Genomic DNA, 56,315 nt, shown 5'->3' with positions numbered 1-56,315 from the left:
GGTATTCGGCCACCACGGTGCCGTGCACCTTGATCTGGTAGCTCTTCGGCGGGATGGCGAAATCGTCGGCGACACGCACTTCCGGCACCACGAAGCCGTACTGGGTGGCGAATTTCTTGCGCATCTTGCCCATGCGGAAAACCAGTTCCTGATGCGACGTCAGCAGCCTTGTCGACAGCTGCTTGCCGATCAAGAGCTCGATCTCGGCGGTGGCGAGCGAAGCCTTGACCGAGTTCTTCTCCTCCTCGACCTTGGTTGCCTTTTCCTGGTCCTTGATCGCCTCGGCTTCGGCGAGGACCCGGTTGGCGCGCATCGGGATGACGTAGCCGAGACCGGCCATGCCGGCGGCGAGCGCAAAGAACGGGAACAGCGGCAGGCCGGGCATCAGGCCGAGCAGGACCAGCAGCGATGCCGCGACATAGAGGGCGCGCGGGTGGGCGCCGAGCTGGCCGAACACCGCCTGGTTGGTCGAGCCGCGGGTGCCGCCCTTGGAGACGAGCAGGCCGGCGGCGAGCGACACGATCAGGGCCGGGATCTGGGTGACGAGGCCGTCGCCGACCGACAGCTTGATGAACACGTCGGCGGCTTCGCCCATGCCCATGCCGTGCCTGATGTAGCCGATGGCGATGCCGCCGACGATGTTGATGGCGGTGATGATGAGGCCGGCGATGGCGTCGCCGCGCACGAACTTCGAGGCGCCGTCCATCGAGCCGAAGAAAGAAGATTCTTCTTCCAGTTCGCGGCGGCGCAGCTGCGCGGTCTTGTCGTCGATCATGCCGGCCGACAGGTCGGCGTCGATCGACATCTGCTTGCCGGGGATGGCGTCGAGGGTGAAGCGCGCGCCGACTTCGGCGATACGCGTGGCGCCCTTGGTGATGACGATGAAGTTCACCACGATCAGGATCATGAAGACGATCAGGCCGATGACGAAGTCGCTGGCCATCACCAGCTTGGAGAAGCCGGCGATGACATAGCCGGCCGCATGCGTGCCTTCATTGCCGTGCGACAGGATCATGCGCGTGGTGGCGATGTTGAGCGACAGCCGCAGCATGGTGGCGATGAGCAGCACGGTCGGGAAGGACGAGAAATCGAGCGGCCGCTGGATCCACAGCGCCACCATCAGGATCAGCACCGAAAGCGCGATCGAGAAGGCGAGGCCGACGTCGATGAGAAAGGCCGGAATCGGCAGAAACAGCACGGCCAGGATGATGACGATGCCGATGGCGAAGAAGACGTCGCGGCCGTTCTTGGCCACCGCGCCGGGCTGAATGCTTTCGCTGATCGCCATATCGTCCTCAAACCCCATAGACTGCCGAGCGCGCGACAGCCCTGTGAGGGTAGCCCGCCAAGCTTGCGCGAGGGTGGGAGGCTGGATTCAGCGCTGCGTTCAGGGGGGTTCAGCCGAACGCTTCAAGCGCCAGGATTTGGTTTGGCGTTGCGCGCGGACTAGCGCGCGCCTAGACAGCTTCGGCCAAACTTCATATCGTTTCGTGATGACAAAACTTACATTAAGCTCGGACTATTATATTGTGTCCGATGCAGATGGACTGTTTCAACACGGCGAGATTTTCCACATATCGCGCAACAAAGCTGGAGGATCGGTTAGCACCCGGGTTGGACGCTTTCATACATGGCGGCCGCAGCTTCATCCGGAAGGGTATTTCCCGCATTCCAGGCTCGATTGTCATGTCGATGATGATCCCCTCGCACCCGAACCGTCTTGGCTTGCGCGTACGCTTCTAGACGCGCTGATACAGCAGGGTGAGATATCAGAGCCAATTTGGTTGGGATGGCATAAAACCAAAGAGCTGGATGGTGAAGAACGAGGCCAGGTTTTTGACCTAGACTAAACACGTAGTCCCTGTTCTCGAAAGAAAACCACATGCTTCTGATCATTGGCACCATCCGCTTGCCGCCGGCAAAGCTCGGACAGGCAATGCCCGCGATGGAGCGCATTGTTTCCGGCAGCCGCGCCGAGCCCGGCTGTCTCGAATATTCCTATGCGCAGGATGTTTTCGATGCCGGGCTCATCCGGGTCACGGAAGTCTGGAGCGACAGGACGGCGCTCGAGGCGCATTTCCGTTCGCCGCACATTGCGGACTGGCGTGCGAGCTGGCCGGCGCTTGGCATAGGCGAGCGCAACCTCGTGCTCTATGAAGCCGGCGAGCCCATGCCGACCTGAACGGTCCGTCAGCCGATCGATATCGCGCCAGCTGTCGCCAATATGGTGTCTGCCGGCATAGTGGTTGCCATGCCGTGCCGCCGGGCGTATCAGGCTGGCTTTCCACTGCCTTTCGATATCGGCGAGCCGCCCCGGTGCTTTCCAGAAACCACAGCGAAGTCTACGCCCGCCGGCTGCGCGCGGTGCTGGTCAGGTCGTTGCCTCTGCTCGAGGCACGCGGCATCGTGGTGGTCGTTCTCGCCGGTGTCGTAGGCGTGATGGCTGGCATATTGGTCACGGCGATGAGCCAGATCGTGCAGGACCTGCACGGGCTGCTGTTCGGCGTTCAGCCAGGCGGCCGGCTTTCCGGCATGTTCTCGCTCGCCAATCCGATGCAGGCGCTGATACCGGCGATCGGCGGCATGCTGCTGGGGCTGACGGTGGTCTGGCTCAGGATACGGAAATTCCGCACGCCGATCGACCCGATCGAAGCCAATGCGCTCTATGGCGGGCGCATGTCGCTGACTGACACCTTCATCATCGCCGGCCAGACGATGATCTCCAGTGGTTTTGGCGCCTCGGTCGGGCTGGAAGCCGGCTATACGCAGGTTGGCTCCGGGCTGGCATCGCGGCTGGCGGGCATCTTCAGGCTGCGCCGCAACGATGTCCGCATCCTGGTCGGCTGTGGTGCGGCCGGCGCCATCGCCGCCGCCTTCGATGCACCGCTGACCGGCGCCTTCTACGGCTTCGAACTGGTCATCGGCATCTACTCGGTTGCCAATGTCGCGCCAGTCTTGACAGCCGCGATCTGCGCCTCGCTGACGGCCGAGATGTTCGGTGGCGTGCCGTTTCCGCTCGAGCTTTCGGGTCTGCCGGCGCTCACCGCCAGCCAGTATGTGCCGTTCCTGCTGCTCGGCCTGCTCGGCGGTGCCGCCTCGATCGCCATCATGCATCTGGTGACACTGATCGAGCGCGGTTTCGCCAGGCTGTCGATCGATGCGGCGCTGCGCCCCGTCATTGGCGGCGTCATCGTCGGGCTGCTGGGGCTGATCACGCCGCAGGTCCTGTCCAGCGGCCATGGCGCGCTGCATCGCGAATTCTCGATGAATTACGGGCTGGCCGTGGTGGCCAGCGTCTTCGTGCTCAAGCTGGCGGCGTCGGCGGTCTCGCTGGGGTCGGGTTTTCGCGGCGGATTGTTCTTCGCCTCGCTGTTCCTCGGCGCGCTGCTCGGCAAGGCGTTCGCGGATGTGATGATTGTCGCCTCGCCGGCAACCGGCATCGACCCTGCCGTCGCCGCCGTCGTCGGCATGACGTCGCTCGCAGTCGGTGTCGTCGGCGGTCCGCTGACGATGACCTTCCTGGCGCTGGAATCGACCCGCGACCTGACGCTGACCGGCGTTGTGCTGGCCGCCTCGATCATGTCGGCGATCCTGGTGCGCGAGACCTTCGGCTACTCGTTCTCGACATGGCGCTTCCATTTGCGCGGCGAGACCATCCGCAGCGCCCACGATGTTGGCTGGATGCGCAGCCTCACAGTCGGCTCGATGATGCGCAAGGACATCAAGACCATCTATGCCTCGACGACGCTGGCAGCCTTCCGCAAGCAAGTGCCGCTCGGCTCTGCCCAGCGGGTCATCGCCGTGGATGCGGGCGATCATTATGTCGGCGTGCTGATCGTGGCCGAACTGCACAGCGATCCTTCCGATGGCGAGGTGCCGGTGCGCGATCTTGCCAAATACAAGGACGCGGTGCTGGTGCCGAGCATGAACGTGCAGGCCGCCGCGGAAACATTCCAGCGGGCGGGCGCCGAAGAACTCGCTGTCGTCGAGGATTTCACCGACCACATCGTGCTGGGCCTTTTGACCGAAGGCCATCTGATGCGGCGCTATGCCGAGGAACTCGACAAGGCGCGCCGGGACCTGTCGGGCGAGGGCTAAGGGACAACCCGGAGTCAGTGTTCAATAGGTCCCTTGGCCATCACGAGAGCCGTGCCGGCGGTGGTCGGGCGTTCGATCATGCGCCGCACGCGGGGCGGTTCGTCGCCGCTGTGCAGGGCCCGCACGCGTTCGCCGATGACGGCGTCGGCATGGGTTATGCGTCCATTGTGCCTGATATATTCGATCCAGGTCGGCGTGTGATAATGCTCGATCCATACGGTGGGATTCTCGAGATCGCGCGCCAGCGTCCAGTTGCGGGCGCCGTCACGACGGCGGATGCGGCCGCGTTCGGCCATGATGGCGAGGAACTCCGGTTCATCCTCGTGCCGGATCACATACTCGATCATGATGGCGATGGGACCGCTGCGCGGCTTCAGGTCAAGCGCCAAATGCGGTTCCTTGAAGCGATTGAGCGGATCGAGGTTGAGCACCTGCTGTTGCGGCAGCGGGAGCAAAAGACCGATGGCGCCGCCGGCCAGCATGGCGACGCTGGCTGCGATCAGCGCGGCTTCGGCGCCGTGCGCATCGGCGACGACACCCCAGATCCAGCTGCCGAGCGCGATGCCGCCGAAGGTCGCGGTCTGGTAGACCGACAGCACCCGGCCGACCACCCAGCGCGGCGTCGCCATCTGCACCGTGACGTTGAAATGCGAAAGCGCGATCACCCAGCAGGCGCCGCCGACAAGCAGGCCGAGCGACGTCTGCCAGGCATGCTGGCTGACGGCGGCATTGAAGGCGCAGACAGCGAAGCCGGCGAAAGCACAGCGCACCATCGTCTCGCTGGAGAGCAACTGCCGCAGCCTGACGCTGATCAAGGCGCCGCCGACCGCGCCGATGCCGAAGGCGCCGAGCATGATGCCATAGGTCAGCGCATCGCCCTTGACGACATCGCGCGCCACCAGAGGCAGCAACGCAAGCACAGCGCCTGCACTGAAGCCGAACGCAGCACCCCTGACCAGCACCTTGCCGATGTTGGGCGACATGGCGACATAGCGCAGGCCGGCGCCCATGGCAGCCCCCAGCGACTCGCGCGGCAAGGTCGATACCGGCACGTTCGGCTTCCAGCGCGCCAGCACGACGATCAGGCCGATATAGCTCACCGCGTTCGCCGCGAAGGCGGCCGCGGCACCGGCCGTGGCGACGATGATGCCGCCGATCGCCGGACCGACGCTGCGCGTCAGGTTAAAGCCCATCGAATTGAGGGCGACGGCTGCCGGTACCTTGTTGCGGGGAACGATATCGCCGACGGAGGCTTGCCATGACGGGCTGTTGAGCGCGGTGCCGCTGTCAATCAGGAAGGTGAAGGCAAGCAGCGTCCATGGCGTGATCAGGCCTGAATAGGTGAACAGGGTCAGAAGCACCGACACCACCAGCATGAAGGTCTGGGCGACCAGCATCACCTTGCGCCGGTCGAAACTGTCGGCGATGGCGCCGGCGACGAGTGCAAACAGCATGATCGGCAAGGTGGTCGAAGCCTGGACCAGGGCCACCTGATAGGGCGAGGTGGCGATCGTGGTCATCATCCAGGCGGCGCCGACACCCTGGATCAAGCCACCGAAATTCGAGACGAGGCTTGCGCCCCACACGGCGCGGAAAATGCCGTGCCGGAAGGGCGCCAGCGCCGAGACGCTCTCGCTGTCCGGCTTTTCGTCAATCATTTGGGGTTCCTGCCATGTCGTGCCTGCTCGTCAGACAATCCGTTTGCGCAGACCGTTTGCCGAAAGTAGGGCATGGCGCCGCAAAGGGCAAAAAAGCGCATGGTCCAACAATGGGATAGAGGCGGTCCAGGCCTTGTCCGCCGGTGGGTCCGGAGGTGCCGCTGGGATCGGCGGCGTCTGTCCTCAGACAATTGCGAACGGCATGCCTCGGCACACCATCCTGGAACAGGCTCAGAAGCCGTTCTGGATGCGCTCGAAGATGACGTTGGTGAAGGCCGATATCTGGCTGCCGATGAAGGGGCCGGTCAACGCCACCACCAGCATGATCGCGACGATCTTCGGCACGAAGGTCAAGGTGATCTCCTGTACCTGCGTCAGCGCTTGGATGAGGGCGATGCCGATGCCGACCGCCATGGCGACCAGCACCACCGGAGCGGACGCGACGAGCACCGTCCACACCGCGTACTGGACGATGTCGAGAGCGTCGGCCTCATTCATGGGACTGGCTCTCTGTCGAAAGCGTCAGCTTGCTGCCTTGACCGAGACTCCCGGACCGACGGCGACTTCGGTGCCGTTCTGCAGCACGGCGATGAGACCGTTGCTGGCGAGGCGCACCGAAGCCACGGTGCCCGTGGTCAGGCCGTCGGCGGAGGTGATCGAGCGCCCGATCAGTGCGTCGGCCTGCGACAGCGCCGAGGACTGCATGATCTGATTGAGCTTGGTATTGGTCTGCACCGACTGCTCGACCTGAGAGAAGGTGGCGAGCTGGGCGACATATTGCGTCGAATCCATCGGCTTGGTCGGATCCTGGTTCTTCATCTCGGCGATCAGAAGCTTCAGGAAGGACTGGTAGTCGACCGCTGTCTTCGAGGTCGACGCCGTGGCCTGATTGGCGCCTGTCGGAATCGTCGTCGTCATGTCCACGTTCATCAGTATCGTGCTCCCACGGCCAGCGGGCGCTCGGCACCCGAAACATCGTCATTACCACCCAGCGCGCGGCGTTCGAGCGGATAAAGCGCGCGGATCGCCTTCAGCGCCTCGTAGATATGATCCTCGCCGACCATGCGGTCGATCTGTTTCAGCGCGCTGCAGATCTGGGTGTCCTCGAAGCTTGCCAGAAGCAGCGGCAGCGAACGGCGGAACATGTCGCGCGCGGCGGCGGCGCCGGCCGGGTTCATCAGCATGACCTGCAGGATGAAATAAAGCTGCTTGAGCGGCGTCGAGGCATCGTCGGCCTGGATCACGTGGCTTTCGAGCAGGAACTGGACGTCGTTCATCAATTCGACAGTGACCTTGCGGTCGACCCGGATGACGGCGCCGTTGATGTAAATCTTTTCGTTCGGCTTGAGCGATATCTTCAGCGTGTTGGTCATTGAATGCCGTCCCTGATGATCTGGGACACCTCGATCAACCCTTCGAAATTGTTGGTGCGGCCCTGACGGATGTCCTCCGCCTCGCGCAGCAGCCACAGGCCGATGGAAATGAGGTTGGCGCGCAGTTCATTGGGCAGGGCGTTGTCGCTGGAGCCAAGATCCTCGACGAAGGCGGTCCAGACGCGGTTGGTGAAGTGAAGCGCCTCGATCGCTTCCATGGAATCGTGGCCGGCCGCTGCTGCCGCCGCCAGCATGTCGATCGAGCGGGTCAGAAGCTCCCGCTCGCGGTCCTTCGCGTCGGCAACGGAGTTGCTCTGGATGTCGGCGTAGGAGAATTGGTACATCGTTGGGGCTCTACCGTTCCGTTAAGCGTTGTCAGGTCAGGTAATTCAACAGGCTGAGCTGCTGCAGGCGTGCGGTCAACGCGAAAGACGTTTCGATGTGCTGTGTCAGGTCCGCGACCCGTGTCGCGGCTGCCGCCGGATCGACGGCTTCCAGATCGAGAATGTGCCGTTCGAAAAGGTCGACCTGCGTTTTCATCCGATCGTTGGCATCGGAAACCCGCTTCTGGACGATGCCGGTCTCGGATTGAAGCTGGCCAATGCCGCTCAGCGCTTCGCCGACCAATGTGGTGGAGCGGCTGACAACCGTATTCTTCGCCGCCTGGCTGATGTTGCTGGACATCAGGCTGCTGACCATGGCTGCGGCCATGGCGAGTTTCTGAATGCCATCGCTGTTGGCGCTGGTCGAAGTCGGTGTGGTTTCGTTGAGTGCGATGCGGCTGACGATCTGCTGGTCGGTGGCGTTCGACCAGTCGCCCTGCCAACCCGCGCCCGTGAACAGCGGCGCGACATCGTTGGTGATGAAATCGTCCATCTGGGCGGCCGTGATGTTGGCCGCTGCCGGGTCGTCCTGGGTGAAACCGAAATTGGTGAGGAAAGCGGTATCGAATGCAGTCTTGGCGGGAGAGCCGGCAGCCGTGAAATCGTTGATCGGCTTGACGTCGGTGTTGGTGCCGGCAAACAGATATTCACCATTGACGCTGGTGTTGAGGATCGAGGTCAGCTGCTGGATGGTCGCCTTGCCGGAGTCCCGGGTGAGGCTGTTGGACGAGTCGCTTGAGGAAGCGGTGGTCAGGGCGGACAGGAAGGTCTGAGCGGCGCCGGAGAGTTGGCCAAGCGAGGTCTGTGTCGAGGAAAGCCTCGCGCCGACCAGGCCGTTGGAATCGATAATGACGTTGAGCCGGTCGAGATCGCGCGAGAAGGTGACGGACTGGGCGGTGCGCCCTCCGAGAGCCAGCCCGACATCGGCGACCCTGCCGGTCGACGCTTCCTTCGTGGCTTTGACGAGTTCGGCCTGCATGCGCATCTGCTGGGAGCGCATGGCATTGGAGATTGCGGCCGAGGAGACTGAAGTCATGGAATTATCCCACCGCGTTAAGCAAGGCCGTCAGCATGTCGTCGACGGTTTTCATCATCCGGGCCGATGCCTGGTAGGTGTGTTCGAGGTCGAGCAGCAACGACATTTCCTGGTCGACATTGACCCCGGTCGCGTTGGACAGCGCCTCTGCGCTGCGCGATGCCAGTGCTTCCTTGGCATCGGAGGCGGTCGAAGCCTGCTGGCGCACGCCCTCGAACCAGCCGATCGAACTGGCGGCGTAGTCGGATACGCTGGAGGTTGCCGAAACGCCGGCGGCGGGGTCGAAAGTCATCGGCTGGTCGAGCCGGTCGCCATAGGCGACCAGAAGGGTGGAATAGGACGCGCCGCCGCCCGTGTTGGCGACATAGGCCGCACCATTGGCGCCGCCGTCGCGCAGCAGCGTCGGGTTGCCGCCGGTGCTCGGGTCCATCGCTGCATTGACGCTGATGGACGCGGCAAGGCCGGTGACCAGCGTGCCGGCGGCCGGCACGGCCGGCGCTCCCGACCAGGTGAACAGGCCGGCGGCATTGGCCATCGAGGGTGCGGTCTCGGCAAAAGCGGTGATCAGGCCACGCGCGGTCTCGTCGAGCTGGCTCTGCATGGTCGAGGCGACGCCGTCGCGCAATTGCAGCAGGCCGGCAAGCGTGCCGCTGGCGCTGGTGTTGCCGCCGGCTCCCGCCGAGATCGGCACGTTGTCGATGTAAACGGCATTGCCGGCGGCACCCGCGGTATAGCCTGCCGACGCCGCGAAGGTGACCGTGCGCGGTATCGTCTCGAACAACGTCGTGCCGTCGCCGGTGGTGATGACCATGTCATTGTCGCCTCGCGTGAAGGTCGACACCGGGACATAGTTCGAAATCTTCTTCAAAAGCGCGTCGCGCTGGTCGAGCGCATCGGAAACGTCGGTGCCGGAACGGGTTCCGGACATGACCGCCGTGTTGGCATCCTGGAACTGGCTGAGCAGCGAGTTCAGGTCATCGACGGCGGTGGCGATCTGGCCGTCGGTCTGGGTGCGGAAATCCTGGACTGCCTTGGAGCCCTCGTTGAGCGAGCGCACGACCTGTTTGGCGGCGTCGATGACCGAGGCGCCGAGGTTCTGGTTCGAGGGCGAGGTGGCGTAGAGCTGCAGCGCCTGCTGCAGGTTGGCGATCGCGGTCGAGGGCGAGGACGCATTGTCGACGCCATTGACCGCGACGCCCAGCTGATCCATGCCGCTGTAGAGCGCGTTCTGCCCGCTCCAGGCCGATAGCGCGCCGAGATTCTGGCGAAACAAAAGCTCGTTGGCTGCGCGCTGGATATCGACCGAACGCGCGCCCGGCGCCGTGCTGGTGACGACGGCCTGGCGCCGCGAATAGTCCGGATTGGAGGCGTCGGCGACGTTGCGCGAGACAACGCTTGTCTGTCGCGCGGTGTTCATAAGCGCCGACTGGGCGATACTCAATGCGGTAGACAGTGACATGCGGGTCTTTCGCGGGCGACGCCCGTCTTATCTCTTCAGGTTGACAAGGACGTCCATCAGATCGGAACCGGTCTGGAAGACTTTCGAATTGGCGGTGTAGCTGCGCTGCGCCGCGATCATGTTGGTCAGTTCTTCGGCGATGTCGACGTTGGAATTCTCGAGCGCGCCGGAGATGATGGAGCCGAGTTTGCCTTCATTGGCAAAGCCGACACGAACCGCGCCGGACTCGGTGCCCTGCGAATAGACGTTGCCGGGCAGCGCGGTGAGCTGGTCCGGGCTCTGCACGTCGGCCAGCGGAATCTTGTAGAGCGGCTTGGTCGAACCGTCCTTGTACTGTGCGTAGATGGTGCCGTCCTTGCTGATCTGGACCTTGTCGATGGTGCTCGGCGCGTTGCCGTTGACCTGGGCATCGGAAACCGTGAAGCCGGCGCCAAGCTGGGTCAGCGCAGACAGATCGAGATTGAGGGTGGCGCCGTTCGGCACGGTAAATGAAACGCCGGTGGGCGTGCCGGTGAGCTTGCCGGTGGTGGTGTCGAAGGTCAGGTTGGCCGAGCCCAGCAAGCCGCCAGCGGTGTAGGGGAACGATGTTCCAGCGGTGGCCTTCGACTGATCGAAGACCGCCACCTGCCAGGTGCCGGCGCCGGTGTTGGTGAAATACACGTCGAGCAGCTTCTTGTTGCCGAGATTGTCGTAGGCGACCATCGAGGATTTCGACGTGTATTGCGCGGTCGCAGCGTTGGCGGCGGGCAGGTTGGCGGTCGCGACCGGTGTCGCGCCGGCCGGCAGGTTGCCGGCATAGCTGCCCTCGGTGCTCGGCGTTGCGGTCATTCCCTGGTCGGAGATGACAACCGGGACCAACCCCTCGAAGCCATTGACCGTCGCTGCCGGTACGCCGTTGTCGTAGCTGTACGCCATCAGCTGGAAGCCGGCCGAGTTGACAAGTCTGCCTTGACCGTCGGGAACGAAAGCGCCGGCCCGGGTCAGGTAGGGGGTGCCGCTCGGATCCTGGACGACAAAGAAGCCATCGCCGCTGACGGCAAGGTCGGAAACCGAGGTCGTGTACTGAAGCACACCCGGATCGCTGACCGCCTGGCGGATCGTCGTGGTGACGCCGCCGGAATTGTAGGCACCGCCGGTCGACGGCATGACCAGCGTCGAGAATTCGGCGGAGGAGCGCTTGTAGCCGGTGGTGTCGGAATTGGCGATGTTGTCGGCGACCGTCGATAGGCGGTTTGCCTGGGCGTTCATACCGGAAACGCCGGTCCGCATCATTCCGTAGAGGCTCATCGAAACGTCTCCGCTGTGTCCATGCTGCTGGCTACGAGGCTACGCATGTTTTCTTGCGCGAGGCTGGCGCGGCGCTGCATCAGAAGACGAGCCGGTAGCCGAGGAAACGCTTGGAATCGATCGGGTCGGTGCCCAGCTTCTCGCGCAGCTTCTTGCGCAGTTTGCTGATGTGGCTTTCCACCACGTTCTCCTCGACCTCTTCGTCGAAGATGCCGTAGATGGCGTTGAAAACCTGGGTCTTGGTGACACGGCGCCCGCGATTGCTCGCCAGATATTCGAGGATGCGGCGTTCACGGCGCGGCAGGGGGAGGGGCTGACCGTCGATCTCGGGGTCGCGGCCGTCCATGAAGATGCGCATGGCGCCGATCTCGGTGTAGGCGACGTCTTCCTGGGCGCGGCGGCGGATGGCGGTGATGCGGGCCAGGATCTCGCGGATATGGACGGGCTTGCGAATGACGTCGTCGACGCCGCTCTCGAACAACCGGAGCGTGTTCTCCAGCGAATGCTGTTCGCTGAGCGCAATCACCGGGGCGCCGGTGCGGTCGCGGATCTGGCGCGGAGAGATGGAACCCTCGCGGCAGTCGCCGATGAGGAAGGCCCGGACCGAGCGTAGATCGGTGTCTGCGGCAGAGTTCACCCACTCACCGAATTCCCCGGACGCAAAGCCTGCACAGGCGATGCCCTCACGATCGAAAAGTGAATTGTATCCCTCTGTTACGAGCTCGCGCTCGTCAACGATCACAATCATCGGCCCCGCCTTCCGAATCAAATCATTTGCCCCGTGAAGAGAGGCGTATCCGCTGGCGGGAATCCTGAACAACCGTCATTTCTTGTAGCTAGTTTCTTGGGAGTCTGGAATCGTTTCGGTTGCATTAGCGGGCGGCCAGATGTGCTTTCGGCGGCAAGTTCTGACCAAGTCAAACCAACAATTCGGGTTGTACGGTTTGTCTATTAGTAACGGGAAATGCGCTTACGGGTTGCAGAATCCGCGGGCGTTCGCGGTCCATTTTCCAAAGCCGGTGGCGACCATGTTGGCAATGACGCGGCAGACATAGATCTTCTGCGCCGGGTCGTTGTCGGGACCGGCATGATAGCGGGCCACGGCCATAGACCAGGTCTCGTGACGGGCATGAAGGCTGGCCAGGAAGCGCGCCGCATAGTCGACGTTCTGGCGTGGGTCGAGCATGTCCTCGACGCTGCGAAAATGCGATGCGTGGTAGTGGTGATTGATCTGCATGCAGCCCAGATCGATCAGGGTCTTGCCCTCGCGCCGGGCATTGGCGAAGGCGGCAAGGGCCTCGGTCCGGCTCCTCGGAAAGACTGCTTTTCCTTCTATATTCAAGGCATTGGGTTGAAGGCTGCCCTTGTTTCCGGTCTCCGTCAGGCCAACGGCATAGAGGATGCCGGCGGGTACGCCATAACGATCGGCGGCGCGCAGGATCTCCGGCTCGCAGGGATTGGCCGCGGCTGCGGCGGCGTTTGCCGCGCTAGATAAAGATATCGCCGCCAGCGCGCTCGCGAGCAGGCGAAGTGCCGCGGCCGTAGTCCTGCGCGTCATCGTTGCGTTTCCCTGAGGATTGCTGGCCCGGTTGCTGGCCGCCGGCTCCACCATTGCCGCTGCCCGAATTCCCCGGTTGAAAGGATGCTGGATCGCGGCCTGTCGCCGCCGCCATAGGAGCGGTTGCATCCGCCCGGGTTGTAGCGGGAACTGCTACCGAAGGTTGCAGTATCGTGACCTTGTCAACCTCGAAGCCGAGCCCCCGCAGCGACTTGACGATGGCCTCGCTGTCGGCCGACAGCCGACGATAAGCGTCGTGCGTTTCCGGCTTCAGCTCAATCGAGAGTTGTTCCCCGGAGAGGCGAAGATTGGCCGTCACCATGCCGAGTTCGGCGGGGTGGAGTTCGATCTTCAACACATGTGTCGGAACGGCAACAGAGCTGGCCAGATGGGTGGACGTGGGTGAGGCTGAAAGCGCCTTTTGCGGCCCGGCGTCGGTGGCTATGGCGTTGATCACATTGAGGGCTGCCTGGCTGATAGGACTCTGCGGCAGTGCGGGGAAGCTCCGTTCCGACACCACGTCGATGCGCGCAGTGGGCAGGGACTGTTTTCCCGCTTCGGGACGCATCGAGGACTGGACATCCTCGATGCTCTTCATCGCATTCGCGGCGTGCTTCGACCGCACGCCGGGCACATCGGCGGCCGGTGCGTCCGGCAGCTTCTGGGCCGCCGCCGCGGCGTCGCGTTCTGGCGCGCTGGAGGCAGCGCTCAGTGACTGACCGTCAAGCGCCGTCAAAGGCCCGTCGACGATCGACGCCTGCTCCGGCTTCGGCATGGTTTCGAGTGCTTCGCGTCCGCCTGCGGATTTTGGCCGGTAGGTCTTTGGCAGTGAAGCCTGCCCATCGAGCGCCGGGTCCGACGGATTCTCGCCGGTCATCGTATTGCCTCCGGCTGCCTTGGCCGTTGTCGAGAAATGCCGCAGGTCATGAAACGCGATCAGCAGCGGCAGGTCGTCCTGAAGCGGCTCGGCGTCCGGCGCCGTCTCTTCAGCGTCGGCCTTCGCGTTTGCTTCCAAATCGTCCTTGCCGGTTTTCACGTTTGCCACTTTGGCCGAGATGGTCCTTGCGGGCTCGGCCGATGCTGGTTCGGCCTTGGCGTCATGCCCGGCAAGGCCGGCCGCGAGCTTGCTCCAGCGCTGGTCGCGCGATCCCGCCTCTGTCGACGGCTGCCGTTCCGGGCGGGCAGCACCGGCATCGTCGCGCAGCATCTTGCCGAAGCCGGCGTCATCGTTCCTGCCGTTCGCGGCCGGCTGCTCCGACGTCGCGCGCGTGGAGGCAAATCCTGGCAAGGCCGAGCCGAGGCTGGTGGTCATTTGGGGGCGGCTCCAAGCATCTGGTCAATCAGGTCGAGCTGTCGACGTGTTCTGGTCATGGCGGCGTCGGTCGGATCGGCGGGCTCTGGACCGGCTGCGGGTGACGGTGCCGACGCCGGCATGACAGTCGCAGGGTCGGCGGATGCCGCTGCTGCCGTGTCCGGCGCATTGGCGGCTGGTCCGCTGGAGGCCGCGGTGACGGCGGGTTGCTCCGAGATGGCGCCTTCGACCGGTGGTAGGCCACTGTCATCGGCGCCTTGCGCCGTGGCGATCTCGGGCACCGGCTGCGCGGCGGCGGCAGGAACTGGGGCAGGCTTTTCCGCCGGAAGGGCGGTGGGCGGCGCGACGACCTCGCCGGCAATGGCCTGCGCGGCGTCGAGCAAAGCGCGGTCACCCTCCGACAGCCGGCTGCGGTCGATCTTGCCGAGCTTGGCACGAACGTCCTCGATTGTCCCCGAGGTGACGGTGGAAAGGCTGGCATAGAGCAGGGCGCGTGGATCGTCCTGATTGGTGTTGCCGTCGCGGCCCTGTTCCGCCCGCGCCGAAGCGAAGGCCGACAAGTCGTTCAGGCCGTCTATCGCGGCCCGGCGGGCGATGCGCAGATAGATCACCTTCTCGCGCTCGGGATCCATCATCGAGGTGATGTCGCCCAGCTTGTCCTGGCTGATCGACATGTGCAGCGCGATGACGCCGGAGACGAAGGAGTCGGCGAACTGGCTGGCATAGGGCGAATAGAGGTAGCGCTCGACATATTGGGTGGAAGCAAGGGCGAAGCGTGCCGCATCGCCTTGCGCGACTGCAAGGCCGACCGAACGGCGAAGTGCCGCTTCCTCGACCAGCGTGCCGGGGCTGAGCAATCTTGCCTCGTCGAGCAGACGGAGTGCGGTCGCCGGTTGATCACCGGCAAGCAGTGAGCCTTTGACCAAAGCGAGGAAGGCGCCGAGATCCGGAGGCAGCGCCATGGGATCGATCGGCCTCAAGGCTTCGATAGCCTCGCCGGGCCGGCCGTTGAGGTAATCAATCACGCCTTTGGCGATGGCAAGGCTTTGCGGATCCGTCGTAGCGCGCGACGTGGCCGCTTCGACGGTCACCGGGTTGCCGCCGCTCATGCCGTAGACAAGCAGGGCTCGAAAGTTCTTGGGATCCTTGTAGTCCTCGGCATTCGCCGCCCGCAAGCGCGCATCCGCCATCTCCAGCAGCTTGGCCTGCATCGGCAGGGCGGCATGATCGCCGGCGGCTATGCGGTCCTGGATGAGTTGCAGCGAGCGCACCAGCTGATACGGCTGCAGCGCGTCCTGGGCGAAACCGGCCGACGGGTGTCCGCCGGCCAGCAGCAACAAACCAATCAACCGGCGGGTGACGGCCGCTCGCTTCATCCGCCGGTCGCCATCAGGATCTCGATGCGACGGTTCGCGGCCGCCAATGGATCGGCTGCTACCTTCGGCTGGCGGTCGGCGAAGCCGGCGACCTCGGTGATGCGGCGTTCGTCGACGCCGCCGCGCACGAGCATGTAGTAGGCGGAATGCGCGCGCGCCGTCGACAGCCGCCAATTGTCGTAGCTGTCGCCGCGGAACGGCCGGGCATCGGTGTGGCCGTTGATGCTGATGGTGCCCTTCTGGCTGTTGATGATGCGGCCGATCTTCTCCATCGCCAGCACCAGTTCGCGTCTCGGCAATGCCGAGCCGACCTCGAACATGCCGAAGTCGAGCTGATCGGTGATCGAGATGACGATCCCCTTGTCGGTGGCTTCGACCGAGACGCCGTCGTGCAGCTTGTCGCCGGGCTTGAAGGCATCGGCCAGCTGCCGCTTGACGTCGGCAGCTGCCTTGACGGCAGCCGCGGTTGGCGCCTTCTCGCCGATGTCGGGCTTGGCGGCCTTTTGCGCCTCAGGCTCTGCCTTGGCTGCGCCCGCGACCGTGGTGCCGTCCGGCTTGGTCTCGCCGGCCATTGCCGTGGCAGGGTTCGCGGCCTGCTTGCCGGTCGCGTCCTTAGCCAGCGGCTCGAGCGGTGCGGCGACAGGCGGCACGGCTTTGACTTTGAGCACTTGGGTTTCGGCGGTCTTGTCGCCGGGCTTGGCCGGATCGCCCTCGATCTTCGTGCGCTCGGCGCTGGCTTCGGCGCCGGGCGCCGCTACCTGCTGCGACCAGAAATCCGGCTCGAAGGGATCGCGGTAGGAGGCGCCACCGGAGGCGCCGGTAGCCGGGCCGGCAGCCTGCACGCCGCCGTCGCCTTTCTGGCTGACATTCTGCATGACCCCGGTATCCGCGGCGATTTCCGAAAGCACCGCGTAGGGGTCGGCGAAGAGATGGTCGTCGGAGCGTTCCGCCTGTTGCGGCTCCTGCTTGTCCTGCTTGTGGTCCGACGCGCCCGCGCCGGCATTGCCGTTCTGTCCGGCTTTGCTGGTCGCCTCTTGCGGATCGTCGGCCGTCAGCCCCATGGCGCGCGGACCGTCGCCGAGATCCTCCAAGCCCTTGCGGCTCGAATTGCGGTCGACCAGCTTGACCGGGTTGAAGTAGCTGGCGACGGCTGCCTTGGTCTGCTCGTTGGCGGCGTTGATCAGCCACATGACCAGGAAGAAGCACATCATGGCCGTCATGAAGTCGGCGAAGGCGATCTTCCAGACGCCGCCATGGTGGGCCTCGTCATGGTCGTCATGGCTGCGCCGCACGATGATGATCTCGTGGCGGCCGTGGTCGGCGTCTGCGACGCTCATGCCAGGACCTCCGAGAGGGCCGTCGACCATTCGGCCATGCGCGTCTCGAACACTGCTTCGTCGATGGCGACGGTCAGGTCGAAACCTGGCGCCTCGACAAAATCGAGATTGGCGGCGCCGGGTCCGAGCGACGCCTTCAGTGTTTCGAACATCGAGAGCGGGCCGCGCACGACGATGCGCACCGCTTCAGCATCGCCGACCGCTTCGCGGATGGCGCCGGCCAATGCCTCGATCGAACGTTTCTGCAGATCGTCGCTGACGATGCCGCCGATGATGCGGGCGACCGTGGCGGCGACAAGTCCGGTGACGCGCGCCTCCATGGCATCGATGCGCAACGAGACCGCCTTGCCGACATCGTCGCCGAGGCTTTCGAGAAATATCCTTGCTTCCTCGGCATTGGCCTGGCGTTCGGCTTCGAGCGCGGCGTCATGCGCAGCCGACAGGCGGACCTCCAGCGCTGCCTCCGCCTGGGCAACCGCCTCGGCGATCAGCGTGCCGATATCGGCCTGCGGCGCCGGCGTCTCGGGCTTGTGTTCGGGATCGATTGCTGCCCGGGACTGGCCGGCACGTTGCGCGCGCGTCCCGAAATCAGGCAGAAGGTCGAAGAGGGCTACGGAGGGCATGGTTTACACCGCCACTTCCTGGGCGGCCCATTTGCGCAGGATCTGCGCGGTGCGCTCCTCGTTGAGATCGACCATCCTGGCAAGCCTGTCCTGCGGCGCCGGCCGGATCTTCTGGCGAAGATCGTCGAGCGGCGTGGGGCCTGGGCGTGTGCCTGGCAAGGTCCCAATCGCGGCACTGTCGGTGGCCGCCATTGCCTCCGGCGTCGGCAGCGAGCGCTGGACGTCGTCGAAGCTGGGACCTGCCAGGGCCGGAGTAGCCTTTGCCGTCAGCGCCACGGCCATCGGCCTCAGGCCGAAGAAGGCGACCAGGAACACCACGACGATGAAGGCACCGGCATTGATCATCGTGCCGGCATGCTGGCCGATCGAATCGAGCATTCCCGCCTGCGGGATCGCCTCGCCATCCAGGCCGTCGATGAACTCGACCGCCGAGACGTCGATGATGTCGCCGCGCTTTTCGTCAAGGCCGGTAGCGGACGTGACCATCTTCTGGATCTCGGCGACGCGCTTGGCGATCTGCTCCGGCGTGGCGTCCTTGCCGAGGATGGCCGTCAGCCGTTGCTGATTGACGACCACGGCAATCGACATCTTGGTGACGGTGTAGCCGTTTGAGACCGTGGCGATCTTCTTGGAATTGATCTCGTAGTTGGTGATCTCTTCCCTGCGGTCGTTCTGCGAGGAGGATTGCGGACCATCGGTGGCGGTTGCCTGGGTCTCGGGCAGGTTCTGCTCGACGCTGGCCGGAGTGGAAGCCTGCTTCTGGTTGTTGTTCTCGTTGGCCCGCACCGACTGCACCGAGCGTTCGACGCGGGAATTCGGATCGAAGATGGTCTCTTCCGTCTGGCGGGTGTCGGTGTTGACCTCGGCCTTGACGCTGGCGCGGAAATTGTCGGGGCCGAGATAGGCCGTCAGCGCACGGCGGATGTTGTCTCCGATCTGCGCCTCCACGGTCTGCTCGACGCCGAGCGTGCGGGCGGCGCTGGTGTTGGAAGGATCGTCGCCGGCGGCCAGCAGATTGCCGCTGGAATCGAGAACAGTCACCTTGTCTGCCGACAGGCCGGGAACGGCGGCGGCGACGAGATGGCGGATCGACATGGCGCTCTTCTCGGCGTCGATGCCGGCGTAGCGGATGACCACGGAGGCCGAGGGCTGCTGCTCGTCGCGGCGGAAATTGGCCCGTTCTGACATGACGATGTGGACCCGCGCAGCCTTGATGCCCGATATGGACTGGATGGTGCGGGCGATCTCGCCTTCCAGCGCGCGCACGCGGGTGATCTGCTGCATGAAGGAGGTGAGGCCGAGCGAGCCGACATTGTCGAACAATTCGTAGCCGGCATTGGCGCTGGTCGGCAGGCCCTTTTCGGCAAGCAGCATGCGGGCCTGAGCGGTGGTGCCGGCCGGCACCAGAACCGAGGTTCCATCGGCGCCGACATCGAAGCCGATGCCGGCTTCGCCCAGCACCAGGCCGATCTGGTTCACGTCGGCGCGGTCTAGTCCCACATAGAGCGTGTCATAGGCGGGGCGGTTGAGATAGACCGAGGCGATGCCGATGACGCCCATCACCAGAACGGCGATGCCCGCCAGCATGGCGAGGCGCTTCACGCCAAACCCGCGGAGATTCGAGATGATGCTCTGGATCTGTTCCGGCACGGTTCAACGACTCCCAGCATGATTGTCCGCCGGAACTCTAGTCTTCGAAGCTTGTGCGAAAATGAAATCGGGCCGCGCTGGCGGCGCGGCCCGATTATCTGATGGAAGGACGGCGCCGGTGGCGCCCGTGATCAGCTCTTGAACAGAGACAGGATCGACTGCGAGGCGCTGTTGGCGATCGACAGCGCTTGAACGCCGAGCTGCTGCTGAACCTGCAGTGCCTGGAGCCGGGTCGATTCCTTGTTCATGTCGGCATCGACAAGCTGGCCGACGCCGCGGTCGATGGAGTCCATCAAACTCTGGGTGAAGGTCTTCTGCAGGTCAATGCTGCTCTTGGCGGAACCGAGGATGGTGGCGGAGTCGGTCAGCTGGGCCATGACGTTATCGATCCTGTTCACCATCTGCGTGATGATGTCGTCGGTAATGCCTGGTGCCGTGATATCGAGGTTGTAGGCGGAGATATTGTCGACCTTGGCGACCGCTCCCGCCGCCGTCTGGCCGGCGGTGTTCGCGGCGATGTCCGTTCCTCCGCCCGCGATCACGCCCGCATAGGCGTTGTCGTACAGGGTCTGGGCGGCGCCCGTGGAATAGATGGACGTCTGGCGATCGAGGGTTCCGTAATTCTTGACCTCGGCGGCGAGGCCGTAGTCGAAAAGCTTGGTGCTCTCGACATCGATATCGATCGTCCCGATCGAGATGGCGCCGGATGAGGAACGATTGAATGAGGACACGATCTGGGAGTCGGGCTGGACGCCGTCATTGGCGGCCGCAACCTGCTTTGAGGTCACCGCTAGGAAGTTCGAGCCTGAAAAGGTGGCCGCATCGGCGAACGACTTCATCTGCGCCTGAAGCGCTTTGATCTCGGTCTGCGTCTTTGCCTTGGCTGCGTCCGTCTGGCCGACGGTCGAAAGCAGCTTGGTCTTGATCTGGCCGATCGTTGTCAGCACATTGTTCATGCCGGTGTAGGCGGTGTCGACTTTCGAGGCGCCGAGGCCGAGTGCATCCTGCACCGTCGACAGGGCCTGGTTGTCGGAGCGCATCGTGGTGGCGATCGACCAGTAGGCCGCGTTGTCCGAAGCTTGCGAGACACGGTAGCCCGTCGATATGCGGGCCTGTGTCTGCTCGAGTGACTTGTTGGTGGCGCTGAGGCTTTGAAGCGCGGTTAACGCCGCGGCGTTGGTCATGATACTCGCCAAGAAAGTCGCTCCTTCTCAAAGGCCGGCATGCTCAGACATGCCGGATAGGCCTGCTTCAACCGTGGTATCGTGCCAGTAGGGCCGATTCGCCAACCGTTGTAAGCTATTGGTTAACCATAATTAGCGGGACATGGTTAACAGCCTGTTAAACGCGGCCTTTCGAGAGTTAACGACAGAGCGTTGCGCGCGGTCCGAGCAAACGAAATCGGGCCGCGCTTTTGGCGCGGCCCGATTTTAGTGCAAGTTGGCGGATGCGATTAGCCGCGGAAGAGCGACAGGATCGACTGCGACGAACCGTTGGCGATCGACAGCGCCTGGATGCCGAGCTGCTGCTGGACCTGCAGGGCCTGGAGGCGGGTCGATTCCTTGTTCATGTCGGCATCGACGAGCTGGCCGACACCGCGATCGATGGAGTCCATCAGGTTCGAGGTGAAGGTCTTCTGCAGGTCGATACTGCTCTTGGCGGCGCCGAGCGTGGTGGCGGCGTTGGTCATGGCCTTGAGCGCGGCATCGACGACGTTCATCTGCTGCGCGATCTGACTATCGCTGGCGGCCGTGCCACCCGAGAAGATAGTCAGCGAGGCAACCGAATAGGTGTCGGTAACCGCTGCGGCAGCGCCCAACGTCGGTGCCGAGGCCGTGGCAACAGCAGCGCCCGTGGTGCCGAGGCGGGCCGTGTCGAGAATACCCTTGGCGGTTGGTGCCGCGCCGGCATCGTACAGCTTGATGCTTTCCACATTGACATCGATCGTCGAGATCGAAGCCGCGCCGGTCGCGTCGCGGTTGAAGGCCGAAACAATCTTCACGTCGGCCGCGGTGCCTGTCGCAGTGGACACCGAAAGCATGTTGGTGCCGGAGAAGGTGGCGCCATCGGCGTAGGCCTTCAACTGGTTCTGAAGGGCGGCGATTTCGACCTGGGTCTTTTCTTTGGAGGCGTCCGTCTGGCCGTAGGACGCGACCAGCTTGGTCTTGATCTGGTTGATCGTATCGATCGCGCTACTCATGCCGGTATAGGCTGTGTCGACCTTAGAGGCGCCGAGGCCGAGAGCGTCCGAAACGGTGGACATTGCCTGGTTGTCGGAGCGCATCGTGGTGGCGATCGACCAGTAAGCGGCGTTGTCCGAAGCCTGCGAGACCTTGTAGCCGGTCGAGATGCGGGCCTGGGTGTCGGTGAGGGATTTGCTGGTGGCGTTGAGGCTCTGCAGGGCCGTCAATGCGGCGCTGTTCGTCATGATGCTGGACATGGTACTCGGACCTTGATTTTACAGGTATTTTTTACATACCGGCTCTACCGGTATGACGGTGCGGCATCATGCCCATGATCTCTCAAATCGATCACCCGCCATCTGCGAGCGAATATGCGGGCAAGTCCCTACCAAAGGGCTAAACCGGACGGTTAATCGAAAATATATTGCTGGGATTTCGAGCCGGCGCCGCAGGGTCAGTTGAAGGAGCGCACCAGGCTGCCGACAAGCAGGTTCCAGCCGTCGATCAGGACGAAGAACAGGATCTTGAACGGCAGCGACACCACTGTCGGCGGCAGCATCATCATGCCCATCGCCATGGTGATGGTGGCGACGATCAGGTCGATGACCAGGAATGGCAGCACGATCAGGAAGCCGATCTCGAAACCGCGCCGGATCTCCGAGATCATGAAGGCCGGCACCAGGATGCGCAGGTCGACGGTGTCACGCGAAACGGTTTGTCCGCGCTCGCGGGCAAGGTCGGCGAAGAGGTCGAAATCCTTGTCACGCACATTGTGCAGCATGAAGGTGCGGAACGGGTCTGAAATCTTGTCGAAGGCTTCGGTCTGGGTGATCTGGTTGTCCATCAGCGGCTTGACGCCGGTGTTCCAGGCCTGATCGAAGGTCGGCGCCATGACGTAGAACGTCATGAACAGCGATAGCGAAATCAGGATGAGGTTCGCCGGTGTCGACTGCAGGCCGATTCCGGCGCGCAGGATCGAGAAGGCGATGACGAAACGAGTGAAGCTGGTCACCATGATCAGCAGGCCTGGCGCCACCGACAGAACGGTCAGCAGGCCGAACATCTGGATGATGTAACCGACGGTGGTGCCGTCAGCCTTGCCGATGCCGCCGAGATCGAGTTGCTGGGCCGTCGCGATGGAGGTGGCGGCGGCGATCATGGCCGTGGCGAGAAGGAACTTTCTCATTCGAGCAGCAATGTCCTGATGAGTACCTGTTTGGCGTGACCCTGGCTGCGGATCGCGGCGCGTTCTTCGAGGTCGGCCTTCAGGTGCTGGTAGCCGCTGGCCCCCTCGATCTGATGCATCTTCAACGTGCGCACCAGGGCCAGAAGGTCCTGGTGGATGTCATCAGACATTGCCTGTGGCTGCGGCCCGTCATAGACGACGGACACCTCCATTCTGATCCAGGTATCGGCAGGCGAGGCGATGTTGGTGGTGATCGGCGCCAGCACGACCAGTGTCGGCCCCACCGCTGGCTGCTCGGCAGAAGCCGGCTGCTCCGTCTTGCCTTCATTCTCGGGCGCCGCCGGTACCGACGACGGTGCATCGACACCTTTGAGATAACCGCCGGACATCCACCCCATGCCGATGGCGGCCGCCGTCACAACCAGCAGCATGCCGGCCTGGATGGCAGGGGAGGGACCCTTGCGCTGTTGGACCTGTTCGATATTTGCCACGGCGCCCTGCTCCGATCCTAGAACGGAAGAACCTGGTCGAGAATCTGCTGGCCGTAGGCAGGCTGCTGGACCTCGGTGATGCGACCGCGTCCGCCGTAGGAGATGCGGGCCTCGGCGATACGTTCGTAGGGGATGGTGTTTTCGGCGCCGATATCGGCCGGCCGCACGATGCCGGCGAGCGTCAGCACCCTGAGCTCGGCGTTGACGCGCACTTCCTGCGATCCGGTGATCATCAGATTGCCGTTGGGCAGCACATCGGTGACGATCGCCGCGACATTGAGCTCAAGTGTCTCCGAGCGCTTGATCTCGCCGTCGGCAGTCGTGTCCGTGGTGGAGCTGAGAGCCCCAGCGCCCTTGCCGGCTGTGCTCCACTGGTCCCACTGCGCGCTGAGGTCGTAACCGAGCTTGCGATTGGCGGTGCGGCTCCTGTCGTTCTGGTTCTTGAAGTTGGCCCGATCGTTGATCTTGATCTTGACCGTCAGGATGTCGCCCTGGGACAGCGCCCGCGGGTCGGTGAACAGCCGGCTCTGGCGGTCGTCCCACAACGAGAATTTCTTGACTGGCGCGGGCGGCGTTTGCGGATAGCGATAGAGGGAGCCGGTACTGCCGCCATCGATGCCGGAGCCGACCGGGGACAGGGCCGGCTCCCTGCCGACCTCCTTGAGGTTGGTTCCGCAACCCGACAGCACGGTGACCACGCACAGGACAAGCATTTTCCGGATCATGACGGATCTACCCTTCGGGCTGCGCTGGCCATAATGCCGGTGAGCGTCGCCGCCGCCTTCTGGTCCATTTCGTTGAGGATGACGCTCGCCTTGCGTGTATCGAGCTTCATCAATATGGCCGCAGCCAGATCGGCGTTGACGATGGCCAGCCGCTCGGCGGCGGCGTCGGGCTTCATGCCGGCGTAGATCTGGACGACACCGTCCTCTGCCCGGGCCAGGAAAACCTCGCGTCGCTTCAGCCAGGTCTCGTATTCAGCTTTCTTTGCATCGAGCGCTTTCATGCGCTGGTCAATGCCGGCCTGGAGCTGCTTCAGTTCCTCCGCCTGCAGGACATAGCGGCGGTCGCGGGCGGCGTCGGCGATGTTTGAGCAGAAGCGCTCGATCTCGCTTTGGTCCGGCGCCTTTTCCCGCGTCAATTGCTGCGGCGCCGCTGCCACCGGTGCCCCCGGCAGGACCTGGCGGACCGTCTCCTCGCCGCGCGCAGTGTCGCCGGCAAAGGGCAGCGTCGCGAGAATAGCGGTCGCGAGCAGGATCGCGGCTTTGCGGTGTCTGCCGTCATGGCGTGGGAAGGAGCGCGTCATCGGCATCGCCTATTGCAGAACCAGGTCGGCCTGCAGAGCCCCGGCCGACTTGATGCCCTGCAGGATGGCGATGATGCCATCCGGCTTGACGCCGAGGCGGTTGAGGCCGGAAACGAGGGTCTGGAGATCGGGTCCGTCAAGCACGGCAACGCGGGCGTCGGGCCGGCTGGCGTCGATGGCGGTGAACGGTTCGACGGCGGTCTCGCCCTTGGAGAAGGGCTCGGGCTGGACGATGCGCGGCGCTTCGGTGATGCGCACGGTGAGCGTGCCGTGGCTGATGGCGACACGTGAGATCTTGACGTCATTGCCGATGACGATGGTGCCGGTGCGCTCGTCGATCACGACACGGGCCGGCGTGTCGGATTCGACCACCAGATTCTCGATTTCGGCATAGAAGCGCGCCGCCGAGACACCCTTCGGCCTTCTGATCTGCACGGTGCGAGAATCGCGCTCTGCCGCCACTCGCATGCCGAAGCGCTGGCCGGTGTAGTCGTTGATGGCGTCCGCGATGCGGATAGCGGTCGAGAAATCGGGATTGCGCAGTTGCAGCGTCAGGACCGCCTGATCGTCGAACTCGGCCTGGACAGCACGCTCGACGATGGCGCCGTTCGGCACGCGGCCGGAGGTCGGCACGCCTTGCGTCAGCTGCTCGGCCTGTCCCTGGGCGGTAAAGCCGGACACGATGACCGAGCCCTGGCCGACGGCATAGATCTCGCCGTCCGCCGCCTTCAGCGGGGTCATGATCAGCGTGCCGCCGGAAAGCGAGGTCGCGTCGCCCATCGAGGAGACGTCGATGTCGATGCGGGCGCCCGATTGCACGTAGGGCGGCATGTTGGCGGTGACGATGACGGCGGCGACATTCTTGGCGCGCGCACTGCCGCCTTCGGTGGCGATGCCGAGATTTTCGAGCATCGCGCGGATCGACTGTTCGGTGAATGGCGAGTTGCGCAGGCTGTCGCCCGATCCGGCAAGGCCGATGACCAGGCCGTAGCCGACGAGCTGATTGTCGCGCGAACTCTGCAACTGGGCGATGTCCTTGATGCGCGCGGCCACCTGGCCCGGCGGCAGCGAACTCGGCCCGGTCGAAACCCGGAACATGCGGCTGGTGGTGGCCGGATCATATTCGGGATCGTTGTAGACGCCGCCATTCTTGGCGGCGAGCTCGCGCTTGGCCTTCGACGTCAGGCCGTCGGCCAGCGCCGGCTGCAGGCCAAGCACGGCTGCCAGCATCAGGGTAAGCCCGCGCATCATGACGCGCTGACCTGGATGGTTCCGTCCGCCATCACCGTGCCGGACAGGATTTTGCCGCTGTCGATGTTGCGAACCTTGACGAGGTCGCCCGGGGCTCCCGGCTGCAGCGTCACGGCGGTGGCCGAGATCGTCAGCCCGCCGGCGATGAAGAAGATCTGCACGGAAGCACCCTGTTCGACCAGCCAGGCCTCGCGGATGGCGGTGGAAGGAATGTAGCGGCCGGGCAGCAGCGTGCGCTTGGCGACTTTGCCATCCAGTTCTTCGGCCCGCGTGGCGACCGCCTCCGGCTTGTGCTTGCCGACGACAAGGGTGACGTGTTTCAGGGCAGCCAGGTTGATGGTCTCGCCGGGATAGATTACCCGGCTCGGAATAAGCACCACCTCGCCGCCAGCTTGATTGCTGGCGATCCGGGTGGCCGATTGGTTGGCCGATTCCTGGGCAAAAGCCGGCATCGTGCCGGTCACCAGCGCAAGGACGAGCGCGGTGCGGCGGAATGCGGACAGGAGGCCGGGCGTCGACATCATGCGTTACCTGATGTTCTTGGAGACCACGGAGGCCATGTCGTCGGCGGCCTGAATGACCTTGGAGTTCATCTCATAAGCGCGCTGCGCCGAGATCAGTTCGGTGATTTCCTTGACCGGGTCGACGTTGGAGGCTTCGAGATAGCCCTGCTGGATGGTGGCAAAGCCGGGATCGCCAGGCACGCCGACATTCGCCGGCCCCGAAGCCGTGGTTTCCTGGAACAGATTGTCGCCGAGCGGCGCCAGGCCGGCCTCGTTGGCGAAGTTGGCGATCTGAAGCTGACCGAGGTTCTGCAGGTCGGTCTGGCCGTCGATGCGGGCGAAGACCTGGCCGGTCTTGTTGACGATGACCTCGACGGCATCCACGGGGACATTGATTGCCGGAATGACGGCAGCGCCGTCGACCGTCACGAGTTGGCCGGTGGCGTTGGTGTTGAGAGCTCCGGCGCGGCTGTAGAGCGTGCCGCCGTCGGCACCCTCGATCTGAAACCAGCCCCTGCCGGTCAGCGCCAGGTCGAAACTGTTGCCGGTGCTGGTCAGTTCGCCCTGGGTGTGCACGTTGCGCACGGCCGTCGTCTTGACGCCGAGGCCGATCGAGACGCCCTCCGGCACCAGCGAGGCGTTGGAGCGGTTGGGCACGCCTTGCGTGCGGTCGACCTGATAGAGCAGGTCGGAGAATTCGGCGCGGGCGCGCTTGTAGCCGGTGGTGTTGATGTTGGCGATGTTGTTGGCGATGACTTCCAGATTTGTCTGCTGGGCATTCATGCCGGTGGCGGCGATGGCGAGTGCTTTCATGGCGGAATTCCTCAGATGCCCATTCGACTGACTTCGAGATAGGCGGAAACCACCTTGTCGCGTATGGCGACGGCGGTCTGAAGCGCCTGCTGCGCGCTCATCACGGCGTCGACCACCTGACGGGTGTCGGCGTCGCCCTTGAGCGCCTGCAACGATACCTGCTCGGCATTCTGCAGCGTGTTCACGGTCTTGGAGGCTGCCTGGCTCAGCGCCTCGGCGAAGGAGGTGCCGATGGTGCCGCCGGCTGAGGGTGTCGCGCCGCCCTGGAGCAGGCTTGTGGCCGCGTCGTCGCCGCCGATCGACGGCTTGAACTGAAGCGCTCCGATACCGCTGATCATTACTGGTTCCTCATCAGGTCGATGGTCATGGAAATCAGGTCGCGGGCCTGCTTGACCACCTGAAGGTTGGCCTCGTAGGAGCGATTGGCCTCGGTCATGTCGGCCATTTCGATCAGCACGTTGACGTTGGGCATCTTGACGTAGCCCTTCTCGTCGGCGGCCTCGTTGCCGGGCTGGAACTCGACTGGAAAGTCACTGGGATCTCGATCGATCGAGTTCACTGCAACCGTTGAACTGCCGGAGGCCCGGTCAAGCTCAGAGACGAAGCTGATGGTCTTGCGGCGATAAGGATCGGAGCCGGGCGCGGTGCCGGTCGACTGGGCGTTGGCGAGGTTTTCGGAAACCACGCGCAGGCGCTCCGACTGGGCGCCGAGGCCGGATGCTGCGACTTTGAGGGCTGCGGTCAGTGCGTCCATGGTCAGCTCTTCACCGCCATCATCATCATCGTATGAAACGCCTTGACGATCGCTGTGTTGAGCTCGAAGGAGCGGCGCACCTCGCCGGCTTTCAGCAACTGGTCTTCCAGAACGACCGAGTTCTTGGACGGCATGACGACGCCGTCATTCTCCTGCGGCTTGATGGTGAAGCCGGCATTGGTCGCCGCATTGCCGAGATGGCCGGCCTGGGTCGCCTGCAGCGATACGGCGGCGCGGTCGAGCACCTTTTCGAATGGCTCGACGTCGTTTGCCGTATAACCTGGCGTGTTGGCATTGGCGATGTTGCCGGCGACTGCCGACTGGCGCACGGCCAGCCATTGCGCTTGCTTGGCGGCGAGGTCGAAAAGGGAAACGGGCTCCATGGGAATCTCCGAGCAGGTACCCAGAGACTAGGCCGCCAGTCTTGCGCGGGCCTTGCGGATGGCGGGAGCCGGAGATCGTTTATCTGGAGAGTTCGATCACCCGGTCGGCACTGGTGACCATGACCCATTTGCCGTTGCGCTGCTCGATGGAGGACACCTGACTGGAGTCAGGCAGTATCGAGCCGCGCTGGACGATCCAGAGGCCAGCGTCGTCCTGGATCATGGCACGGCCGTTAGCGACATGAACCATGCGGAATTTCGCCGCGTCGGCCGGAAACGGTTGCTCGTCGGGTGCGGCTGCGGGATTGACATCGTCCCGCACCGTCCCCGTGGCAAGAAGATCGAGATTGGCCGCGGGAATATCCTTTGCCGTCAGCGGCGCGCTGCGTTCCGCGACCACGCCGCCGCCCGCTCGCCCGGAATTGGAGCCGGTGCCGCCGAACTTCATCGCCTGGACGCCAAACTGGTCCTGGTTGAAGAAGATGTACCAGGGAAACAGGGCGCAGATCAGGCCGAGCGTGATGCCGAGCGCGGCTATGACGAAATCGCTGCGTCGGTCGGACTTCTTCTTCAGTCGGGGAAACGGTGCCTTTGGCGGCTGCGGCCATTCGGTGCGCGGGAACAGCCCGTCGATCAGCGAGTCGCGGCTGGCCTGCGTCATCTCGGCAGCCACCGCCTGGGGAGCCCGGGGCAGAGCGGGTTCGACGGGCCTGGCCAGATCAGGATCGGCTTTGCCAGCTCGTGGCAGGATTGGCTTGACGGCTCTGGCCAGAACGGCCTCGGCTTTGGCTGCGATGTCACGGGCGGCCTTTGCCTTGGCGGTTCTCGCTTCGTCAGCCTCGGCTTGCTCCACGGCGTTGGCCTCGGCGATCATGTCGCGCAGGATGCGCTCGGTATATTCGCGTTCAGTCTCCGGCATCGGCGTTCAGCTTGCTCTTGAGGTGGCGGGCGAGATCGGAGAACGGGTCGGTCGACGGGCGATCCTTCGGCGCTTGCGTCAGCGCCTCATAGATCAGCGGCACCTGGCGCACGGCGATGTCCAGTTCGGCATCGGCGCCCCCCTGATAGGCCCCAAGCAACCGGATATCGCGCGTGTCCTCGAAGCGCGAGATCATCGACTTCAGCCTTGTCACCAGCGCGCGCTGTTCTACGCTCCAGGCCTTTCCGGCCAACCGCGATATGGACGACAGCGGGTTGACGGGGGGATAGCGACCCTGTTCGGCGATCGTGCGATCGAGCACGACATGGCCGTCGAGGATGCCGCGCACGGAATCGGCGACCGGATCGTTGTGATCGTCGCCGTCGACCAGCACGGAAATGATGGCGGTGATGGATCCTTTGCCTTCCCCGCCCGGCCCGGCGCGTTCGAGCAGCTTGGGCAGTTCGGTGAACACCGAGGCCGGATAACCGCGCGCGACCGGCGGCTCGCCGGTCCCCGTCGCCACCTCACGCAGGGCGTGGGCGAAGCGGGTGATCGAATCCAGCACCAGCAAAACGCGATGCCCCTGGTCGCGGAAATGCTCGGCGACGCGCATGGCGGTGTCCGGCGCACGCCGGCGCATCATGGCGCTTTCGTCGCTGGTGGCGACGACGGCGACGGTCTTGGCCATGCTGTCGCCGATAGTATCCTCGAGGAATTCACGGACTTCTCGGCCGCGTTCGCCGATGAGCGCCACCACGACAGTATCGAATGCGTCGGCGCCGGCGAGCATGGCGAGCAGCGTCGACTTGCCGACGCCGGAGCCGGCAAAGATGCCGAGGCGCTGGCCGAAGCAGAGCGGCGTGAAGATGTCGATGACCTTGACGCCGGTCATGAAGGCAGTGCCGACGCGTTGCCGCGCCATGGCTCCCGGCGTCGTCTGGGCGCCGCGCGATGGGTCGTCTCCCCGGGCGAGCGGCGGGCCGCCATCGATCGTCCTGGTGAGTGCGTCGATGGTGCGGCCGCGCCACGAGGCATGCGGCGCCACCACGAGCGGACCTCGGCGGAAAACGGCATCACCGATGCCGGAATCGGCGCTGCGTTCGAAGGGTGCCACGACGGCCTCGTCGCGGCCGATCTTGACGATCTCGCCGCGCCGCGCACCGGCATCGCCGCGCTGCTCGACGATGTCGCCCAGCCTGGCGAAGCCGGAAAGGCCGTGCACCTTGTAGTGCGTGGGCGTGACTTCGATGACGCGGCCGCCGCGCTTGAGCAGCGCCTCGGCGTCGGCGAAACGCCGCCAGACCCGTTCCAGCGCGGCAAGCCGGTCTTCCGGCGCCGGCTGGAGTTGTCTTTCGAGTGCGCGCAGGGATGGCTGGTCGAGCGACATGGATTATTTCGAGCCGAGCGTCTTGATCGCCTCGTCGGTGGAGGAGTCGGTCTGCCGCATCAGGGCGGCGGTGTTCTCGAAGGCGCGCTGGACCATGATCAGCCTGGTGATCTCCAGCACCGGATTGACATTGGACTCTTCGAGAAAACCCTGGGCGACGCCGATATCCGAGCGATCGGTGACAGGCTCCGGGGTGCGTGCCGGAACGATGCCGGAATTGCCGTAGCGGACGAAGTTCGGGCCTGGGTCGAAATTGTAGAGACCGATCGAGCCGACAAGCTGATCGTTCTGGCGCAACGAACCATCGGCCCCGGCCTTGGGTGGGCCGTTGCGGGGATCAAGCTGGATCGGCGAGCCGCCGGCATCGAGCACCGGGTGGCCCTCGATCGACATCAACTCGCCGTTCTCGTTCATCGAAAAGCGGCCGTCGCGGGTCATGACGGTGCCGACCGGCGTCTCTATGGCAAACCAGGCATCGCCCTGGACGGCGAAATCGAAGGGATTTCCGGTCTCGCTCAAGGCACCATGGGCGCCGGAAAGGTAGGTCTTGCCCGGGGAGGCGAAGGATACCGATTTCTGCCCGGTGCCGGAGACGACGTCCTCGAACTTCACGCCGGTGGCGCGAAAGCCGATCGTCGAGGCATTGGCGACGTTGTCGGCGATGGTGTCGAGGCGCCGCTCGAGCGCGATCTGCGACGAAAGGGCGACGTACAGGCTATCCCGCATGATGGTCTCAGAACCTCAGTTTCTGCATGGCCATCATCAGGTCGGTGGAGATGCCGACTGTGAGTGGCTGGGCAAACAGCACGCTGACCGAGGTGACGGCCGATGAAGTCGGGTGGTTGATCTCGTACATGCTGGTGAAGCGGGTCAGGAACTTGCCGAGTTTCTCGGGGTCGGAGAAATCCGAGATGTCGAGTTTTTGCTCGAACAGCTGCGCCTGCTTGTCGACGTCGGCGGTGGCGAAGGAATCGGGCAGGCCGAGCACGGTGCGCACGACACTGGCAAGCGCGGTGTCGGCCAGCACGTCATACCAGCTGGTGATGGTTGGGGCCTTGCGATCGAAGTAAAGCGCCAGCCGCACACCCTGGTTAGCCTGACCGGCATCCTCTTCGAGGGTCTGGCGCATGTATTTGTCGACGGTCGGCTGCTGCGCCGGATTGATGGTGGTGGTGTTTTCGCCATAGGCCTCGAAGTTGAAGGCGGAGGCAAGCGCGGCATAGGTCTTGTCCGTCATCTTGTTGGCGACGCTGTCGGGATCGCGGACGCCGCCCTGCAGAACCCGCTTGATGAGATCCTTGTCCTCCGTCGCGGAATCGAGACCGAATGACGCCAGCGCGTATGTGTAGAGCCGGTTGTTCGACATCAGATCGTCGATCGACTTCACCTTGGTGATGTTGGCGAGATAGTATGTCGTCTCGCCCTTCACATAGGCCGAATTGGGATCGAGGCCGGCGATCTGGGCCTGGATGGCATAGTTCTTGGTCACCAACTGCTGTGTCTTGTTGTAGATGGTCGCATCGGCGCCGTTGGCGGCGAAGTTGAAGGCGCTGACGAATTCGGCGTAGCGCTTGTCGGTCAGCTTGTTGGCGAAGCTGTCGGGATCGGAGACGCCTTCCTTGAGTGCCTTGACCATGAAGGCCTTGGCGTAGTCCATGTCCTCCAGCCCGTAGGCCTTCATGGCATACTTGAACAAACGGTCGTTTTTGACGAAATCGTCGATCGATTTCACCTTGGTGATATTCGCGAGATAATATTTGGTGTCGCGATCAACCACGGGCTGCTGCTCGATCCTGTCGATCGATTTTGAAATGTCCTTGGTGATGAGCTGGTAGCTGGTAAAGGTATTGAGCAAAGACGTGCCTCCGGCCGAAGCTATGCCGGCACAATACCCATACTTCCTTGCGCGAAACTGAATCGCTTCCAAGCCCTCGATTCAAGCCTCACACAAGGCACGGGGACTATCCCTAGCTCCTGATGTGAAATGCGGAAGGACCTGTCGTGGGCATTCTGATTGGACTGGTGGTAACGCTCGGCTGCGTCCTTGGCGGCTTCATGGCCATGGGCGGCCATCTTCACGTGCTGATCCAGCCATGGGAGGTCGTGATCATCTGTGGTGCGGCTTTTGGCACCTTCCTCGTTGCCAATCCGATGAAGACGGTCAAGGACACCGGCAAGGCCATTCTCGAAGCCTTCAAGCAGGCGGTGCCGAAGGAACAGGACTATCTCGAGACGCTCGGCGTGCTGCACTCGCTGATGCGCGAGCTGCGCTCGAAATCCCGCAGCGAGGTCGAGGCGCATATCGACAATCCAGAAGAGTCGGCGATTTTCCAGGCGTTCCCAACCGTGCTGCACAATCATGACCTGACGCATTTCATCTGCGACTACTGCCGTATCATCATCATCGGCAATGCCCGCTCGCACGAGATCGAGGCGCTGATGGACGAAGAGATCCAGACCATCAGGTCCGACAAGATGAAGGCCTATCACGCGATGGTGGCGGTGGGCGATGGCCTGCCGGCGCTCGGCATCGTCGCCGCCGTGCTCGGCGTGGTCAAGGCGATGGGCGCGCTCGACCAGTCGCCGGAAATCCTCGGCGGTCTGATCGGTGCCGCACTTGTCGGAACGTTCCTCGGCATCTTCCTGTCCTATTCGGTGGTCGGGCCGGTCGCCACCAAGATCAAGACGGTGCGCGAGAAAAAGAACCGCCTCTATATCATCGTCAAGCAGACGCTGCTGGCCTACATGAACGGCGCGCTGCCGCAGGTGGCGATCGAGTTCGGCCGTAAGACCATCTCGTCCTATGAACGGCCGACGATCGATGCCGTCGAGCAGAGCACGATGAATACCGGCACCGTCGAAAAGAAGGCCGCCTGAACGATGCGCGATAGATCGGTCCCAGCACTGTCATGACCAGTCCGGGCAGCCCAGCGGAAGCGCGTTCGCTGATCATCGAGCGTCTGGTCGGCGACAGCGGCGAGGCCGCGCAGGTCATCGACGCAGGCCGCGCCATGGCCGAACGCGCCGTACCGCTGTTGCAGAAAAGCCTGACCAGCGAGCTTGGCGTTCCGGTCGTCGTCGATCTCAAAGCGATCGAGGTCAGCCGCGTTCCCGAGGCGCGTTCGCGTGCCGGCGACACGTTTGCCATGACCGTGATCGGCTCGTCCGCGTCCTCTGATGCGATGACCCTGGTGATCGATGCTCCGGCGATCGCGATCATGGTCTGCACGCTGTTCGGCGGCGACCCGGATCTGCCGGCATCGCCGATCGAACGCGATCTGTCGCAGATCGAAATCGATGTTTCGACCATGGTGTTCCAGCAGGTCGCGCAGGCCCTCAACGGATCGGGAAAGCGCTCGCTCGACCTGCGCCTGCCCGCGCCGCGAGCAATGTCCGGCACCGAGGCGAAGCGGTATGTGCTGCGCGATGGCGCGGCAATCCGTATCGTGCTTGGCATCTCGACGCCGGCCGACAGTGGCACCGTCACGGTGACGATGCCGCAGCGCGTCGTGCTGGCCAGCCGCGACGGAGCCGTGCCTGTCAGCGACGACGATCACGGCCCCAGCTGGCGCGCCCGCTTTTCGGAAGAGGTGATGCGCTCCACCGTGGCGCTCGAGGCCACGATGCCGCTGGCGCGGCTGACGCTCGGCGATCTCGCCGGTTTCGAAATCGGCGACGTCATCGAATTCGAGGAAACGGCCCAGTCCCAGGCGCGTCTCAGCGCACGGGGCAAGACGCTGTTCATATGCGAGTTCGGCAAACTGGGACAGAATTACACCGTCCGGATCAGGCATCCTTACGACGCCGGGCAGGACTTTATCGACGGGCTGATGCCGGCTGCCGCCGGACGCGCCTGAGCATTTGGAGACGATCATGGCCAAAACCAAGGCGGAAGCCGACCTCGACCAGCCGGACGAGCAGCTCGACCGTGCCATCGAAGAGTTGCGCGGGGTCCTGCATGAAGAGGAGCAACGCCCTGATGCGGCGTTCAGGGCGGCCTCATCAGCCAATTCGAGCGTGATCATGAACATCCCCGTTGATGTCCAGATCATCCTCGGCAGCACCGAGATGCCGGTCTCCGATCTGATGGCGCTGCAAAAAGGGTCGACCGTGGCGCTCAATCGCCGCATCGGGGAACCTGTCGACGTCGTGGTCAACGGCCGCAAGATCGCGCGCGGCGAGATCACCGTGCTGGAAAGCGATCCGTCCCGTTTCGGCATCAGGCTGACCGAAATCATCGCCGGCACGAAGGGCGCCTAGACATGGTTTGCTGGGCTTGCCGGTGGCAGCGGAGGCGAGTGGCATGACGACGCCGGTGACCTTGACCCGCGCGCAGAAGGCGGCCGCCATACTTGTGGCTATGGGCAAGCCGTCGGCCAGCCGCCTGCTGAAATTCTTCAAGCAGGAAGAACTGAAGGCGCTGATCGAGGGCGCCCGCCTGCTTCGGACGATTCCGCAAAGCGATCTCGAACGTATCGTCGCCGAGTTCGAGGCCGAGTTCACCGAAGGGGCGGGATTGCTCGATTCCGCCGACAGGATGGACACCATCCTCAACGAATCGCTCTCGCCCGAAGAGATGAGCGCGATCATGGGCGACAAGAAATTCGAGGTCGCACCGGAAGGTCCGCCGCCGATCTGGCCCGAGCTCGAAAAGCTCGAACCGGCGCGGCTTGGTGCCTTCCTGGCCGGCGAGCATCCGCAGACGGCGGCCATGGTGTTGTCGAAGCTGGCGCCGCAGGTGGCGGCCAACGTGCTGCTGACACTGACCAAGCCGATGCGTGGAGAAATCATCAAGCGCATGGTGACGATGGCCAATGTTCCCGACGCTGCCGCCAGGATCGTCGAAAACCGGCTGCGCACCAGCGTGCTGGCGGAAACCTCGACCAAGGACACCTCGGCCGGGCAGGCGCGTGTCGCCAGCGTTCTCAACGAACTCGACAAGCCGCTGCTCGAGGAAGTCATGCAGGATCTGGAAGCCGCCGGCACGCCTGATCTCGACGGTGTGAGGGCCCGGCTGTTTGCTTTCGACGACTTGCCGCTGCTCGCCCAGAAAGCGCGGGTGCTGCTGTTCGACGGGCTGTCGACGGAGCTGGTCACGCTGGCCCTGCGCGGCACTTCGGCCGCACTCGCAGAATCGGTGCTGTCGGCCATCGGCGCCCGCTCGCGGCGCATGATCGAAGCCGAACTCGGACAGGGCTCGGACGGGGTCCCTCTCGCCGACATCACAGCGGCCCGCAAGACGATCGTTACGACGACGATCCGGCTGTCGCGCGAAGGCGCCTTCGAACTACCCTCGACCCAAGACGCCGCCTAAGGCCGCGCCATGGCTGACGCGGTCGACAAGGATTCGAAAACCGAAGAGGCGACGGAAAAGAAGATCCGCGACACCATCGAACAGGGCAAACTGCCCCATTCGCGGGAGACAGCGCTCTTTGCCTCGTTCGTTGCCATACTGGTGTTCACCGTCTTCTACGCCAAGGATGCGATCATCGATCTCGGCATGTTCCTGTCGATGTTCCTGGAGAAGCCGGAAGCCTGGCCGATGGACACGGAGACCGACGTCATCGCGCTCTACAAGATCGTCCTCCTCGAGGTTGGCCGCGCCGTCCTGAGCCTGATGGTGCTGCTGACCGTCGCCGGCGTCGGCGCCTCGGTGTTCCAGAACATGCCGCAATTCGTAGGCGAGCGGGTCCGGCCGCAACTCTCGCGCATTTCGATCGCCAAGGGGTGGAACAGGCTGTTCGGCATCCAGGGTTGGGTCGAGTTCCTGAAGTCACTCGGCAAGGTCGGGTTTGCCATCGTCGTGCTGAGCTTCACGCTGTCGGAAGACCACCGAAAGCTGCTCGCCGGGATGATCACCAATCCGGTCGCATTCGGTCTCGTCATCCGCGGCATCGCCGTCGACATCCTGGTGGCGATCGTCTTCGTCATGGGGCTGATCGCGGCAATCGACATCGTCTGGTCGCGCTTCCACTGGAAGCAGGATCTGCGCATGAGCAAGCAGGAGGTCAAGGACGAGTTCAAACAGTCCGAGGGCGACCCGATCGTCAAGTCGCGGCTGCGCTCGCTGGCGCGCGACCGGGCGCGCAAGCGGATGATGACGGCGGTGCCGCGCGCGACGCTGATCATCGCCAACCCAACGCACTTCTCGATCGCGCTGAAATATGTGCGAGACGAGGACTCGGCACCCATGGTGCTGGCCAAGGGCCAGGATCTGGTGGCGCTGAAAATCCGCGAGATAGCGCGGGAACACAACATCCCGGTCTTCGAGGACGTGGCGCTCGCCCGCTCCATGTACAAGCAAGTTTCGGTCGATAGTGTGATCCCGTCACAATTCTACCAGGCCGTCGCCGAACTGGTGCGGATCGTCTACTCGAAAAAGGCTGAGCGCAGACAGATTTCATGAACCGGCAACCGCACGCAAAATCTCGCGAGATCATCGTCGCCAGCGCCATCGAGCAGGTGGTGGGGGAACTCAGGCTGATCGATGTCGCCGACTACATCGCCTTTATCCGGCTGGAGCATTTCGCGTGCCTGTCGGACCTGGTCGATTCAGCGGTTGAGTTGTTCTTCATGCCGGGCACTCTGCGGCTCGGCCATGGTGGTGAGGCGCATGTCGACTGGAGCGGCAGCCCGCGCATCGTGCTCGATCTGGAACTGAGGCCGCCCGGCGTCACCGTGTATTTCCAGCTGACGCTGAGCGAGCTTGGCGCTTCGGTGGCGGTCAACTACGTGTCGTTCGAGAAGCCGGGCGAAGACCCGGATCACAATACGGCGCTGCTCGAGGCGGTGATCGAAGAGGCGCGTATCCGCAAGGTCGAGCCGCTCGCCTATCGCTGACCGCCGGTCGCCTTTCGAAGCGCTGCCGAATTCCCCTATTCGATCAAGCCCAGCCGCAGCGCCTTGGCAACGGCCTGGTTGCGATTGACGGCGTTGAGCTTCTGGGTCGACTGGGTCAGATACTGGTTGGCGGTGTGCACCGACAGTTTCAGGAGCCGCGCGATCTCCTCGCTGGTGTTGCCATTGGCGGTCAGCTTCAGGCATTCGAGTTCGCGCTTGGAGATTGCGCGCATGCGGCCGGCATCGCCCGGACGGATGCGAGCGACGGCGGCGAATAGCGAAAAGCAGCGGGCGTGTATTTCGTAGAGCGCTTCCTGTTGCAAGGTCATCTCCGAGCCCAGGAACACGACAAGGCCGCATTGGCCGCGGTCGGCGTGCACGGGAAAAGCGATGCCGCTGGTTCCGGGCGCCAGCGCCGCCATCCGCTCGGTCCAGGCGAGATTGCCAAACAGCTCCGCCATGGCGGCGACGCCGTCATCCGTCCACCAGCGCGGTTCGGTCGAGAGGCGGGTGTGGCGCACGATCTCCTCGCCGTTGGCGCCTGAGATGAACTTGGTCGCCACGGCAATGCCCGGATAGTCGGAATCAAAGCATGGCACGAGCCGCGCCCGCTCGGGCGAGGGGCTTACGAAGAAGAGGCCGAAAGCCGAGGCATTCATGTCAACGGCGATCCAGCGGCAGCGGCGCACGGCATCGGGAATGGTGACCGCGTGATGGGTTTCGGAGCCAAGGGTGAAGGCTCCGAACGGGTTGCGCTGCTCGTTGAAAAGGGCTTCGGCCGTTTCCTTGATATCGGCGTGTTTCAAATGATGCCGCTCCTGATCGCCGTGGCGATGGCCATCGCGCGGTTGCTGGCCGCGAATTTCTGGATGGCGTGGGTGATGTAGCTGTTGACGGTGTTGGAGGAGACGCCAAGGATGACGGCGACCTCGTCGGTGGTCTTGCCTTCGGAAACCCAGAACAGGCATTCGCGCTCGCGATCCGACAACGGATCCTGCATGGCGGCAGCGGCAATCAGTTGCGGGATGTGCGAGAGCGCGTAGCAGCATTTCAGTTGCGCCCGCATCAACGCCGGCTGGTCGATGCTGCCGGCGGTCGCCGCAGAGAACAGGGCGAACAGGCGCTGGCGACCGACATTGAGGCGCAGCGAATAGATTTCGGCATGGCCGAGCACGTCGAGAAGGCGGGCTTCCTCTCCGGTGATCAATCCGTCTGTTTCTGGTGCCTGGGATGCCACGAGCGGATGTGGACGGATACCTGGCGCGACGGTGAGCGCGCCTTGCGCGAGCCCGGCGATCAGCCGCTTGCCGATCAGCTCGATGGCATCGAAAATCCAGTTGGAGGAGACGATGCGCGCATCGTTGCGGTCCTGGTCGTGGACAATGGCGACCAACATGTAGCTGTCGGCGCCGATCTCGGCGGTCAGTTGCATGAAAAAGCTGGTGAGATCGCCGCGCGACGTCAGGCGCGAGCCCAATGTGTCGGATTGAAGAAGTGCGGCGGGACTGCTCATTCTTGTTGCTTTTGGCCGGAATCGTTTCTGCTGTCCGGATGCTGGAAAGCCAGCCGCCGAACCCGAATACGCATTACTTTGACGAAGACACACGCGTGGCGCAGGGCTGCGCCGAACCAAATCCCGAATCCATTCAGGGAACGCGAAGCCGTCCGCGTCTGGTGCCGGAAAAGCTCCGGAACAAGAGACTTTGGGTGGTCGCCGCGCCCCCCAAGGACCGGCTGATTCGGGTCTAATCTACCCGCAGTTGAATCTGACATCAAACGCGATTTGACAAAATCGAATCCGATGGACTCACGTGCGACTCAGAGGTCGGTTTTCGCGCCTCGGACAGAAGACCGGGACGCGAAAATCTTCGCCGGCCATTTCGGCGGCCGGTTGATTTCCCCAGGGCGCATATAAATGGACGGGCGCGCCGGTTGCTGGCGCCGAAGGCTGGTGCCTTGGCCCGATAGTGGGAACCGGGCGATGTTGCCGCCCGGTCCCGGCCGTCCCTTGCTTATGCCTGTCGTTGTCCCAAAACCGCCAGATGCTCCTGGACGACAGGCATTTACCGATCCTCGAACCCGGTCAGCACGCCGACCGCGTTGATGCCGATCTCCTCGACGGCATAGCCGCCTTCCATGACGAACAGCGTCGGCAGGCCGAGCCCGGCGATGCGGCGGCCGATCTTGGGATAGTCCGATGTCTTCAGCTTGAACTGGCTGATCGGGTCCTTCTCGAACGTATCGACACCCAGCGAGACGATGACGACATCCGGTGCATAAGCGGTGAGCCTGGCGCAGGCATCCTCGAGCGAGGCGTTCCATGCATCCCAGTCGGTGCCGAAGGGCATCGGATAGTTGATGTTGAAGCCTTCGCCGGCACCCGCGCCGCGTTCGTCGGCATGGCCGAGGAAGAACGGGTACTCGACCATCGGATCGCCATGCAGATTGAGCACCTGGACGTCGGCACGGTCGTAGAAGATCTCCTGCGTGCCGTTGCCGTGGTGATAGTCGACGTCGAGGATCGAGATGCGTCTGGCGCCCTGGTCGCGGAACCATTGCGCGGCGACGGCGGCGTTGTTGATGTAGCAATAGCCGCCCATAAAGCCAGCCCCGGCATGGTGGCCGGGCGGACGGCAGAGCGCGAAGGCGGAAGCCTCGCCATCCTTGACCAGGCCGGCGGCGGTCAGCGCCACATCGTAGGAAGACTTGATCGCAGCCCATGTGCCTTCGACGAAGGTGGCGCCGGCATCGAAGGAATAATAGCCGAGCAGTGCGTCGACGCGCTTTGGCGGCACGTCGCCGCGCAGGCCGCGCGTCGGCCAGGTGAAGGGCATCGCCGTGCCCGTGAGGCCTGCTTGCAGCCATTGCGGCCAGACCGTCGGGAGAAAGTCGATATAGTCTGATTTGTGGATGCGCTTGGCGGCGGCGAGGTCATGTTCGTGCGGCGCGATGATGGGACCCAGTTTCTCGCTTTCGACCCGTGCCTTGATGAATTCGGCCCTCGATGGCTTTTCGAAACCCGGCACGATGGCTGATGTGACCAGTTCCATTTGGCCGGCATGGCCGGCGTGAAGGGGGGAGAAAACAGTCTTCATAAATTCCTCTCGAAGTGCGAAATCAGTCAAGATTCAAGATTGAGATAAGGGCTCACCAGAGCGAGCCACATTCTTTCCACATCATCCTCGATGAGGTCGTATGTCTTGCGGTCGCTTTTCAGCCCGACAAGCCGGCAGGCGTGCCCGACGTCCATCATCAGCACGCCGAGCCGGCTGGCGATCTTGTTTTCAAGCGCCGGGTTCACATGCTGCAGCCATGCGGCGTAGAGCGCGATGATCTGCTCGTCATATTCGTTTTGGATCGGCCTGAGGTCGGCGTTGCCTGAAATGGCCTCGATCACCGGCATCAGGCTGGCGTTTTCGAGGTAGAGTCTGGACGTGTCGATGAAGAGCTTGCGCACTTCGCGCCGAAACTCTTCACGGTTGGTGGGCGGGGCGACCTTGATACGCTTGGCGATCACCTCGGGGAAGGATGACAGCCAGCGCCGGGCGAGGTCCAGAAGAATGGCTTCCTTGTTGGGGAAGTATTGGTAGATCGAACCAACCGACAAGCCTGCGCGCTGCGCAATGGCGAGCGTCGTCGGCGTCTTGGTTCCTTGCTCCCGCGTCAAGACCAGCGCTGCGTCGAGAATCCGGTCGACCACCTTGCTGGAGCGTTGTTGCCGCGGCTGTTTGCGCGGTTCGAGCGCTATCCTGGTTTTGCGGTCGAGACTGCGCTTCACGGCTTGATGTCCTCGTTCCCCGCCCGGTCTCAACATGGTGGGAGCTTGCTGTCCACAATACATTCCAGATTCGGTATGTTGACAAACGCGAATAATCAGTCGCATTCTTTATCCACGCTGCCTCTTGGGATGACAAGGGGAATTTCCAAGACAGCGCGCTGGCATTCTTTTTCGTCCCATGGCGCCGCTCCGGTGGAGTGGCAGGTCGTTGGACAAGAGGTTGTCGGTCTCAGTCAGTCGTCAAAAGCGCGGAGTCGCGATGTCTGTCACAGGTGCGGGTCACAATGCGGATCTGATCGTCATCAATGGTCGTGTACTGACCATCGACGACGACAATCCCACCGCCGAGGCTGTCGCCGTCAAGGATGGCGCAATCGTCGCCATCGGCAGCCGCGCCTCCATCGAAGAGTTCAAGGGACCGGCCACCAGGGTCATCGACGCCAAGGGCGGTTCGGTGGTCCCGGGGTTCATCGAAGCCCATATGCATCTGTTTTCGGGCGGGGCTGAACTTGCCCACCTTCAACTCACCGGTATTCATGGCTTCGAGGCGCTGCAGAAGGCGATCCGCGACTATGCGCCGACCCGGCCCGACGCGAAGATGCTGGTCGGCCAGGGCGTCGACTACACCGTGCTCGGCAGCGAGCGCGTGACGCGCCATCACCTCGACGCCATCTTGCCCGATCGCCCGTTCTGCATGGCGGCGCCCGACCATCACACCATGTGGGCCAACACCAAGGCGCTGGAAATGGCCGGCATCCTGCAGGGGCGCACGCTTGGTCCGGGCAATGAGATCGTCATGGGTGACGATGGTCTGGCCGCCGGTGAATTGCGCGAAGGCGAGGCCTTTGGCCCGGTGCTCGATCTTGCCGGCGAAGGCCGGGTGCGGCTGGGGCTGTCGACCGGCGGCGAGCCGGACCCGATGCCGACGACGGCGGAGCGGGACGCCGACCGCGACATCATGCGGCGCGGGCTCGCCTGGTGCGCCCGCCACGGCATCACCTCGATCCAGAACATGGACGGCAATCTCTATCAGCTTGAGCTGCTGGCCGAGATCGACGCCGAGGAAGGCTTGCCCTGCCGCGTCAAGATCCCGTTCCACTACAAGAATTTCATGACGCTCGACATGCTCGACAAGGCCTCTGATATGGCCGAACGCTACAACAGGGAATGGCTGTCGTCGGGCATGGTCAAGGTGTTCTACGACGGCGTTCTCGATTCCTGGACAGCTGTCATGGTCGAGCCTTATGCCGACCGGCTCGACTGGGTGGGCGAGCCGCTGTTCACGCCGCAACAGTTCATCGATCTGGCCGTCGCGGTCGACAGACGCGGGCTGCAGATCGCCGTGCATTCGATCGGCGACGGCGCGGTGCGCGCGGTGCTCGACGGTTATGAGGCGGCGCAGAAGGCGAACGGCAAGCGCGACAGCCGTCACCGCGTCGAGCACATCGAGGTCACCACCACCGCTGATGTGCCGCGTTTCGCCGAACTCGGCGTCATTGCCTCCATGCAACCGCCGCATCCGCCGGGCGCAATGGATTTTCCACTGGAGCCGACGGTATCGCGCATCGGACCGGCGCGCTGGCCGCTGAGCTATGCCTGGCGGACCTTGAAGGATGCCGGCGCGCATGTCGTCTTCGCATCCGATTGGCCGGTGTCGCCGATCGATCCGATCCTGGGCATTCAGGCGGCGGTGTTGCGCAAACCGTGGGCAGAAAGCGACCCGGACCAGAGTTTCTCACTGCATGAAGCGATCGCCGGTTACACGATCGAGGGCGCCTATGCCGAATTCGCCGAGCACCGCAAGGGCACGCTGAAATCAGGCTACATGGCCGATCTGGTGGTTTTGTCGATGGATATCGAGAACACCGCCCCGGCCGACCTGCACAAGGTGCGGCCGGTGACGACGATTTGCGGCGGCAAGGTCACCTATCAGGCCTGACTATGGCATGGGGCTTGCAGGCCTCAATGACTGATTGAACTGTGACCCAATGCCGGGCTTGCCAACCCACCGGCCATGTGGTCACATCGAACAGGGGAAAAGCTCCGCCAGCAAGAGCGGGGTCAACAGTGAGGCGTAATCGTGCCGGACAAACCGGATCGGAATGCGATTGAAGTAGTAAACGTCAGAAAAATTTTCGGATCAGGTGAGGGGCAGGTAGCTGCCCTCGACACGGTCTCGGTATCTATCCGCGAGAACGAATTCTTCACGTTGCTGGGGCCATCCGGCTGCGGCAAGACGACGTTGCTCAGGCTGATCGCCGGCTTCGACTTTCCAACCGCCGGTGAGATCCTGCTCTACGGCCAGGACATCGCGCCGCTGCCGCCCTTCAAGCGGCCGGTCAACACCGTGTTCCAGTCCTACGCGCTGTTCCCGCATATGACGGTGGCCGACAATATCGGCTTTGGCCTGGAAATGCTGGGCAAGCCGAAGGCCGAGATCAAGGCGCGCGTCGCCGAGATGCTGAAGCTGGTCAAGATGGAAGCTCTCGCCGGCCGCCGCACCGGCCAGATTTCCGGCGGCCAGCAGCAGCGCGTGGCTCTGGCGCGGGCGCTGGCGCCGCAGCCGAAGGTGCTGTTGCTCGACGAACCGCTGTCGGCGCTCGACTTCAAGCTGCGCAAGGACATGCAGATCGAATTGAAACGACTGCAGCATGAGACCGGCATCACCTTCATCTTCGTCACCCATGACCAGGAAGAAGCGCTGACGATGTCGGATCGCATTGCGGTGATGTCGGCGGGCAAGATCCTGCAGGTCGGCTCGCCGTGGGACATCTACGACAAGCCGGCGGAGCGCTTCGTCGCCGACTTTATCGGTGAAACCAACTTTCTCACCGCCGCGGTCTCGAACATCGGCAATGGCAAGGCGCGCGCCACACTCAAATCCGGCGCGACCATCGAGGCGACCGTTGCCGAGGGCTTCCAGCCGAAGGACAACGCCACTGTGGTGGTGAGGCCCGAGCATGCCAAGCTGACCAAGGACAAGGGCGAATTGTCCGGCACTGTCGACAACATCGTCTATTTCGGCACCGACACTCATATATATGTGCGGCTCGACAGCGGCGAGGTCTTCACCGTGCGCCAGCAGAACACGCGCAGCGCGGGCTGCGGCTTCGAGCGCGGCGACAAGGTCGGCATCGTGATCGGCAATGACGCCGCGCAAGTGGTGAGGGACTGATGGCGAGCGCGGAAGAAGTCGCCAAGGAAGCTGAACGCAGAGATATCCGCGATCGGTGGGTGCTGTCGGCGCCGGCACTGATCATCATCTTCCTGGCGGCGTCCGGCCCGCTGCTGATCGTCGTGATCTATTCCTTCCTGACGCCGGGGCCCTATGGCGGCGTGGTGTGGAAATTCTCCACCGATGGCTGGCTGTCGGTGCTGTTGCAGCGCGACATCTTCGACGACACTCTGGCCTTCGCCGATGCGCATTTGTCGATCTTCTGGCGTTCGATAAGCCTGTCGTTCTACACCACCGTGCTGACGTTGTTCTTCGGCTTCCCCACAGCCTATTTCATCGCCACGCGACCGCCGAAGACGCGCGAGGTCTGGGTTTTCCTCGTCACCATTCCGTTCTGGACTAATCTCCTGATCCGCACCTTCGCCATGCAGCAGGTGATCCGCAACGAAGGGCTGGTCAACACGGCGCTGATGGCGCTCGGCATCATCAAGCAACCGCTGCAGATCATGAATACCGACGCGGCCATCTTGCTCGGCATGATCTATGTCTACCTACCTTTGATGGTGCTGCCGATCTACGCCTCGATGGAGAAGCTCGACTTCCGGCTGGTCGAGGCCGGATATGACCTTTACGCCGGTCGCTGGCAGGTTCTGCGCCGCATCGTCTTCCCGTTGATCAAGCCCGGCGTCATAGCCGGCTCGATACTGGTCTTCATTCCCTCGCTTGGCGCCTATGTCATTCCGCGGGTGCTGGGCGGCGGCAAGAACATGATGCTCGGCAACCTGATCGAACTGCAGTTCGGCGCGGGCCGTAACTGGCCGCTTGGCGCGGCCATCTCAATTACGCTCATGGTGCTGGTGATGATCGCGCTCCTGTTCTACGTGCGCAACGCATCCCGGTCGGAGGGAGCCCATGGCTAAGCGTCCGTTCGACATCCAGGCGCAACCCGGCTTCGGGTTCATGGCGCTTCTGACCTTCTTCGCGCTCTATCTGCCGATCGCGGCGCTCGTCACCTATTCGTTCAACACGGCGGATTCGCTTTCGCGCTGGGATGGCGTCTCACTGCGCTGGTTTATTTCGGCCTGGCACAATTCGGCTGTGCAGGACGCCTCCGTCCGCTCGCTCGTGCTGGCAGTCTCGGCCGCCGCGCTGTCGACGATCGCCGCCACCATGGCTGCTCTGGCCACGACCCGCACGCGGCCCTATCCCGGCCTTACCTTCAAATACGCCTTCATCAACCAGCCGCTGATGGTGCCGGAGATAGTCACCGGCGTCGCGCTCCTGATCGTGTTCTCGCGCATCAAGGTCTGGACCGGTTACTCAGGACTCGGTTACCTGATCGCCGCCCACACCGCCTTCTGCATCCCGTTCGCTTACCTGCCGATCCGGGCGCGGCTGGACAGCATGGACCTGACGCTGGAGCGCGCAGCCGCCGACCTATACGCCACGCCCTGGAAAGCCTTCCGTTTCGTGACGCTGCCGCTCTTGAGGCCGGCCATCATCGCGGGCTTCATGCTCGCCTTCGTCATTTCGCTCGACGATGTGGTCATCACCGAATTCGTCAAGTCCGGCGGCCAGGATACGCTGCCCACCTACATGCTCGGCCAGTTGCGGCGCGAAACGAGCCCGGAAATCAATGCGATCGCCACGGTATTTCTTGCGCTGTCGGTGGTGCTCGTAACCGTGTTCTACTTCGTCAATAGGCGCAAGCCATAACCAACGATTGCCAAACGGGAGAATAGCAATGAAATGGAAGACCACGGCTGCCACGCCGGTATTCGCAATGTTTGCCTTTGCGGGCAGCGCGTATGCGGAAGGCGAACTCAGCATCTTTAATTGGGGCGACTACACTAGCCCCGAGATGATCAAGAAGTTCGAGGATACCTATAAGGTCAAGGTGACGACCACCGACTACGACTCCAACGACACCGCGCTAGCAAAGGTACGCGCCGGTGGTCATGGCTTCGACATTGTGGTGCCGTCGGCCAACTACGTGCCGATCTGGGTGAAGGAAGGGCTTCTGCTTGAGGCCCGGCCCGACCAGATGGAGAACTTCAAGAATGTCGACGAGCGCTGGGTGAACGTTCCCTGGGATCCGGGCCGTCATTATACGGTTCCGTGGCAGTGGGGCGTGACCGGCATCGGCGTCAACACAAAGGTCTATGACGGCGACATCAACACCTCGGCCATCTTCCTCGATCCGCCGAAGGAACTGGTTGGCAAGATCAATGTCGCGCCGGAAATGAACGACGTGCTGTTCGCCACCATCAAGTATCTGGGCGGCAACTGGTGCACGGACGACAAGGAATTGCTCAAGAAAGTGCGCGACAAGCTGGTGGAGGCCAAGCCGAAATGGCTGGCCATGGATTATAGCGTGACCGATAAGCTACCGGCCGGCGACTATTCGGCCGTCTACTACTGGAACGGCGCCATCATGCGCTCGCGCATCAAGAACCCCGACATCAAGTTCGGCTACCCGAAGGAGGGCTTCCCCTTTTTCATGGACAGTGTTGCCATCCTCAAGGATGCCAAGAATGTCGACAACGCCAAGCTGTTCATGAACTTCATCATGGATCCCGAGAACGCCGCCATGATCTCCGCCTTCGCCAAATATGCCAATGGCATCAAGGGCTCGCAGGCATTCTTGCCAGCCGACATGAAGGATGCGCCCGAACTGGTGGTACCGCCAGAACTGGAGAAAGCGGGGGAGTTCCTCACCCCTTGCTCGCCCGAGGTGCAGCAACTCTACACGCGCATCTGGACGGACGTTCAGAAATAGCGGCACTCCGCCTTCTTCCGCGCGAGTTGGAAGACGGCGGGTCAAGGGCCGTATGAGGGGTAGCGCTGAATTCGCAGCGTTCGCGCCGCCCCTCACCTGGCCTGCCGGCATTGCTCTTCGCCATGGCGTCGGGCGTTCGTCACTCGAAAGGCCCAATCGGGGGCTTTTTCGTCCGCTGTGCAGACCGCCCTCATTCAAGTGAACTGAAGAGCGGCATGCGGCGGCAGGGGATTTTCATGCAGTCATACCGCAACAGCGACGCGCGGCCGCCGATCATGCAGGGCTCGCCGCCCGCCATGGTACCGCCGAAGCTCGACTGGGACCGGCCGCCGTGGAACCGCTGGGCGTTCCAGCACATCCGTGAAATTCTGCCGACCGCCGAAGTCTGGCGCGGCAATGGCCATCGCCACCGCTTCGAACGCGCCGAGGTTGATCTCGAGGGGCTGGCGGTCGAGGACAGCGAGGGCATGCCGACGACGCTCGCCGGGTTGCTCGACGAGACCTATACGGACGGCTTTCTGGTGCTCAAGGACGGCAAGGTCGCCTATGAGCGCTATTTCAACGGCATGGATGAGCGCACGCTGCACTTGTCGCAGTCGATGGCGAAGTCCGTTACCGGTTCGGTGTTCGGCATACTGGTCGGGCGCGGCCTGATCGATCCGGCCAGACTGGTAACAGATTACCTGCCGGAACTCGGCGTTACCGGCTGGACCGGCGCCAGCGTCCAGCATGTGCTGGACATGACCAGCGGCGTCCGTTTCTCAGAGGAATATACCGACCGCTATTCCGACATCGGCCAGGTCGATGTCGCCACCGGCTGGAAGCCGGTGCCGCCGGACAGCGATCCGGCCTTTCGTTGGCCCTCGCACATGTTCGAGCTGATCCTCGGCTTGAAGGACACGATCCGCCCGCACGGGGCTCAATTCGAATACCGCTCGATCGAGACCGACGTGCTTGCCTTCATCATGGAGCGGGTGACGGGCAAACGGCTGCCGCAGGTAGTTTCGGAAGAACTCTGGCAAAAGCTCGGCGCTGATGAAAGCGCCTGCTTCACGGTCGATAGCGCCGGCTATGCGGTGGCCGACGGTGGCTTCAACGCGACGCTGCGCGACTATGGCCGCTTCGGCCAGCTGATCCTCGACAATGGTGGCGGCGTCGTGCCGGCCGGCTGGGTCGAGGCGACGCGCAACGGCAGGCATGGGCCGGACTTCAGCCCCAGCCTGCCGGAGGGCAGCTATCGCAACCAGTTCTGGATCGAGGATCCGCGCTCGCGCGCACTGATGTGCCGCGGCGTGTTCGGTCAGATGATCCATATCGACTGGAACACCGGAATGGTCGTGGTGAAGCTTTCGACCTGGCCGGATTTCGCCAATGGTGCCTATTCCATAGCGACGCTGAAGGCCGTGCACGCTATCGCCACGGCACTTCGCTGAGCCCCCACAAAGAAGAAACGACCCGGAAGGAAACGCCATGACCGGCAAGACCGTGTTCGAGACCCGCTATGGCTTCCGACGCAACGAGGTGGTGCTCGCCAACTGGCGCGAGAACCCGTTCAACCGGTGGTCGTTCCAGAACCTCGGCGAACTGGTGCCGACCGCCCGCGTGGCGGCGACGTCGGGCGTTGTCGAAACCCCCGTGTGCGATATGGGCGTGCTGCTCGGCGAGAAGGTCGCGATCGCCGGCACGCCGGGGACGGTGGCTGAATTTCTCGCACGTTCGAGCACCGACGCACTGACGGTGATGAAAGGCGGCAAGATCGTCGGCGACTGGTTCGCCCCGCATATGGAATTCGGCGCCCGCCACATCATCTTTTCGATCAGCAAGTCGCTGACCGCCATCATTGCCGGCATTCTGGAAGGCGAGGGCGTATTCGACCCGGAAGCGCCGGTGACGGCCTACATCCCTGAAGCCGCCGGCTCTGCCTATGGCGATGCGAGCGTGCGGCATGTGCTCGACATGAGCGTCAGCCTCGATTTCGAGGAAGCCTATCTCGATCCGGAGAGCGCTTTCGCCCGCTATCGTCGCGCCACGCTGTGGAATCCGGGCGGCGGCACGGAGAGCCTGCGCGAATTCATTTTGACCTTGCAACGCCTTGCAGAGCCGCATGGCCAGACCTTCCGCTACCGCTCGCCGAATTCCGACCTGCTCGGCCTGCTGCTCGAGCGCGCGTCGGGCCAGCGGTTCACCGACCTGATGCGCGAGAAGCTGTGGCTGCCGCTCGGCGCTGTCGGCGAAGCCTCGATCGGCGTCGACATGGAAGGCACGGCGCGCACGGCCGGCGGTATTTCGGTGACGCCGCGCGACCTGGCGCGTGTTGGCGAGATGATGCGGCAAGGCGGGGTGGCCAATGGCCGCCGCATCGTGCCGGAAGCCTGGGTGCGCGATACGGTTGCTAGCGGCGGCAGTTCCGACGCTTGGCAGCGCGGCGCGATGCAGCCGCTGTTCCCGAAGGGCCGCTATCGCAACAAATGGTACCAGACGGGCTTGCCGAACGGCGCCTATTGCGGCATCGGCATTCATGGCCAGTGGCTGTATGTCGATCCCAGGACCGAAGTGGTGATCGCCAAGATGTCGTCGCAGCCCGAGCCGGTCGACGATCCGCTCGATGTCGAAATCGTCGCCTTCTTCGAGGCGCTGAGCCGGATGGTCTGATCCTCGCCTGGCCGCCACATTAGCGCGCGCTTTCCTGTGGACCCGCCGGGCTCATGGAAACGCGGCGGTTGGCGGACCGGACGTCTGCGCCTATGGTCGCCGCTCTTTGGACGAGAGCAGGTACGACATGGCATCCGACATCAAGCGCATTGCAGCCATCATCGCGGCCGAGATCAGCGCGCGGCCCGAACAGGCGGCCGCGGCGATTGAACTGCTCGATGAGGGCGCGACAGTGCCGTTCGTGGCGCGCTACCGCAAGGAAGTCACCGGCGGGCTCGACGACACGCAATTGCGCGATCTTGCCGAACGCCTTGCCTATCTGCGCGAGCTCGATGCGCGTCGCGACAGCATCCTTGGCTCAATCCGCGAACAGGGCAAGCTGACCGAGGAGCTTGAAGGCAAGATCGTCGCCGCCAGCACCAAGGCGGAACTTGAGGACATCTACCTGCCCTACAAGCCCAAGCGCCGGACCAAGGCCGAGATCGCCAGGGAGCGCGGGCTGGGGCCGCTGGCCGAAGCCATCCTGGCGAACCGCTCATTGGTGCCTGCCGAACTGGCGCTGGCCTATGTCAGCGAAGAGGTGGCCGATACCAAGGCAGCGCTCGAAGGGGCGCGCGACATCCTGTCGGAACAATTCGCCGAGAATGCCGATCTGGTCGGAAAATTGCGCAGCTACATGAAGGAGCGCGCCTTCATGCGCGCCAGGGTGGTCGACGGCAAGCAGGAAGCCGGTGCGAAATTCTCCGACTATTTCGACCATGTCGAGCGCTGGGCAAATGTGCCGAGCCATCGCGCGCTGGCGATGCTGCGTGGCCGCAACGAGGAAGTGCTTTCGCTCGACATCGAGGTCGATGCCGATGATACGTCGCCGGTGAAGCCGGTCGAGCGGATGATTACCAATGCCTATGCCGTCGGCGGCAGCCTGCCGGGTGACAGATGGCTGATGGAGGTGGCGGGCTGGACCTGGCGCATTAAACTGTCGCTGCACCTGACACTCGATTTGATGCGCGACCTGCGCGAGCGGGCAGAAGAGGAAGCGATCCACGTCTTTGCCCGAAACCTAAAGGATTTGCTGCTGGCCGCTCCCGCCGGCTCGCGCGCGACGATGGGGCTCGATCCCGGCATCCGCACCGGCGTCAAGGTGGCCGTGGTCGACGGTACCGGAAAGGTGCTGACAACGACGACGGTCTATCCGTTTCCGCCCAGGAATGATGTGCGCGGCACGCAGGCGGAGCTCGCCAAGCTCATCCGGCTGCACAAGGTCGAGCTGATTTCGATCGGCAACGGCACCGGCAGCCGCGAGACGGAAAAGCTGGTCGCCGACATGCTGTCCGACATGCCGGCGGATGGTGGTCCGAAGCCCCTGAAGGTGATCGTCAGCGAGGCCGGCGCCTCGGTCTATTCGGCATCGGCGACGGCGGCGGCGGAATTCCCCGGCCTCGACGTATCGCTGCGCGGCGCGGTGTCGATCGCCCGGCGCCTGCAGGATCCGTTGGCCGAACTGGTCAAGATCGAACCCAAATCGATTGGCGTCGGCCAGTACCAGCACGATGTCGACCAGTACCGTCTCGGCCGCTCGCTGGAAGCGGTGGTCGAGGACGCGGTCAACGCCGTTGGCGTCGACCTCAACACCGCCTCGGCGCCGCTGCTGGCGCGCGTTTCAGGTCTCGGCGCGTCTCTGGCCGACGCGATCGTTGCGCATCGCGATGCGACCGGGCCGTTCGCCAGCCGGAAGGATCTGCTCAAGGTGCCGCGGCTCGGACCGCGGGCCTTCGAACAATCCGCCGGCTTCCTGCGCATCGCCAATGGCAGCGAGCCGCTCGATGCCTCGTCGGTGCATCCGGAGGCCTATGGCGTGGCGAAGAAGATCGTCGCCGCCTGCGGGCGCGATGTGCGGTCGCTGATGGGCGATAGTGCCGCGCTGAAGGCACTCGACCCGCGCGTCTTCGTCGACGAGCGTTTCGGCCTGCCGACGGTGCGCGACATCCTGGCGGAGCTGGAAAAGCCCGGCCGCGACCCGCGCCCAGGCTTCAAGACGGCGACCTTCGCCGACGGCATCGACGACATCAAGGATCTGAAGCCCGGCATGCTGCTTGAAGGCACGGTCACCAATGTGGCCGCCTTCGGCGCCTTTGTCGATATCGGAGTGCATCAGGACGGGCTGGTGCATGTCTCGCAACTGGCCGACCGGTTCATCAAGGACGCGCATGAGGTCGTGAAGGCCGGCGATGTGGTCAAGGTGCGGGTCGTCGACGTCGACATCAAGCGCAAGCGCATCGCGCTTTCCATGCGCAAGGATGGCGGCGAGGGTGGCGCACCGCGTGGCGGGCCACGCGACAATGGTGGCGGCAGGCCGGCACCACGTTCGCCGGCACCGCAGCAACGCCAGCCGGAGCGGCCGGCACAGCAAGGCGCATTCGGTGCTGCCTTGGCGGATGCGCTGAAGCGAAAGTAGCTACCACGCCAGAACGGCCGGCTCCTTCTCGACCTGGCCCAGCAGCCAGTCGCGAAAACTGGCGACTGGCGGATGGCCTCGCTTGTCGTGTGGGACGACGAGATAGTAGGCGCTGCGGCTTTGCATGGGCCGGCCTGGCGCCGGCACCAGCTGGCCGCGCTGCAATTCACCTGCAATGAGGATCAGCGGCAGCAGCGCCACGCCGAGCCCCGCCATGCAGGCCTGGGCGGCGGTGCCGAACTGCTCGAACTGCATGCCGGGCCCGGTCGGCGCGCTCAGGCCCTGATGCTCGAACCATTCGGTCCAGGCGCCAGGACGCGTCGCCATGTGCAGCAGCGGCAGGCGGCCGATATCGGCCGGTGAGGCGATGGCGCGGCCGGCGAGGAATTCGGGCGACACGACCGGCGCCACGGTTTCGCGCACCAACAGTGTCGAGTCGGCCTCGGGCCAGTCCGGCAGGCCATAGTGGATGGCGGCATCCAGCCTCTCCCTGGCGAAGTCGAAGCGGCCGACGCGGGTGACGAAGTTGATGGTGATATCGGGATTGTTTTCTACGAAATCGGGGATCATCGGCATCAGCCAGCGCGTGCCGAAGGTCGGCAGAATAGCCAGGTTCAGGATGCCGCTATGCCGATTGCTCATCAATCCAAGGGCTGCGTCACGCAACTGGCCAAGTGCTGAACGCACCGCCTCGGCGTAGATTTCGCCCGATGTCGACAGCCTGACATTGCGGCTGTCGCGTTCGAACAGCCGGCGGCCGAATTGGTCTTCAAGCGATCTGATCTGCCGGCTGACTGCGCCCTGGGTCAAATCGAGCTCCTGGGCGGCAGCGGTGAAACTGCCCAGCCGGGCCACAGCCTCGAAGGCGGCAAGGGCGCTTATGTTGGGCAAAAGGCGGCGTTGGACACTCATGACCCATTCCTAGAGCTCATTGATCGGTGAATCAATTTCGTTTGATTTTTTCGAGGCGCAGGCCGATAGAACGGGCCAACATTTTGCTTCATGCATGTCATCGTTTTGAGCGACATGCATTGGTTTGGGAGAAACGCGATGGCCGCCGACAAGAACGCATTCGTCTGGGAAGATCCGTTCCTGATCGAGGGCCAGCTTTCGGAAGACGAGCGCATGGTGCGCGACGGCGCGGCCGCCTTCGCCGCCGACAAGCTGGCGCCGCGGATCGAGGACGCCTACCTCAACGAAACTTTCGATACCGCGATCTTCCGCGAAATGGGCGAGGCCGGCCTGCTCGGCATCAACATCCCCGAGGAATTCGGCGGGCTTGGCGCGAACTACGTCACCTATGGGCTGGTCGCGCGGGAAGTCGAACGTGTCGACTCGGGTTATCGCTCGATGATGTCAGTGCAGTCGTCGCTGGTGATGTATCCGATCTACGCCTATGGCTCGGACGAACAGCGCAGGAAGTACCTGCCCAAGCTTGCCAGCGGCGAGTGGATCGGCTGTTTTGGCCTGACCGAGCCGGATGCCGGCTCCGACCCGGGCGGCATGAAGACACGCGCCGAGAGGACAGCCAACGGCTACAAGCTGTCCGGTTCGAAGATGTGGATTTCCAACGCGCCGGTCGCCGACGTGTTCGTTGTCTGGGCGAAGCTGAAGGGCGAGAACGGCAAGGACGAGATCCGTGGCTTCGTGCTGGAAAAGGGCATGAAGGGGCTTTCGGCGCCGAAGATCGGCGGCAAGCTGTCGCTGAGGGCGTCGATCACCGGCGAGGTGGTGATGGAAGGCGTCGAGGTCGGCGAAGACGCGCTGCTGCCCAACGCAAAAGGCCTTGGCGGACCGTTCGGCTGCCTCAACCGGGCTCGCTTCGGCATTTCCTGGGGCTCGATGGGCGCCGCCGAGGATTGCTGGCACCGCGCCCGCCAATACGGTCTCGATCGCAAGCAGTTCGGCAAGCCGCTGGCCGGCACGCAGCTCTACCAGAAGAAGCTGGCGGATATGCAGACCGAGATCGCGCTTGGGCTGCAGGCATCCTTGCGCGTCGGGCGACTGCTGGATGAAGGCAAGATGGCGCCGGAAATGATCTCGATCGTCAAGCGCAACAATTGCGGCAAGGCGCTCGACATCGCCCGCCAGGCCCGCGACATGCATGGCGGCAACGGTATCCAGATCGGCTACCACGTCATGCGCCACGCGCAGAACCTGGAGACGGTCAACACCTATGAAGGCACGCATGACGTGCATGCGCTGATCCTGGGACGGGCGCAGACGGGGATACAGGCGTTTTTCTGAGCCGGCAACCGTTGCTTAAATTAGGTGCACCGCAACATCTCTGCTTGGAGAATGGTCGCCAGATGTGTCAGGGTTCAGCGAAATCGTTTGAAACGCTGAATTCCGGGGCTCCATGGCAATTCTGGCAGCTGTCTACCACCTGACCCACTACAAGTACGACCGGCCGGTGGTTCTCGGGCCCCAGATCATCAGGCTGCAGCCGGCGCCGCATTCCCGCACCAAGGTGCTGAGCCATTCGCTCAAGGTCGAGCCGGCCAACCACTTCGTCAATCTGCAGCAGGACCCCTACGGCAACTTCCTAGCCCGCTTCGTGTTTCCGGAGCCGGTGACGGAGTTGAAGATCGAGGTCGACCTCGTCGCCGACATGACGGTCTACAATCCGTTCGATTTCTTCGTCGAGCCGTCGGCCGAGGCGTTTCCATTCGAGTATCCGGAAGAAATCCGCGACGATCTCGCCATCTATCGCACGCCGGAACCGGCGGGACCGCTGCTGTCGGCGCTGCTGAACACCATTGATCGCAGCGCCCCCAATACCGTCAATTTCCTCGTCGACCTCAATGCTCGGCTGCAGCGCGAGATCGCCTATATCGTGCGGATGGAAACCGGCGTGTTCTCGCCGGAAGAGACCTTGGCCGCGAAAAAAGGGTCGTGCCGGGATTCGAGCTGGCTGCTGGTGCAGATCCTGCGCAACCTCGGCATCGCCGCGCGCTTCGTTTCCGGCTACCTGGTCCAGCTGAAGCCCGATCTGGTAGCACTCGACGGTCCAGCCGGAACCGGCGTCGACTTCACCGACCTGCATGCCTGGTGCGAGGTCTATCTGCCGGGCGCCGGGTGGATCGGATTCGATCCGACCTCTGGCCTGCTCACCGGCGAAAGCCATGTGCCGCTGGCGGCGACGCCGCATTTCCGCAACGCGGCTCCCATTTCCGGCTTGGCAAGCTTCGCCAATGTCGAATTCGGCTTCGAGATGCGGGTCGACCGCATCGCCGAACATCCGCGCATCACCAAGCCGTTCTCGGACGAAAGCTGGCAGGCTCTCGATGCGTTGGGCAACAAGGTCGATGCCGCTCTCGCGGCCGGGGACGTGCGGCTGACCATGGGCGGCGAGCCGACCTTCGTGTCGATCGACGATTTCGAGTCGGCCGAGTGGAACACCGCCGCCGTCGGTCCCACCAAGCGCGAAAAGGCGGACGAACTGATCCGTAAACTGCGCGAGCGCTTCGCGCCCGGCGGCTTTCTCCACTACGGCCAGGGCAAATGGTATCCGGGCGAAAGCCTGCCGCGCTGGACCTTTTCGCTCTACTGGCGTGCCGACGGCCAGCCAGTGTGGAGCGATCCGTCCCTGATCGCACGCGAAAAGAGCGAGGCCGATATCGGCCCGAAGCAGGCCGAAAGCCTGCTCACCGCGATTGCCGGCGAACTCGGCATCGACAAGACCATGGTCAGCGAAGCCTATGAGGATCCGGCCGAATGGCTGCTCAAGGAAGGCAAGCTGCCCGACAATGTCGATCCGTCCAACTCCAGGCTGGAGGATCCGGAAGAACGCAGCCGCATGGCGAAAGTGTTCGAACGCGGGCTGACCAAACCGTCCGGCTATGTGCTCCCTGTCCAGCGTTGGAACAGCCAGGCATCGGATCCGCGCTGGCGCTCGGAAAAATGGAAGACGCGGCGCGGCCGGCTGTTCCTGGTACCCGGCGATTCACCCGTCGGCTACCGCCTGCCACTCGGCACGTTGCCCTATGTGCCGCCGGAGCAATTCCCCTACATCGTGCCGGTCGATCCGTCGCTGCCACGCGGACCGCTGCCCGCGCGTGAAGCCATCCTGCCCTCGGCGGCTCCGGCTGAACTGGAAGGTGCCGACGAGATGGCGCGCCGCCAGCAAGCGGCATCGTTCACCGCTGCGACCGGCCAGCAGGACCGGGTCGAACAAGAGATCACCGAGATCGGCGGCGGGGGGGGGCGCCCCCGGCCGGGGGGGGGGGGGGGTGGGGGGGGGGGGGTGTGGGTGGGGGCGGTCGAGGGGCGGGGAGACGGTCTAGAACTGGTAGCTGAGGGCGAGA

General features: G+C 63.6%; 56 protein-coding genes (1 of these 56 only partly in view). 19 read left to right on the top strand and 37 right to left on the bottom strand.

Annotated features, from left to right (window positions below; all coding sequences use genetic code 11):
• Window positions 1-1,288 carry the 5' portion of a flagellar biosynthesis protein FlhA gene (gene flhA / locus AC0L3E_RS06250; RefSeq protein WP_128307499.1) on the bottom strand. Its footprint begins 800 nt before the window's first position, so only the first 1,288 of its 2,088 coding nucleotides appear in the window; it begins with the start codon at window positions 1,286-1,288; its stop codon lies beyond the left edge, outside the window.
• Between the two features lie 594 nt (window positions 1,289-1,882).
• On the opposite strand from flhA, the gene AC0L3E_RS06245 reads away from it, so the two are divergent.
• Together AC0L3E_RS06245 and AC0L3E_RS06240 are read left to right on the top strand one after the other, a co-directional pair.
• Window positions 1,883-2,182, top strand: a complete 300-nt coding sequence (locus tag AC0L3E_RS06245; RefSeq protein ID WP_128307498.1) for a putative quinol monooxygenase — start codon at window positions 1,883-1,885, stop codon at window positions 2,180-2,182.
• Window positions 2,183-2,316: 134 nt separating this feature from the next.
• Window positions 2,317-4,098 (top strand): chloride channel protein, encoded by a 1,782-nt coding sequence (locus tag AC0L3E_RS06240; RefSeq protein WP_128307497.1) that lies wholly within the window; start codon window positions 2,317-2,319, stop codon window positions 4,096-4,098.
• 14 nt (window positions 4,099-4,112) lie between these two features.
• Here AC0L3E_RS06240 and AC0L3E_RS06235 read toward each other — a convergent pair whose 3' ends face one another.
• From AC0L3E_RS06235 to AC0L3E_RS06085, 31 genes are all read right to left on the bottom strand, one after another.
• Window positions 4,113-5,756, bottom strand: coding sequence for an MFS transporter (locus AC0L3E_RS06235; RefSeq protein ID WP_127326670.1), 1,644 nt, complete (start codon window positions 5,754-5,756; stop codon window positions 4,113-4,115).
• Between the two features lie 231 nt (window positions 5,757-5,987).
• Window positions 5,988-6,254: a flagellar biosynthesis protein FliQ gene (gene fliQ, locus AC0L3E_RS06230; RefSeq protein WP_023810020.1), complete on the bottom strand. Its 267-nt coding sequence runs from the start codon at window positions 6,252-6,254 to the stop codon at window positions 5,988-5,990.
• Window positions 6,255-6,278: 24 nt separating this feature from the next.
• The gene (gene flgD / locus AC0L3E_RS06225) at window positions 6,279-6,686 is read right to left on the bottom strand and encodes a flagellar hook assembly protein FlgD (RefSeq protein WP_013529774.1); all 408 of its coding nucleotides are present in this window, start codon (window positions 6,684-6,686) and stop codon (window positions 6,279-6,281) included.
• The gene (flbT, locus tag AC0L3E_RS06220) at window positions 6,686-7,129 is read right to left on the bottom strand and encodes a flagellar biosynthesis repressor FlbT (protein ID WP_023810019.1); all 444 of its coding nucleotides are present in this window, start codon (window positions 7,127-7,129) and stop codon (window positions 6,686-6,688) included. Before flbT ends, flgD begins: the two co-directional genes overlap by 1 nt.
• Window positions 7,126-7,473, bottom strand: a complete 348-nt coding sequence (flaF, locus tag AC0L3E_RS06215) for a flagellar biosynthesis regulator FlaF (protein ID WP_473604462.1) — start codon at window positions 7,471-7,473, stop codon at window positions 7,126-7,128. The genes flbT and flaF overlap by 4 nt, the downstream gene beginning before the upstream one ends.
• A 31-nt stretch (window positions 7,474-7,504) precedes the next feature.
• On the bottom strand, window positions 7,505-8,548 hold the full coding sequence (locus AC0L3E_RS06210; protein ID WP_128307495.1) for a flagellar hook-associated family protein: 1,044 nt from the start codon (window positions 8,546-8,548) through the stop codon (window positions 7,505-7,507).
• A 4-nt stretch (window positions 8,549-8,552) separates the two neighbouring features.
• Window positions 8,553-10,007 carry a flagellar hook-associated protein FlgK gene (gene flgK, locus AC0L3E_RS06205; RefSeq protein ID WP_127271695.1) on the bottom strand — a complete coding sequence of 485 codons (1,455 nt, stop codon included), beginning with the start codon at window positions 10,005-10,007 and terminating at the stop codon, window positions 8,553-8,555.
• Between the two features lie 27 nt (window positions 10,008-10,034).
• Complete coding sequence (locus AC0L3E_RS06200; RefSeq protein ID WP_127322241.1) at window positions 10,035-11,294, bottom strand: flagellar hook protein FlgE; 1,260 nt, start codon at window positions 11,292-11,294, stop codon at window positions 10,035-10,037.
• Between the two features lie 79 nt (window positions 11,295-11,373).
• Window positions 11,374-12,042, bottom strand: coding sequence for a response regulator transcription factor (locus AC0L3E_RS06195; RefSeq protein ID WP_013529780.1), 669 nt, complete (start codon window positions 12,040-12,042; stop codon window positions 11,374-11,376).
• Window positions 12,043-12,264: 222 nt separating this feature from the next.
• Complete coding sequence (locus tag AC0L3E_RS06190; RefSeq protein WP_050592657.1) at window positions 12,265-12,852, bottom strand: transglycosylase SLT domain-containing protein; 588 nt, start codon at window positions 12,850-12,852, stop codon at window positions 12,265-12,267.
• On the bottom strand, window positions 12,782-14,164 hold the full coding sequence (fliK, locus tag AC0L3E_RS06185; RefSeq protein ID WP_473604461.1) for a flagellar hook-length control protein FliK: 1,383 nt from the start codon (window positions 14,162-14,164) through the stop codon (window positions 12,782-12,784). Before fliK ends, AC0L3E_RS06190 begins: the two co-directional genes overlap by 71 nt.
• Window positions 14,161-15,540: a chemotaxis protein MotC gene (locus AC0L3E_RS06180; protein WP_473604460.1), complete on the bottom strand. Its 1,380-nt coding sequence runs from the start codon at window positions 15,538-15,540 to the stop codon at window positions 14,161-14,163. Before AC0L3E_RS06180 ends, fliK begins: the two co-directional genes overlap by 4 nt.
• The gene (locus tag AC0L3E_RS06175) at window positions 15,537-16,877 is read right to left on the bottom strand and encodes a MotB family protein (protein WP_473604459.1); all 1,341 of its coding nucleotides are present in this window, start codon (window positions 16,875-16,877) and stop codon (window positions 15,537-15,539) included. The genes AC0L3E_RS06180 and AC0L3E_RS06175 overlap by 4 nt, the downstream gene beginning before the upstream one ends.
• Window positions 16,874-17,500: a hypothetical protein gene (locus tag AC0L3E_RS06170; protein WP_127322518.1), complete on the bottom strand. Its 627-nt coding sequence runs from the start codon at window positions 17,498-17,500 to the stop codon at window positions 16,874-16,876. The genes AC0L3E_RS06175 and AC0L3E_RS06170 overlap by 4 nt, the downstream gene beginning before the upstream one ends.
• A 3-nt stretch (window positions 17,501-17,503) precedes the next feature.
• On the bottom strand, window positions 17,504-19,150 hold the full coding sequence (gene fliF / locus AC0L3E_RS06165; RefSeq protein WP_128307491.1) for a flagellar basal-body MS-ring/collar protein FliF: 1,647 nt from the start codon (window positions 19,148-19,150) through the stop codon (window positions 17,504-17,506).
• A 131-nt stretch (window positions 19,151-19,281) separates the two neighbouring features.
• Entirely contained in the window at window positions 19,282-20,346 is a 1,065-nt protein-coding gene (locus AC0L3E_RS06160) for a flagellin N-terminal helical domain-containing protein (RefSeq protein ID WP_127270046.1), read from the bottom strand.
• A gap of 257 nt (window positions 20,347-20,603) precedes the next feature.
• Window positions 20,604-21,590 (bottom strand): flagellin N-terminal helical domain-containing protein, encoded by a 987-nt coding sequence (locus AC0L3E_RS06155; protein WP_127271439.1) that lies wholly within the window; start codon window positions 21,588-21,590, stop codon window positions 20,604-20,606.
• Between the two features lie 197 nt (window positions 21,591-21,787).
• On the bottom strand, window positions 21,788-22,519 hold the full coding sequence (gene fliP, locus AC0L3E_RS06150) for a flagellar type III secretion system pore protein FliP (RefSeq protein ID WP_127290412.1): 732 nt from the start codon (window positions 22,517-22,519) through the stop codon (window positions 21,788-21,790).
• Window positions 22,516-23,010: a flagellar basal body-associated FliL family protein gene (locus tag AC0L3E_RS06145; protein WP_473604458.1), complete on the bottom strand. Its 495-nt coding sequence runs from the start codon at window positions 23,008-23,010 to the stop codon at window positions 22,516-22,518. The genes fliP and AC0L3E_RS06145 overlap by 4 nt, the downstream gene beginning before the upstream one ends.
• A 17-nt stretch (window positions 23,011-23,027) precedes the next feature.
• Window positions 23,028-23,735, bottom strand: coding sequence for a flagellar basal body L-ring protein FlgH (flgH, locus tag AC0L3E_RS06140; RefSeq protein ID WP_473604457.1), 708 nt, complete (start codon window positions 23,733-23,735; stop codon window positions 23,028-23,030).
• Window positions 23,732-24,316 (bottom strand): MotE family protein, encoded by a 585-nt coding sequence (locus AC0L3E_RS06135; protein ID WP_473604456.1) that lies wholly within the window; start codon window positions 24,314-24,316, stop codon window positions 23,732-23,734. The genes flgH and AC0L3E_RS06135 overlap by 4 nt, the downstream gene beginning before the upstream one ends.
• Before the next feature lie 9 nt (window positions 24,317-24,325).
• Entirely contained in the window at window positions 24,326-25,567 is a 1,242-nt protein-coding gene (locus tag AC0L3E_RS06130; protein WP_128363173.1) for a flagellar basal body P-ring protein FlgI, read from the bottom strand.
• Window positions 25,564-26,091, bottom strand: coding sequence for a flagellar basal body P-ring formation chaperone FlgA (gene flgA / locus AC0L3E_RS06125; protein WP_473604455.1), 528 nt, complete (start codon window positions 26,089-26,091; stop codon window positions 25,564-25,566). Before flgA ends, AC0L3E_RS06130 begins: the two co-directional genes overlap by 4 nt.
• Before the next feature lie 3 nt (window positions 26,092-26,094).
• Window positions 26,095-26,883 carry a flagellar basal-body rod protein FlgG gene (gene flgG / locus AC0L3E_RS06120; RefSeq protein WP_013529795.1) on the bottom strand — a complete coding sequence of 263 codons (789 nt, stop codon included), beginning with the start codon at window positions 26,881-26,883 and terminating at the stop codon, window positions 26,095-26,097.
• Between the two features lie 11 nt (window positions 26,884-26,894).
• Complete coding sequence (gene fliE, locus AC0L3E_RS06115) at window positions 26,895-27,221, bottom strand: flagellar hook-basal body complex protein FliE (RefSeq protein WP_127397190.1); 327 nt, start codon at window positions 27,219-27,221, stop codon at window positions 26,895-26,897.
• A complete protein-coding gene (gene flgC / locus AC0L3E_RS06110; RefSeq protein WP_013529797.1) occupies window positions 27,221-27,637 on the bottom strand; it encodes a flagellar basal body rod protein FlgC in 417 nt (138 codons plus the stop codon). The genes fliE and flgC overlap by 1 nt, the downstream gene beginning before the upstream one ends.
• A gap of 2 nt (window positions 27,638-27,639) precedes the next feature.
• On the bottom strand, window positions 27,640-28,020 hold the full coding sequence (gene flgB, locus AC0L3E_RS06105; protein WP_027038255.1) for a flagellar basal body rod protein FlgB: 381 nt from the start codon (window positions 28,018-28,020) through the stop codon (window positions 27,640-27,642).
• A gap of 79 nt (window positions 28,021-28,099) precedes the next feature.
• Window positions 28,100-28,939, bottom strand: a complete 840-nt coding sequence (locus AC0L3E_RS06100) for a hypothetical protein (protein ID WP_473604454.1) — start codon at window positions 28,937-28,939, stop codon at window positions 28,100-28,102.
• The gene (fliI, locus tag AC0L3E_RS06095) at window positions 28,926-30,329 is read right to left on the bottom strand and encodes a flagellar protein export ATPase FliI (protein ID WP_473604452.1); all 1,404 of its coding nucleotides are present in this window, start codon (window positions 30,327-30,329) and stop codon (window positions 28,926-28,928) included. The genes AC0L3E_RS06100 and fliI overlap by 14 nt, the downstream gene beginning before the upstream one ends.
• A 3-nt stretch (window positions 30,330-30,332) precedes the next feature.
• The gene (gene flgF / locus AC0L3E_RS06090; protein WP_127380744.1) at window positions 30,333-31,055 is read right to left on the bottom strand and encodes a flagellar basal-body rod protein FlgF; all 723 of its coding nucleotides are present in this window, start codon (window positions 31,053-31,055) and stop codon (window positions 30,333-30,335) included.
• Between the two features lie 7 nt (window positions 31,056-31,062).
• Window positions 31,063-32,184 (bottom strand): DUF1217 domain-containing protein, encoded by a 1,122-nt coding sequence (locus tag AC0L3E_RS06085; RefSeq protein ID WP_127320967.1) that lies wholly within the window; start codon window positions 32,182-32,184, stop codon window positions 31,063-31,065.
• A 146-nt stretch (window positions 32,185-32,330) separates the two neighbouring features.
• On the opposite strand from AC0L3E_RS06085, the gene motA reads away from it, so the two are divergent.
• From motA to AC0L3E_RS06055, 6 genes are read left to right on the top strand one after another with little or no spacing between them, the layout of a single operon-like run.
• Window positions 32,331-33,206 (top strand): flagellar motor stator protein MotA, encoded by an 876-nt coding sequence (motA, locus tag AC0L3E_RS06080; protein ID WP_127326683.1) that lies wholly within the window; start codon window positions 32,331-32,333, stop codon window positions 33,204-33,206.
• A 32-nt stretch (window positions 33,207-33,238) separates the two neighbouring features.
• Entirely contained in the window at window positions 33,239-34,186 is a 948-nt protein-coding gene (locus AC0L3E_RS06075; protein ID WP_473604451.1) for a FliM/FliN family flagellar motor switch protein, read from the top strand.
• Window positions 34,187-34,202: 16 nt separating this feature from the next.
• Complete coding sequence (gene fliN, locus AC0L3E_RS06070; protein WP_023809994.1) at window positions 34,203-34,589, top strand: flagellar motor switch protein FliN; 387 nt, start codon at window positions 34,203-34,205, stop codon at window positions 34,587-34,589.
• A 43-nt stretch (window positions 34,590-34,632) separates the two neighbouring features.
• Window positions 34,633-35,643 carry a flagellar motor switch protein FliG gene (locus tag AC0L3E_RS06065; RefSeq protein WP_473604450.1) on the top strand — a complete coding sequence of 337 codons (1,011 nt, stop codon included), beginning with the start codon at window positions 34,633-34,635 and terminating at the stop codon, window positions 35,641-35,643.
• A gap of 9 nt (window positions 35,644-35,652) precedes the next feature.
• A complete protein-coding gene (gene flhB, locus AC0L3E_RS06060) occupies window positions 35,653-36,735 on the top strand; it encodes a flagellar biosynthesis protein FlhB (protein ID WP_127290384.1) in 1,083 nt (360 codons plus the stop codon).
• A complete protein-coding gene (locus tag AC0L3E_RS06055) occupies window positions 36,732-37,169 on the top strand; it encodes a hypothetical protein (protein WP_473604449.1) in 438 nt (145 codons plus the stop codon). Before flhB ends, AC0L3E_RS06055 begins: the two co-directional genes overlap by 4 nt.
• Window positions 37,170-37,204: 35 nt before the next feature.
• Here AC0L3E_RS06055 and AC0L3E_RS06050 read toward each other — a convergent pair whose 3' ends face one another.
• Both AC0L3E_RS06050 and AC0L3E_RS06045 read right to left on the bottom strand, forming a co-directional pair.
• A complete protein-coding gene (locus tag AC0L3E_RS06050) occupies window positions 37,205-37,975 on the bottom strand; it encodes a response regulator transcription factor (protein WP_473604448.1) in 771 nt (256 codons plus the stop codon).
• Window positions 37,972-38,682 carry a helix-turn-helix transcriptional regulator gene (locus AC0L3E_RS06045; RefSeq protein ID WP_473604447.1) on the bottom strand — a complete coding sequence of 237 codons (711 nt, stop codon included), beginning with the start codon at window positions 38,680-38,682 and terminating at the stop codon, window positions 37,972-37,974. Before AC0L3E_RS06045 ends, AC0L3E_RS06050 begins: the two co-directional genes overlap by 4 nt.
• A 2-nt stretch (window positions 38,683-38,684) precedes the next feature.
• Here AC0L3E_RS06045 and AC0L3E_RS06040 point away from each other — a divergent pair, with 2 nt between their 5' ends.
• The gene (locus AC0L3E_RS06040; protein WP_473604446.1) at window positions 38,685-38,918 is read left to right on the top strand and encodes a hypothetical protein; all 234 of its coding nucleotides are present in this window, start codon (window positions 38,685-38,687) and stop codon (window positions 38,916-38,918) included.
• A 314-nt stretch (window positions 38,919-39,232) separates the two neighbouring features.
• Here the strand turns inward: AC0L3E_RS06040 and AC0L3E_RS06035 are convergent, their stop codons facing one another.
• Window positions 39,233-40,264 (bottom strand): histone deacetylase family protein, encoded by a 1,032-nt coding sequence (locus AC0L3E_RS06035; RefSeq protein WP_256745522.1) that lies wholly within the window; start codon window positions 40,262-40,264, stop codon window positions 39,233-39,235.
• Window positions 40,265-40,290: 26 nt separating this feature from the next.
• Window positions 40,291-41,052 (bottom strand): TetR/AcrR family transcriptional regulator, encoded by a 762-nt coding sequence (locus AC0L3E_RS06030; protein WP_245463630.1) that lies wholly within the window; start codon window positions 41,050-41,052, stop codon window positions 40,291-40,293.
• A gap of 154 nt (window positions 41,053-41,206) precedes the next feature.
• On the opposite strand from AC0L3E_RS06030, the gene AC0L3E_RS06025 reads away from it, so the two are divergent.
• The 8 genes from AC0L3E_RS06025 to AC0L3E_RS05990 all read left to right on the top strand — a co-directional run bounded on the left by AC0L3E_RS06025 (window position 41,207) and on the right by AC0L3E_RS05990 (window position 52,008).
• The gene (locus tag AC0L3E_RS06025) at window positions 41,207-42,886 is read left to right on the top strand and encodes an amidohydrolase (protein ID WP_128307985.1); all 1,680 of its coding nucleotides are present in this window, start codon (window positions 41,207-41,209) and stop codon (window positions 42,884-42,886) included.
• Between the two features lie 141 nt (window positions 42,887-43,027).
• The gene (locus AC0L3E_RS06020; RefSeq protein ID WP_127326686.1) at window positions 43,028-44,122 is read left to right on the top strand and encodes an ABC transporter ATP-binding protein; all 1,095 of its coding nucleotides are present in this window, start codon (window positions 43,028-43,030) and stop codon (window positions 44,120-44,122) included.
• Window positions 44,122-45,042: an ABC transporter permease gene (locus tag AC0L3E_RS06015; RefSeq protein ID WP_127268193.1), complete on the top strand. Its 921-nt coding sequence runs from the start codon at window positions 44,122-44,124 to the stop codon at window positions 45,040-45,042. The genes AC0L3E_RS06020 and AC0L3E_RS06015 overlap by 1 nt, the downstream gene beginning before the upstream one ends.
• On the top strand, window positions 45,035-45,838 hold the full coding sequence (locus AC0L3E_RS06010) for an ABC transporter permease (RefSeq protein ID WP_127268194.1): 804 nt from the start codon (window positions 45,035-45,037) through the stop codon (window positions 45,836-45,838). The genes AC0L3E_RS06015 and AC0L3E_RS06010 overlap by 8 nt, the downstream gene beginning before the upstream one ends.
• Before the next feature lie 28 nt (window positions 45,839-45,866).
• Complete coding sequence (locus AC0L3E_RS06005; protein WP_473604445.1) at window positions 45,867-46,901, top strand: extracellular solute-binding protein; 1,035 nt, start codon at window positions 45,867-45,869, stop codon at window positions 46,899-46,901.
• Window positions 46,902-47,137: 236 nt separating this feature from the next.
• Window positions 47,138-48,334, top strand: a complete 1,197-nt coding sequence (locus AC0L3E_RS06000) for a serine hydrolase domain-containing protein (RefSeq protein ID WP_128308612.1) — start codon at window positions 47,138-47,140, stop codon at window positions 48,332-48,334.
• A 37-nt stretch (window positions 48,335-48,371) separates the two neighbouring features.
• Complete coding sequence (locus tag AC0L3E_RS05995) at window positions 48,372-49,553, top strand: serine hydrolase domain-containing protein (RefSeq protein ID WP_473604444.1); 1,182 nt, start codon at window positions 48,372-48,374, stop codon at window positions 49,551-49,553.
• A 127-nt stretch (window positions 49,554-49,680) separates the two neighbouring features.
• Entirely contained in the window at window positions 49,681-52,008 is a 2,328-nt protein-coding gene (locus AC0L3E_RS05990; RefSeq protein WP_473604443.1) for a Tex family protein, read from the top strand.
• On the opposite strand, the gene AC0L3E_RS05985 is transcribed toward AC0L3E_RS05990, so the two are convergent.
• Window positions 52,009-52,920: a LysR family transcriptional regulator gene (locus tag AC0L3E_RS05985; protein ID WP_127326690.1), complete on the bottom strand. Its 912-nt coding sequence runs from the start codon at window positions 52,918-52,920 to the stop codon at window positions 52,009-52,011.
• A gap of 138 nt (window positions 52,921-53,058) precedes the next feature.
• Here AC0L3E_RS05985 and AC0L3E_RS05980 point away from each other — a divergent pair, with 138 nt between their 5' ends.
• A complete protein-coding gene (locus AC0L3E_RS05980; protein ID WP_127257792.1) occupies window positions 53,059-54,255 on the top strand; it encodes an acyl-CoA dehydrogenase in 1,197 nt (398 codons plus the stop codon).
• A gap of 112 nt (window positions 54,256-54,367) precedes the next feature.
• The coding region (locus AC0L3E_RS05975) for a transglutaminase family protein (protein WP_473604442.1) at window positions 54,368-56,315 on the top strand (1,948 nt) is incomplete at its 3' end.

This window comes from Mesorhizobium sp. WSM4822 (assembly GCF_055811155.1).
The sequence above is the reverse complement of the archived record's forward strand: the minus strand, read 5'-3'. Positions and strand labels throughout refer to the sequence as shown.

Bases quoted from the DNA above. Each gene is read 5' to 3' on its own strand.
- AC0L3E_RS06015 (WP_127268193.1), top strand. From the start codon at position 44,122: ATGGCGAGCGCGGAAGAAGTCGCCAAGGAAGCTGAACGCAGAGATATC.
- AC0L3E_RS06035 (WP_256745522.1), bottom strand. From the start codon at position 40,264: ATGAAGACTGTTTTCTCCCCCCTTCACGCCGGCCATGCCGGCCAAATG.
- AC0L3E_RS06130 (WP_128363173.1), bottom strand. From the start codon at position 25,567: ATGATGCGCGGGCTTACCCTGATGCTGGCAGCCGTGCTTGGCCTGCAG.
- AC0L3E_RS05985 (WP_127326690.1), bottom strand. From the start codon at position 52,920: ATGAGTGTCCAACGCCGCCTTTTGCCCAACATAAGCGCCCTTGCCGCC.
- AC0L3E_RS06210 (WP_128307495.1), bottom strand. From the start codon at position 8,548: ATGACTTCAGTCTCCTCGGCCGCAATCTCCAATGCCATGCGCTCCCAG.
- AC0L3E_RS06180 (WP_473604460.1), bottom strand. From the start codon at position 15,540: ATGAAGCGAGCGGCCGTCACCCGCCGGTTGATTGGTTTGTTGCTGCTG.
- AC0L3E_RS06155 (WP_127271439.1), bottom strand. From the start codon at position 21,590: ATGTCCAGCATCATGACGAACAGCGCCGCATTGACGGCCCTGCAGAGC.
- fliN (WP_023809994.1), top strand. From the start codon at position 34,203: ATGGCCAAAACCAAGGCGGAAGCCGACCTCGACCAGCCGGACGAGCAG.
- AC0L3E_RS06170 (WP_127322518.1), bottom strand. From the start codon at position 17,500: ATGCCCTCCGTAGCCCTCTTCGACCTTCTGCCTGATTTCGGGACGCGC.
- fliK (WP_473604461.1), bottom strand. From the start codon at position 14,164: ATGACCACCAGCCTCGGCTCGGCCTTGCCAGGATTTGCCTCCACGCGC.
- flbT (WP_023810019.1), bottom strand. From the start codon at position 7,129: ATGACCAACACGCTGAAGATATCGCTCAAGCCGAACGAAAAGATTTAC.
- fliP (WP_127290412.1), bottom strand. From the start codon at position 22,519: ATGAGAAAGTTCCTTCTCGCCACGGCCATGATCGCCGCCGCCACCTCC.
- AC0L3E_RS06025 (WP_128307985.1), top strand. From the start codon at position 41,207: ATGTCTGTCACAGGTGCGGGTCACAATGCGGATCTGATCGTCATCAAT.
- AC0L3E_RS06065 (WP_473604450.1), top strand. From the start codon at position 34,633: ATGACGACGCCGGTGACCTTGACCCGCGCGCAGAAGGCGGCCGCCATA.
- AC0L3E_RS06200 (WP_127322241.1), bottom strand. From the start codon at position 11,294: ATGAGCCTCTACGGAATGATGCGGACCGGCGTTTCCGGTATGAACGCC.
- AC0L3E_RS06175 (WP_473604459.1), bottom strand. From the start codon at position 16,877: ATGAGCGTCGCAGACGCCGACCACGGCCGCCACGAGATCATCATCGTG.
- AC0L3E_RS06030 (WP_245463630.1), bottom strand. From the start codon at position 41,052: ATGCGACTGATTATTCGCGTTTGTCAACATACCGAATCTGGAATGTAT.
- AC0L3E_RS06045 (WP_473604447.1), bottom strand. From the start codon at position 38,682: ATGAGCAGTCCCGCCGCACTTCTTCAATCCGACACATTGGGCTCGCGC.
- flgH (WP_473604457.1), bottom strand. From the start codon at position 23,735: ATGATCCGGAAAATGCTTGTCCTGTGCGTGGTCACCGTGCTGTCGGGT.
- AC0L3E_RS05990 (WP_473604443.1), top strand. From the start codon at position 49,681: ATGGCATCCGACATCAAGCGCATTGCAGCCATCATCGCGGCCGAGATC.
- AC0L3E_RS06245 (WP_128307498.1), top strand. From the start codon at position 1,883: ATGCTTCTGATCATTGGCACCATCCGCTTGCCGCCGGCAAAGCTCGGA.
- fliI (WP_473604452.1), bottom strand. From the start codon at position 30,329: ATGTCGCTCGACCAGCCATCCCTGCGCGCACTCGAAAGACAACTCCAG.
- AC0L3E_RS06195 (WP_013529780.1), bottom strand. From the start codon at position 12,042: ATGATTGTGATCGTTGACGAGCGCGAGCTCGTAACAGAGGGATACAAT.
- AC0L3E_RS06005 (WP_473604445.1), top strand. From the start codon at position 45,867: ATGAAATGGAAGACCACGGCTGCCACGCCGGTATTCGCAATGTTTGCC.
- flgF (WP_127380744.1), bottom strand. From the start codon at position 31,055: ATGCGGGATAGCCTGTACGTCGCCCTTTCGTCGCAGATCGCGCTCGAG.
- AC0L3E_RS06000 (WP_128308612.1), top strand. From the start codon at position 47,138: ATGCAGTCATACCGCAACAGCGACGCGCGGCCGCCGATCATGCAGGGC.
- AC0L3E_RS06235 (WP_127326670.1), bottom strand. From the start codon at position 5,756: ATGATTGACGAAAAGCCGGACAGCGAGAGCGTCTCGGCGCTGGCGCCC.
- flgC (WP_013529797.1), bottom strand. From the start codon at position 27,637: ATGGACGCACTGACCGCAGCCCTCAAAGTCGCAGCATCCGGCCTCGGC.
- flgA (WP_473604455.1), bottom strand. From the start codon at position 26,091: ATGATGTCGACGCCCGGCCTCCTGTCCGCATTCCGCCGCACCGCGCTC.
- flgK (WP_127271695.1), bottom strand. From the start codon at position 10,007: ATGTCACTGTCTACCGCATTGAGTATCGCCCAGTCGGCGCTTATGAAC.
- AC0L3E_RS05980 (WP_127257792.1), top strand. From the start codon at position 53,059: ATGGCCGCCGACAAGAACGCATTCGTCTGGGAAGATCCGTTCCTGATC.
- AC0L3E_RS06135 (WP_473604456.1), bottom strand. From the start codon at position 24,316: ATGACGCGCTCCTTCCCACGCCATGACGGCAGACACCGCAAAGCCGCG.
- AC0L3E_RS06190 (WP_050592657.1), bottom strand. From the start codon at position 12,852: ATGACGCGCAGGACTACGGCCGCGGCACTTCGCCTGCTCGCGAGCGCG.
- flaF (WP_473604462.1), bottom strand. From the start codon at position 7,473: ATGTACCAATTCTCCTACGCCGACATCCAGAGCAACTCCGTTGCCGAC.
- flgB (WP_027038255.1), bottom strand. From the start codon at position 28,020: ATGGAGCCCGTTTCCCTTTTCGACCTCGCCGCCAAGCAAGCGCAATGG.
- AC0L3E_RS06075 (WP_473604451.1), top strand. From the start codon at position 33,239: ATGACCAGTCCGGGCAGCCCAGCGGAAGCGCGTTCGCTGATCATCGAG.
- AC0L3E_RS06100 (WP_473604454.1), bottom strand. From the start codon at position 28,939: ATGCCGGAGACTGAACGCGAATATACCGAGCGCATCCTGCGCGACATG.
- flhB (WP_127290384.1), top strand. From the start codon at position 35,653: ATGGCTGACGCGGTCGACAAGGATTCGAAAACCGAAGAGGCGACGGAA.
- AC0L3E_RS05995 (WP_473604444.1), top strand. From the start codon at position 48,372: ATGACCGGCAAGACCGTGTTCGAGACCCGCTATGGCTTCCGACGCAAC.
- AC0L3E_RS06010 (WP_127268194.1), top strand. From the start codon at position 45,035: ATGGCTAAGCGTCCGTTCGACATCCAGGCGCAACCCGGCTTCGGGTTC.
- AC0L3E_RS06055 (WP_473604449.1), top strand. From the start codon at position 36,732: ATGAACCGGCAACCGCACGCAAAATCTCGCGAGATCATCGTCGCCAGC.
- fliE (WP_127397190.1), bottom strand. From the start codon at position 27,221: ATGATCAGCGGTATCGGAGCGCTTCAGTTCAAGCCGTCGATCGGCGGC.
- flgG (WP_013529795.1), bottom strand. From the start codon at position 26,883: ATGAAAGCACTCGCCATCGCCGCCACCGGCATGAATGCCCAGCAGACA.
- fliQ (WP_023810020.1), bottom strand. From the start codon at position 6,254: ATGAATGAGGCCGACGCTCTCGACATCGTCCAGTACGCGGTGTGGACG.
- flgD (WP_013529774.1), bottom strand. From the start codon at position 6,686: ATGAACGTGGACATGACGACGACGATTCCGACAGGCGCCAATCAGGCC.